The 57,671-nt window shown below is 42.7% G+C and carries 49 protein-coding genes and 2 tRNA genes (1 of these 51 running past the window's edge); 21 read left to right on the top strand and 30 right to left on the bottom strand.

Features of this window, described 5'->3' with window-relative positions:
- Nucleotides 1–126: 126 nt before the first annotated feature.
- The gene (locus tag ACFSTG_RS00525; protein WP_380747404.1) at nucleotides 127–303 is read right to left on the bottom strand and encodes a DUF5522 domain-containing protein; all 177 of its coding nucleotides are present in this window, start codon (nucleotides 301–303) and stop codon (nucleotides 127–129) included.
- A 33-nt stretch (nucleotides 304–336) separates the two neighbouring features.
- Between ACFSTG_RS00525 and ACFSTG_RS00530 the strand changes: the two genes are divergently transcribed.
- From ACFSTG_RS00530 to hemL, 4 genes are read left to right on the top strand one after another with little or no spacing between them, the layout of a single operon-like run.
- Nucleotides 337–663 carry a hypothetical protein gene (locus ACFSTG_RS00530; protein WP_380747406.1) on the top strand — a complete coding sequence of 109 codons (327 nt, stop codon included), beginning with the start codon at nucleotides 337–339 and terminating at the stop codon, nucleotides 661–663.
- Nucleotides 664–692: 29 nt separating this feature from the next.
- Nucleotides 693–1,640 (top strand): 1-aminocyclopropane-1-carboxylate deaminase/D-cysteine desulfhydrase, encoded by a 948-nt coding sequence (locus tag ACFSTG_RS00535; RefSeq protein ID WP_380747408.1) that lies wholly within the window; start codon nucleotides 693–695, stop codon nucleotides 1,638–1,640.
- Between the two features lies 1 nt (nucleotide 1,641).
- Nucleotides 1,642–2,442 carry a glucosaminidase domain-containing protein gene (locus ACFSTG_RS00540; protein ID WP_380747410.1) on the top strand — a complete coding sequence of 267 codons (801 nt, stop codon included), beginning with the start codon at nucleotides 1,642–1,644 and terminating at the stop codon, nucleotides 2,440–2,442.
- Nucleotides 2,443–2,454: 12 nt separating this feature from the next.
- Entirely contained in the window at nucleotides 2,455–3,741 is a 1,287-nt protein-coding gene (gene hemL, locus ACFSTG_RS00545; RefSeq protein WP_380747412.1) for a glutamate-1-semialdehyde 2,1-aminomutase, read from the top strand.
- Between the two features lie 241 nt (nucleotides 3,742–3,982).
- On the opposite strand, the gene ACFSTG_RS00550 is transcribed toward hemL, so the two are convergent.
- A complete protein-coding gene (locus tag ACFSTG_RS00550; RefSeq protein ID WP_380747414.1) occupies nucleotides 3,983–5,497 on the bottom strand; it encodes a GH3 auxin-responsive promoter family protein in 1,515 nt (504 codons plus the stop codon).
- 117 nt (nucleotides 5,498–5,614) lie between these two features.
- Here ACFSTG_RS00550 and ACFSTG_RS00555 point away from each other — a divergent pair, with 117 nt between their 5' ends.
- A complete protein-coding gene (locus ACFSTG_RS00555) occupies nucleotides 5,615–6,409 on the top strand; it encodes a DUF2797 domain-containing protein (protein WP_380747416.1) in 795 nt (264 codons plus the stop codon).
- Here ACFSTG_RS00555 and ACFSTG_RS00560 read toward each other — a convergent pair whose 3' ends face one another.
- Nucleotides 6,410–9,040, bottom strand: a complete 2,631-nt coding sequence (locus ACFSTG_RS00560) for an AsmA family protein (RefSeq protein ID WP_380747418.1) — start codon at nucleotides 9,038–9,040, stop codon at nucleotides 6,410–6,412. It lies immediately after the preceding gene.
- Nucleotides 9,041–9,220: 180 nt separating this feature from the next.
- Here ACFSTG_RS00560 and folK point away from each other — a divergent pair, with 180 nt between their 5' ends.
- Complete coding sequence (gene folK, locus ACFSTG_RS00565) at nucleotides 9,221–10,342, top strand: 2-amino-4-hydroxy-6-hydroxymethyldihydropteridine diphosphokinase (protein WP_380747420.1); 1,122 nt, start codon at nucleotides 9,221–9,223, stop codon at nucleotides 10,340–10,342.
- Between the two features lie 96 nt (nucleotides 10,343–10,438).
- On the opposite strand, the gene ACFSTG_RS00570 is transcribed toward folK, so the two are convergent.
- Nucleotides 10,439–10,981 (bottom strand): RNA methyltransferase, encoded by a 543-nt coding sequence (locus tag ACFSTG_RS00570; protein WP_380747422.1) that lies wholly within the window; start codon nucleotides 10,979–10,981, stop codon nucleotides 10,439–10,441.
- Between the two features lie 196 nt (nucleotides 10,982–11,177).
- On the opposite strand from ACFSTG_RS00570, the gene ACFSTG_RS00575 reads away from it, so the two are divergent.
- The 4 genes from ACFSTG_RS00575 (at nucleotide 11,178) to ACFSTG_RS00590 (ending at nucleotide 15,121) form a co-directional block, all read left to right on the top strand.
- Nucleotides 11,178–11,906, top strand: a complete 729-nt coding sequence (locus ACFSTG_RS00575) for a DUF6090 family protein (protein ID WP_380747424.1) — start codon at nucleotides 11,178–11,180, stop codon at nucleotides 11,904–11,906.
- A 173-nt stretch (nucleotides 11,907–12,079) separates the two neighbouring features.
- On the top strand, nucleotides 12,080–14,665 hold the full coding sequence (gene mutS, locus ACFSTG_RS00580) for a DNA mismatch repair protein MutS (RefSeq protein WP_380748412.1): 2,586 nt from the start codon (nucleotides 12,080–12,082) through the stop codon (nucleotides 14,663–14,665).
- 215 nt (nucleotides 14,666–14,880) lie between these two features.
- Nucleotides 14,881–14,953, top strand: a tRNA-Gly gene (locus tag ACFSTG_RS00585).
- Between the two features lie 82 nt (nucleotides 14,954–15,035).
- Nucleotides 15,036–15,121 (top strand) — tRNA-Leu (locus ACFSTG_RS00590).
- A 274-nt stretch (nucleotides 15,122–15,395) separates the two neighbouring features.
- Here the strand turns inward: ACFSTG_RS00590 and ACFSTG_RS00595 are convergent.
- The 3 genes from ACFSTG_RS00595 to ACFSTG_RS00605 are packed head-to-tail and all read right to left on the bottom strand — an operon-like array spanning nucleotide 15,396 to nucleotide 16,766.
- Nucleotides 15,396–16,211, bottom strand: a complete 816-nt coding sequence (locus ACFSTG_RS00595; protein ID WP_380747425.1) for a reverse transcriptase family protein — start codon at nucleotides 16,209–16,211, stop codon at nucleotides 15,396–15,398.
- 3 nt (nucleotides 16,212–16,214) lie between these two features.
- Nucleotides 16,215–16,502: a helix-turn-helix domain-containing protein gene (locus ACFSTG_RS00600; protein ID WP_380747427.1), complete on the bottom strand. Its 288-nt coding sequence runs from the start codon at nucleotides 16,500–16,502 to the stop codon at nucleotides 16,215–16,217.
- 36 nt (nucleotides 16,503–16,538) lie between these two features.
- Complete coding sequence (locus tag ACFSTG_RS00605; protein ID WP_380747429.1) at nucleotides 16,539–16,766, bottom strand: hypothetical protein; 228 nt, start codon at nucleotides 16,764–16,766, stop codon at nucleotides 16,539–16,541.
- A gap of 616 nt (nucleotides 16,767–17,382) precedes the next feature.
- Here ACFSTG_RS00605 and ACFSTG_RS00610 point away from each other — a divergent pair.
- Nucleotides 17,383–19,227: a hypothetical protein gene (locus tag ACFSTG_RS00610; protein WP_380747431.1), complete on the top strand. Its 1,845-nt coding sequence runs from the start codon at nucleotides 17,383–17,385 to the stop codon at nucleotides 19,225–19,227.
- A gap of 275 nt (nucleotides 19,228–19,502) precedes the next feature.
- Here ACFSTG_RS00610 and ACFSTG_RS00615 read toward each other — a convergent pair whose 3' ends face one another.
- Nucleotides 19,503–23,333 (bottom strand): MopE-related protein, encoded by a 3,831-nt coding sequence (locus ACFSTG_RS00615; RefSeq protein WP_380747433.1) that lies wholly within the window; start codon nucleotides 23,331–23,333, stop codon nucleotides 19,503–19,505.
- A gap of 456 nt (nucleotides 23,334–23,789) precedes the next feature.
- Between ACFSTG_RS00615 and ACFSTG_RS00620 the strand changes: the two genes are divergently transcribed.
- The gene (locus ACFSTG_RS00620; protein ID WP_380747435.1) at nucleotides 23,790–24,293 is read left to right on the top strand and encodes a hypothetical protein; all 504 of its coding nucleotides are present in this window, start codon (nucleotides 23,790–23,792) and stop codon (nucleotides 24,291–24,293) included.
- 171 nt (nucleotides 24,294–24,464) lie between these two features.
- Here ACFSTG_RS00620 and ACFSTG_RS00625 read toward each other — a convergent pair whose 3' ends face one another.
- Nucleotides 24,465–25,544: an endonuclease/exonuclease/phosphatase family protein gene (locus ACFSTG_RS00625; RefSeq protein WP_380747437.1), complete on the bottom strand. Its 1,080-nt coding sequence runs from the start codon at nucleotides 25,542–25,544 to the stop codon at nucleotides 24,465–24,467.
- A 173-nt stretch (nucleotides 25,545–25,717) separates the two neighbouring features.
- Between ACFSTG_RS00625 and ACFSTG_RS00630 the strand changes: the two genes are divergently transcribed.
- Both ACFSTG_RS00630 and ACFSTG_RS00635 read left to right on the top strand, forming a co-directional pair.
- The gene (locus ACFSTG_RS00630; protein ID WP_380747439.1) at nucleotides 25,718–28,390 is read left to right on the top strand and encodes a PAS domain S-box protein; all 2,673 of its coding nucleotides are present in this window, start codon (nucleotides 25,718–25,720) and stop codon (nucleotides 28,388–28,390) included.
- Nucleotides 28,387–28,755, top strand: a complete 369-nt coding sequence (locus tag ACFSTG_RS00635) for a response regulator (RefSeq protein WP_380747441.1) — start codon at nucleotides 28,387–28,389, stop codon at nucleotides 28,753–28,755. The genes ACFSTG_RS00630 and ACFSTG_RS00635 overlap by 4 nt, the downstream gene beginning before the upstream one ends.
- Nucleotides 28,756–28,764: 9 nt before the next feature.
- On the opposite strand, the gene ACFSTG_RS00640 is transcribed toward ACFSTG_RS00635, so the two are convergent.
- The 4 genes from ACFSTG_RS00640 to ACFSTG_RS00655 form a co-directional block, all read right to left on the bottom strand.
- Nucleotides 28,765–29,670, bottom strand: coding sequence for a glycerophosphodiester phosphodiesterase family protein (locus ACFSTG_RS00640; RefSeq protein WP_380747443.1), 906 nt, complete (start codon nucleotides 29,668–29,670; stop codon nucleotides 28,765–28,767).
- Nucleotides 29,671–29,908: 238 nt separating this feature from the next.
- Nucleotides 29,909–30,145, bottom strand: a complete 237-nt coding sequence (locus tag ACFSTG_RS00645) for a hypothetical protein (protein WP_380747445.1) — start codon at nucleotides 30,143–30,145, stop codon at nucleotides 29,909–29,911.
- A gap of 70 nt (nucleotides 30,146–30,215) precedes the next feature.
- Nucleotides 30,216–30,455, bottom strand: coding sequence for a hypothetical protein (locus ACFSTG_RS00650; protein ID WP_380747447.1), 240 nt, complete (start codon nucleotides 30,453–30,455; stop codon nucleotides 30,216–30,218).
- Between the two features lie 81 nt (nucleotides 30,456–30,536).
- Nucleotides 30,537–31,787 (bottom strand): 3-deoxy-D-manno-octulosonic acid transferase, encoded by a 1,251-nt coding sequence (locus ACFSTG_RS00655; RefSeq protein ID WP_380747449.1) that lies wholly within the window; start codon nucleotides 31,785–31,787, stop codon nucleotides 30,537–30,539.
- A gap of 86 nt (nucleotides 31,788–31,873) precedes the next feature.
- On the opposite strand from ACFSTG_RS00655, the gene ACFSTG_RS00660 reads away from it, so the two are divergent.
- Entirely contained in the window at nucleotides 31,874–33,007 is a 1,134-nt protein-coding gene (locus tag ACFSTG_RS00660; protein ID WP_380747451.1) for a DegT/DnrJ/EryC1/StrS family aminotransferase, read from the top strand.
- A gap of 7 nt (nucleotides 33,008–33,014) precedes the next feature.
- Nucleotides 33,015–34,298, top strand: coding sequence for a metal-dependent hydrolase family protein (locus ACFSTG_RS00665; RefSeq protein WP_380747453.1), 1,284 nt, complete (start codon nucleotides 33,015–33,017; stop codon nucleotides 34,296–34,298).
- A 91-nt stretch (nucleotides 34,299–34,389) separates the two neighbouring features.
- Here the strand turns inward: ACFSTG_RS00665 and fabD are convergent, their stop codons facing one another.
- From fabD to ACFSTG_RS00690, 5 genes are all read right to left on the bottom strand, one after another.
- Nucleotides 34,390–35,271, bottom strand: a complete 882-nt coding sequence (gene fabD / locus ACFSTG_RS00670) for an ACP S-malonyltransferase (protein WP_380747455.1) — start codon at nucleotides 35,269–35,271, stop codon at nucleotides 34,390–34,392.
- 73 nt (nucleotides 35,272–35,344) lie between these two features.
- Nucleotides 35,345–35,848, bottom strand: a complete 504-nt coding sequence (locus tag ACFSTG_RS00675) for a pyridoxamine 5'-phosphate oxidase family protein (protein WP_380747457.1) — start codon at nucleotides 35,846–35,848, stop codon at nucleotides 35,345–35,347.
- A gap of 92 nt (nucleotides 35,849–35,940) precedes the next feature.
- Nucleotides 35,941–36,837, bottom strand: coding sequence for a fructosamine kinase family protein (locus ACFSTG_RS00680; protein WP_380747459.1), 897 nt, complete (start codon nucleotides 36,835–36,837; stop codon nucleotides 35,941–35,943).
- Entirely contained in the window at nucleotides 36,785–37,276 is a 492-nt protein-coding gene (locus ACFSTG_RS00685; RefSeq protein ID WP_380747461.1) for a dihydrofolate reductase, read from the bottom strand. Before ACFSTG_RS00685 ends, ACFSTG_RS00680 begins: the two co-directional genes overlap by 53 nt.
- 3 nt (nucleotides 37,277–37,279) lie before the next feature.
- The gene (locus tag ACFSTG_RS00690) at nucleotides 37,280–37,729 is read right to left on the bottom strand and encodes a 2TM domain-containing protein (RefSeq protein WP_380747463.1); all 450 of its coding nucleotides are present in this window, start codon (nucleotides 37,727–37,729) and stop codon (nucleotides 37,280–37,282) included.
- A gap of 64 nt (nucleotides 37,730–37,793) precedes the next feature.
- Between ACFSTG_RS00690 and ACFSTG_RS00695 the strand changes: the two genes are divergently transcribed.
- A complete protein-coding gene (locus ACFSTG_RS00695) occupies nucleotides 37,794–38,876 on the top strand; it encodes an aminotransferase class V-fold PLP-dependent enzyme (protein WP_380747465.1) in 1,083 nt (360 codons plus the stop codon).
- Nucleotides 38,877–38,915: 39 nt separating this feature from the next.
- On the opposite strand, the gene asnA is transcribed toward ACFSTG_RS00695, so the two are convergent.
- The 10 genes from asnA to ACFSTG_RS00745 all read right to left on the bottom strand — a co-directional run bounded on the left by asnA (nucleotide 38,916) and on the right by ACFSTG_RS00745 (nucleotide 48,517).
- Entirely contained in the window at nucleotides 38,916–39,947 is a 1,032-nt protein-coding gene (gene asnA, locus ACFSTG_RS00700) for an aspartate--ammonia ligase (protein WP_380747467.1), read from the bottom strand.
- Nucleotides 39,948–40,271: 324 nt separating this feature from the next.
- Nucleotides 40,272–40,550, bottom strand: coding sequence for a DUF427 domain-containing protein (locus ACFSTG_RS00705; protein WP_380747469.1), 279 nt, complete (start codon nucleotides 40,548–40,550; stop codon nucleotides 40,272–40,274).
- Nucleotides 40,551–40,553: 3 nt separating this feature from the next.
- Nucleotides 40,554–41,525 carry an L-histidine N(alpha)-methyltransferase gene (gene egtD / locus ACFSTG_RS00710; RefSeq protein WP_380747471.1) on the bottom strand — a complete coding sequence of 324 codons (972 nt, stop codon included), beginning with the start codon at nucleotides 41,523–41,525 and terminating at the stop codon, nucleotides 40,554–40,556.
- Nucleotides 41,526–41,532: 7 nt separating this feature from the next.
- The gene (gene egtB, locus ACFSTG_RS00715) at nucleotides 41,533–42,699 is read right to left on the bottom strand and encodes an ergothioneine biosynthesis protein EgtB (RefSeq protein WP_380748414.1); all 1,167 of its coding nucleotides are present in this window, start codon (nucleotides 42,697–42,699) and stop codon (nucleotides 41,533–41,535) included.
- Nucleotides 42,700–42,813: 114 nt separating this feature from the next.
- Nucleotides 42,814–43,227, bottom strand: a complete 414-nt coding sequence (locus ACFSTG_RS00720) for an energy transducer TonB (protein ID WP_380747473.1) — start codon at nucleotides 43,225–43,227, stop codon at nucleotides 42,814–42,816.
- A gap of 11 nt (nucleotides 43,228–43,238) precedes the next feature.
- Nucleotides 43,239–44,063, bottom strand: a complete 825-nt coding sequence (locus ACFSTG_RS00725) for a thymidylate synthase (protein ID WP_380747475.1) — start codon at nucleotides 44,061–44,063, stop codon at nucleotides 43,239–43,241.
- 221 nt (nucleotides 44,064–44,284) lie between these two features.
- Nucleotides 44,285–45,997, bottom strand: a complete 1,713-nt coding sequence (locus tag ACFSTG_RS00730; protein WP_380747477.1) for a nucleoside transporter C-terminal domain-containing protein — start codon at nucleotides 45,995–45,997, stop codon at nucleotides 44,285–44,287.
- A gap of 12 nt (nucleotides 45,998–46,009) precedes the next feature.
- Nucleotides 46,010–46,636, bottom strand: coding sequence for a bifunctional nuclease family protein (locus tag ACFSTG_RS00735; protein ID WP_380747479.1), 627 nt, complete (start codon nucleotides 46,634–46,636; stop codon nucleotides 46,010–46,012).
- An 86-nt stretch (nucleotides 46,637–46,722) separates the two neighbouring features.
- Nucleotides 46,723–47,691, bottom strand: a complete 969-nt coding sequence (locus ACFSTG_RS00740) for an electron transfer flavoprotein subunit alpha/FixB family protein (RefSeq protein ID WP_380747481.1) — start codon at nucleotides 47,689–47,691, stop codon at nucleotides 46,723–46,725.
- A gap of 79 nt (nucleotides 47,692–47,770) precedes the next feature.
- Entirely contained in the window at nucleotides 47,771–48,517 is a 747-nt protein-coding gene (locus tag ACFSTG_RS00745) for an electron transfer flavoprotein subunit beta/FixA family protein (RefSeq protein WP_380747483.1), read from the bottom strand.
- Nucleotides 48,518–48,684: 167 nt separating this feature from the next.
- On the opposite strand from ACFSTG_RS00745, the gene ACFSTG_RS00750 reads away from it, so the two are divergent.
- The 4 genes from ACFSTG_RS00750 to ACFSTG_RS00765 all read left to right on the top strand — a co-directional run bounded on the left by ACFSTG_RS00750 (nucleotide 48,685) and on the right by ACFSTG_RS00765 (nucleotide 54,074).
- Nucleotides 48,685–49,665, top strand: a complete 981-nt coding sequence (locus tag ACFSTG_RS00750; RefSeq protein ID WP_380747485.1) for a pyruvate dehydrogenase complex E1 component subunit beta — start codon at nucleotides 48,685–48,687, stop codon at nucleotides 49,663–49,665.
- Between the two features lie 271 nt (nucleotides 49,666–49,936).
- Nucleotides 49,937–50,452 (top strand): inorganic diphosphatase, encoded by a 516-nt coding sequence (locus ACFSTG_RS00755; protein WP_380747487.1) that lies wholly within the window; start codon nucleotides 49,937–49,939, stop codon nucleotides 50,450–50,452.
- A gap of 105 nt (nucleotides 50,453–50,557) precedes the next feature.
- Nucleotides 50,558–52,921, top strand: a complete 2,364-nt coding sequence (locus ACFSTG_RS00760; RefSeq protein WP_380747489.1) for a sodium-translocating pyrophosphatase — start codon at nucleotides 50,558–50,560, stop codon at nucleotides 52,919–52,921.
- 115 nt (nucleotides 52,922–53,036) lie between these two features.
- On the top strand, nucleotides 53,037–54,074 hold the full coding sequence (locus tag ACFSTG_RS00765; RefSeq protein ID WP_380747491.1) for an App1 family protein: 1,038 nt from the start codon (nucleotides 53,037–53,039) through the stop codon (nucleotides 54,072–54,074).
- Nucleotides 54,075–54,716: 642 nt separating this feature from the next.
- Here ACFSTG_RS00765 and ACFSTG_RS00770 read toward each other — a convergent pair.
- Complete coding sequence (locus ACFSTG_RS00770) at nucleotides 54,717–56,882, bottom strand: prolyl oligopeptidase family serine peptidase (protein ID WP_380747492.1); 2,166 nt, start codon at nucleotides 56,880–56,882, stop codon at nucleotides 54,717–54,719.
- 378 nt (nucleotides 56,883–57,260) lie between these two features.
- Nucleotides 57,261–57,671, bottom strand: the 3' portion of a protein-coding gene (locus tag ACFSTG_RS00775) for a sterol desaturase family protein (RefSeq protein WP_380747494.1). The gene runs 243 nt beyond the window's last position; the window shows 411 of its 654 coding nt (coding positions 244–654); its start codon lies off the right edge, out of view; it ends in the stop codon at nucleotides 57,261–57,263.

Raw genomic sequence — 57,671 nt, forward strand, 5'->3', positions numbered from 1 at the left:
TTTTTTTTCTTCAGGATTTAAGATCTCCTTGCGTTTTGGAGCATGATTAGCATTAGGATCATAATTCTTTGCTGCAGGCAGCGTATCGGGGATTCCTTCTAAAATCGCCTTTTTGAAGTCCATAGGTCAGTCTTTATTCTGTTGGTTGGTCTTTTTGTTGTAGCCGTAAGGGCAGTGGCGGCAGCCGCTTTCGCAGCAATAGCCGCGTTTGAGGTGATACTGTTCGGTAAAACAACGGTAGCCTTCAGGAGTGAGATAAAAATCACCTTCTTCTAAAGGAATTTTTTTCTTGAAAAAACTCATATCACAAAAATAGCATTTTCTTATCTTGCCCTAATGTTCGTGGTAGTAAATAAATTTTTTCTCGCAAAGCACTTTGATGGTGTTGTGCTGTGGCCATTTGTGGTCGTGAGAAGAAAAGAGCTTAAAAATGACCCCGTGTTCATGAACCACGAACGAATTCACCTCAGGCAGCAAATGGAGCTGCTTGTTATCTTTTTCTTCCTCTGGTATTTTTTTGAATATTTCATAAAGCTCATAAAATATCGTGATTCATATAAGGCCTACAGCAGGATTTGTTTTGAACGGGAAGCTTACGCCAATGAAAAACAACTGGCTTACCTTTCCAGAAGGAAGATGTGGAGCTTTTTTAAGTATATGTAGCTACTTTTTGAAATAAGTGGCTCGTTTTTATGACCTTTGTGGCCATTATGGCTGTAGTCTTTAAAGAGGAACCGGGAATTCCCAACCAGTTTATTACCAGTATCAACGAAGTTCACCTGTACCTGAAACGGGAAGACCTCCTGCATGCCGAGATCTCGGGCAACAAATTCCGGAAACTAAAATACAATGTTCAAAGAGCAATTTCTGAAAACCGGGACAGGCTCCTGACCTTTGGAGGGGCTTTTTCCAACCATATTTCGGCCACCGCTGCAGCCGGAAAGAATTTTAACCTTAAAACCGTTGGGGTGATACGGGGAGAGGAGTTGGGGGAGGACCTTAAGAAAACGCTTCGGGAGAACCCCACTTTAGCGTATGCCGCTGCCTGCGGAATGGAGTTTAATTTTGTACCCCGAAGTGATTACCGGGAAAAGACTTCAGAAGATTTCATCAGGGAACTCCGGAAGAAATACGGGGATTTTTACCTGGTCCCGGAAGGAGGCACAAATTCAGAAGCTATTCGCGGTTGTGAGGAGATCCTTTCCGAAGAAGATAAGGAATTTGAGGTGGTTTGTTGTGCCGTGGGTACGGGAGGAACAATATCCGGGATCATTAATTCTTCCGCAGACAAACAGAAAATATTGGGTTTTCCAGCTCTGAAAGGAGATTTTTTATTAGCCGATATCGATAAGTTCAGCAGAAAAAACAACCGGGAACTTATAACAAAATATCATTTTGGAGGTTATGCTAAAATAGATAAGGCATTGGTTGATTTTATCAATGAATTTAAAACTGCCTATGGCGTGGCTCTTGATCCTGTTTATACCGGCAAGATGTTATATGGCATCTTTGAACTCATGAGGAGCGGATATTTTTCCCAAAATACTCGTATTTTAGCCATTCATACCGGAGGCCTTCAGGGCATTGCAGGTATGAATATGAAGTTGAAGAAGAAAGGTTTACCCCAAATAGATGTTTGAAATGAGATTAAGCTACAAGTTTTTCACCCTTTTACTGGTGTTGTTCGCTTTTTCCTGCGGAAGCAAAAAAAAGGTCGCAGAACGTAAAAAAGCAGGGGGAAACACTGAAGTTGTTCAGAAAAAAGAAACGATTTCAACCCGCGATAAAACACCAAATTCGGCACCCGTAACCTATGTTGACAAGGTTGCCGCCTATATCGCAGAATTTGCACCAATTGCACAGGAGGAGATGGCTCTTTATAAGATCCCGGCCAGCATCACGCTTGCACAGGGGATCCTGGAATCGGGGGCGGGAGAAGGGGAATTGACCAGGAGGGCCAACAACCACTTCGGGATCAAATGCCACGGTTGGAAAGGCGGTACTGTCTATCACGATGATGACCGGTCACAGGAGTGTTTCAGAAAATACAATGACCCAAAATATTCCTACCGCGACCACTCCCTGTTCCTTACAGAACGTAAGAGGTATGCCGCTCTTTTTGAGCTCGATATCAATGACTACAAGGGTTGGGCCAGGGGTCTCAGGGCTGCTGGATACGCCACAGATAGAAAATACCCAGATAAGCTCATCAGCCTGATAGAGCGATACCATTTATACCGGTATGATGGTGAAGTGACGGGAACAGAACCGGTGGCCTATAATGAAAACAGAACTACTACCAGGCAACATGTGGTACAGCAAGGGGATACCCTGTACTCTATCGCAAAAAGGTACAAGCTAACGGTAGAGCAGTTAAAAGAATTCAATAATCTAAGCGGGAACAATATAGGTATAGGGCAAACCCTGTACATAACCCCCTAAAGAAATAAAATTATGATCTATAAAAGAAGCAGTGAATTGTTCGCTGCCGCTAAGAAAGTTATTCCGGGAGGAGTGAATTCACCCGTTCGTGCGTTCAATGCAGTGGGAGGTGAACCTGTATTCATTAAAGAAGCAAAAGGAGCCTATTTATACGATGAAGACGGGAACAAATATATTGACTACATCAATTCCTGGGGGCCGTTGATCCTTGGCCATGCCTTTGAACCGGTGGTGAATGCGGTGGTGGAAAAGGCAAAAAAAGGAACCTCTTTCGGTACCCCTACAGAGATCGAAACTGCCATTGCAGAACTGGCTGTTTCCATGGTACCGAATATTGACAAGATTCGTTTTGTAAACTCGGGTACAGAAGCCTGTATGAGTGCGGTACGGCTGGCCCGCGGCTTTAAAAACAGGGAAAAGATCATCAAATTTGCAGGTTGTTACCACGGTCACAGCGATTCCTTTCTTATCCAGGCAGGCAGCGGGGCGGTTACCTTTGGAACCCCAAACAGCCCTGGAGTGACAGAAGGAACTGCAAAAGATACCCTGTTGGCCGATTATAATAACCTTAAAAGTGTTGAAAATCTTCTGAAAGCCAATCAGGGAGAGATTGCCTGCATCATCCTGGAACCTATTGCAGGGAATATGGGATGTATCCCCCCGAAAAATGGATTTTTGGAAGGCCTTCGAAAGCTGTGCGATGAATATGATGTGCTGCTCATTTTTGATGAGGTGATGACCGGATTCCGACTTGCAAAGGGAGGAGCCCAGGAATTGACAGGTGTGAATGCAGATATCGTTTGTTTTGGTAAGGTGATAGGTGGGGGACTGCCCGTTGGCGCTTTTGCCGCCCGGCATGAGATCATGGATCATCTTGCACCCACGGGACCGGTATATCAGGCTGGAACCCTAAGCGGGAATCCACTGGCGATGGCTGCAGGACTGGCCATGCTTACCGAGTTGGACAACCGTCCCGGGATCTTTAAAAGTCTTAAAGAGAAAACTGAATACCTGCACAAAGGTATTGCCGGCGTTCTTGAAAAGAACGGGGTTACCCACACCATTAACCGAATAGGCTCCATGATCTCTGTGCATTTTTCTGAAGAACCGGTGGTTGATTTTTCAACGGCTGCGAATGCAAATAATGAAACCTTTAAAAAGTTCTTCCACGGCTTATTGGAAAACGGAATATATATCGCCCCCAGCGCATTTGAGACCTGGTTCCTTACCGATGCTTTGACCTACAAGGATCTTGATGCTACCATTGCTGCGGTAGATAAGGTGACGAAGGAGTTTTAAGAAATTTCCAACCCTTTCAGGGTTTGAAACCCTGAAAGGGTTAAATTTTATCTTTTCTAAAAACCTCACAGGTTTTCAAAACCTGTGAGGTTTTTTATATATGATGCCGCACCTCCAGCGCCTGGGTTGAGGTTATAATTTCAGGTTTTTTTGTGGAAATTTTTGAATCTGCGCTTAAAAATTGGATTGTACCTCGAATTGGAACGTCTATTTCTCAATTCTCAATACTGAATACTCAAATCTAAACATTCATTTCCAGCAACTCTTCCACATATTGACGTTGATTGGAGAGTCTCGGTATTTTGTGTTGCCCCCCCAGTTTATTTTTTTTCTTAAGCCAGTCATAAAACAGTCTTTCCCTGGCCTGGTGGACTTTTGGAAGATTGAGCGTCATATTATTGAAGCGCTTGGCTTCATAGTCGCTGTTCACACATTGCAGGTGTTGATCAAAACAATAAACAAAGTGGTCCATGTTGCGGGGCGGGGTCTTAAATTCTATGATCCACTCATGAGCACCTTTTTCCCTGTCATACATAAATATTGGGGCTGCTGTGTAATCTACGATCGCACAGCCTGTTTCCTGAGAAGCTTTTTTAAGGGCTTCCTCTGCATTCTCAATAATGAGTTCTTCCCCAAATACGTTGATGTGGTGTTTGGTGCGCCCGGTGATCTTGATCCGGTAAGGATGAAGACAGGTAAACCTCACGGTGTCACCTATTTTATACCGCCATAGCCCGGCATTCGTAGTGATCAAAACCGCATAATTTATGTCTTTTTCTACCTCCGCAAGAGGGATCACCTTCTCTTCCTTGGTTCCGTAGGAATTCATAGGGATGAACTCATAGAACACCCCGTAATCCAACATTAGCAGTAATTCCTTTGAATGATTGCTGTCTTGTATGGCGAAGAAACCTTCGGAAGCATTATAGATCTCAAAATACCTGAAGTCGTTGCAAGGAAGGATTTTTTCGTACTGCTCTGCATATGGCATAAAGTTCACCCCGCCGTGAAAATACGCTTCCAGGTTGGGCCAGATCTCGAAGAGATTCTCCTTCCCCGAAGCTTCCAGCGCATTGTTAAGGAGAACAAGCATCCACGAAGGTACTCCCGCAAGACTGGTCACATTCTCCCGAATGGTCTCGTTGACTATGGCCGGCATTTTCTCTTCCCAGTTACTCATAAGAGAGACCTCGTTGCTGGGGGTGCTGCTGTATTCTGCCCAAAAAGGCATATTATCAATAAGTATCGCAGAAAGATCACCAAACTGGGTGCCATTGCGCTTATATAATTCTTTGCTTCCGCCAAGCCTCAGGCTCTTACCGTTAAAAAGCTGAGACCCCGGATTGTTGTTGAGATACATACACAACATATCCTTGCCGGCGGCATAATGGCATTTTTCGAGGGACTCTTCACTTACCGGAATAAATTTGCTCTTCGCATTGGTGGTGCCGCTGGACTTGGCAAACCACTTGATAGGGGTGGGCCAGAAGATGTTGTTTTCACCCCTGCGACTTCGTTCAATATCAGGTTCAAAATCTTCGTACTGTTGCAGCGGAACTCTGGAAGCAAAGGTGTCGTAACTATCTATTCCGGCAAAATCATACTTCCTGCCTACTTCAGTGTTTTTGGCCTTTTGAAGCAGTTTTTTAAGGAGTTCAAACTGAACTTCATGGGGGTATTTGATGAACAATTCCATCTGGTGGATACGCTTCTTGAGAAACCAGGAAGCAACGGAATGGACTAATGGAATTGGCATTTTTTCTTTATATCTTTGACCTCTCTTTTTAGCAGGCTCCCTGCCGGTTGAAGGCAGGTTAAAATTAAAACTATTCTGATAGCTTACAAATACTACCGATAAAATTCCTATTTTTTTATGACTTACGAAGGTGTTCTTACCAAGATGCAGACAGAGTTGAACGATGTTGTTCAATATTATCTGGTCTTTGAGCAGGATTTTCTCAATTTGAATCAGGTTCTGGATAAGAAGCTTTCGATCAATTTTTTGAAGTACCGCTGTCTTAAGTGTGAAAAGGAGAAAAAGGTTTTTGCCAACGGCGTGTGTTACCAGTGTTTTAGTACCTCGCCAGATATGGGGCAGTGGGTAATACGGCCTGAGTTAAGCACGGCCCATCTGGGACAGGAAGACCGGGATCTTGATTATGAGCAGCAGGCACAGTTGCAACCGCATATTGTCTATCTCGCAAATTCCAGCAACGTAAAGATCGGGGTGACCAGAAAAAGCCAGATCCCAACCCGTTGGATAGACCAGGGCGCCCATGAGGCAATTGAGGTAGTAGAGGTGCCAAACCGCTATCTGGCGGGAATAACCGAAGTTGCTTTAAAAGAACATGTTTCAGACAAGACCAACTGGAGACAAATGCTCACCAATAATCTGAAAGATCTTGATCTGGTCGCGATTAAAGAGGAGTTAAGGCCCTATCTGCCGGAGGAGGTTAAGGAGTATTACCTCCCGAATGCACAGGAACTTGAGATCAAATTCCCGGTGCTTACCTACCCTTCGGCGATCAAAACCTTAAACCTCGGGAAAACACCTTTTTACGAAGGTATTCTGAAAGGTATAAAAGGACAATACCTTATTTTCCACGATGGTATGGTCTTCAACGTTAGAAAACACGAAGGCTTCGGGGTATCCCTTGATATTTCCTGATCACTGATTTGTAGTATCTTTTGCTTTCTTTTTACCACCCAATATTCCGCCTAAAATATCCCGGGCCGCATCTTTCACCACATCCTCCTGGGTCTTGACCGAATCCTTTTTTGTTGTTTGTCCGGCCGCACTAGTGTCTTTCTTTGTTTTTCCGGTTAGAATATCGGTTAAAATACCTTTTCCTTTTTCCTGAAGTTTTTCTGTTTGACTGGCAATGATCTTTTGGGTAAGGTTGTTCACGGCCTGTTCCATATTTAGGTTAATCCTGGGATTATTGAATGACCCCGTGATATCTACAGGTAAAGCTACGGTCATGGAATCCTGTTCCGTAGCACTGAGTTTAGAAAGGGTAGCCCCCAATTCATTTCCAAGGAATTTCGCAGGGATCTGCATGGCGAGATTGTAATGCATATTCATATCAAAACCATGGCTTCCCGACGCGGTGGCCTTGATCCCTTTGATATTAAAATCGAACGGTTGCACCTCTACCTGCCCGTTATTGAACGTCAATTTGGTCTTAAGGTCCTTTAGGTTGAGGTTGTTGAGGTCGATAAAATTAAGGTTTTGATCCAGCTGTGCCAATAAAGGGGTCTGGGCCGGATTGACTTTGGCCCCCAGGATCTCTGCAAGAGCATTACCCGCCAGCGTCTGGAGTTTTGGTGTAAGGTCATCGTTAAGGTTTCCACGAAGGTCTATGTTGGTAGTGAGGCTCCCCTGCAATGCCTGTGCGATGGGTGCAAGGTTGCGGAGCAGTTCCATGTCCCTGAAAGCCTGTGCGATGTCAATGGAATTAAGATCGAGCTTCATCCCGAAGTTAGGAACGGCCTGGCCTGTGGAAACATTTCCGTTTAGATTTATGTTTCCGTTGAAGATATTGGCCGTAACATTCTGGAGGCTGGCGGTTTCATTATTGATGGCCAACTTTCCTTTAGTATTCTTCAATACGAGATTGTCATACAACACCTGCTCTGCCACAAAATCTAACTCCACATCTAGAAAAGAAGGGATCTTGATGGCCTCTTTGGCTGTCGAGGCAGTCTCTGTACGGGTACCTTCTTTTGCTTCGGAAGGTATTTCCTTCACCATGAAATCATTTACCGAAAATGATTTGGAGCGTGCTGTAAAATTGCCCTTTAATTTTTGGTCGGTAAACAGGTAGCCCATAAAATTCCGGATGGTTCCGTTGATCGCCAGATCGGTGTTTCCGGTGGTGGCGAGAAAATTCTCCAGGGCAGCATTACCCGAATTGAATTTCATGGTGGCGGTGGCCAGTTTTATCTCATTGGGGATCTCGGGAGAGGTATAGCTGAAATCCCTGATAGTGGCAATCCCGTTACTCTTTACGTTCTGGTACTGCTCCTTTTCAATAGATTCCATATCGAAACTGGTGGTCATATCAGCAGTCACCATTCCGTTAAGATCCTGCTCCAATTCCAGCGGATAGGCTTTTTCCAGGTTTGCCAGGTTGATAGTACCTTTTACAGCCATGTCCACCAGCATATTCCCCGTAAGGTTCCTCAGTTTTCCTTTTGCCCTGAAAGCATCCTGGTCTATTCTGAAGTTGAGGGTGTCAATGTTAACATAGGTTTCATCGGCTAACCCTGATTCATTCATGACTTTGGCTGAAATGTTAATATCTTCTACTTTCTTCGGAAGGTCGGGGTACTGGAAAGAGGCATTATTGGAATTAATATTAATTTCCATTTTTGGAATGTAAGTCTCATCTACAATTCCCCGAATGAAGCCGTTGACCACAAAGTCACCGTTGGTTTGTACTTCTTCAATGTTCTTCGAATATTCTTCGGGAATGACGGCCAGAAAATTCTTAAAGGAAGAAGAAGGGGTTTTGAAGCTGATGTCCACCTCGTTGTTGTCCTCATTCACCTGCACATAACCGTCAAAAGTGAGTGGCAGTTGATTGATAAGGGCTTCATTTTCGAGGAAAGAATACTTTTGATTTTCCAGGTCCATCATGAAATCGGCTTCCAACTGCACTTTATTGCGATTAAGATAGTTTGTCTCATCTACCACCAGGCTCACCAATGCAGAAGAAAAAGTGCTAAGGGTGGAGGTTTTGGCAGATAGGTCACCGTTTCCTTCGTGGTTAAGATCTTCCACCAGAATTTTGATGTTCGCACCCTCATCCAGGTAGTTTACGCGGGAATCGTTTATTTCGTAATGCTTCATATCAAATCTGAAGCCCCCGGTGGTGTCGGCAGGAGTGGTGTCTTTAAGGGCAATATCATAGTTATTATTTCCCAGGGAATCCACATGAATATTGAGCAGGGTACGGTTCAGTTTTAGGGCATCTATTTTTAAAGGTTCTTCGCTGCCTTTAAAAAGTTCCATGACCGACATTTGCAGGATGACTTCTTCACTAAAAGCGAGGGTGTCCCCTTCAAAAGGTGCATTATTCACTACACTCAGGTCTTCGATAGCTAGGGTGGCATTCGGGAAATTCCTGAAAAGGCTGAGATCGATATCTGCAAAAGCAACCTGTGCGTCGAGGTTGTCATTGACAGTCTTTTGCACGAGGTCCTTCAGTTGTTTTTCAAAAATGAACGGAGCCAGGAACAGGAGCAGCAGTATCACTCCTACTACAATTGCGGTAATCTTTACAAATTTTTTCATGGAAGAACATTTAAAGATTTCGGGGCAGGAAAAATAACTTTCTAAATCAAAGTTCAGAAAGTTGTTAAACCTGAAAAAACCCGAAAGTCTTTCCTACAAAGTTAAGAGTATGTTATTTTGTTTTATTTAATTTGCTGTGAAATTACGTCTTTGGTCTTACTAAACTTTTCTTAAAATCCTTTGAATCCCCCTAAATCCGTCTATATCGCCCTTGGAAGTAATGAGGGGAACCGGCTTTTGAACCTTCAAAAGGCAATTGAGGAGATACATCGCAGGGTGGGGGAAGTAAGGCAGATCTCCTCGGTTTACGAAACCCCTGCCTGGGGCTTTGAAGGAAATTCTTTCCTGAATGCTTGTGTGGCGGTGAGCAGCAGGCTTGTACCCGAAGAAATTCTCGATCATTTATTGAAGATCGAAACATCTCTGGGGCGGGAGAGAACAGAAGGCAGCGGCTATCAAAACAGGACCCTTGACCTGGATATCATTCTTTTTGAAGAGGAAACGCATGATTCAGAAAGTCTGCAGATCCCACATCCCGGCCTTCCAGACCGTAAATTTGTACTGATCCCTCTTGTTGAGATCGCTGCAGATGTGAAACATCCGGTGAGGAAGGTGAAGATACGGGAACTGCTTCAAACCACCAGTGATACTTCCGAGATACGTCCAATTCCGGAAAAACTTGAGAAGCCGGAAGGCTTTCAGTTTTCACGATATAATTACATCGCCGTGGAGGGAAATATTGGTGCCGGAAAAACCAGTTTTTCAACCATGGTTTCCCAGGATTTCAATGCCAAGCTTATCCTGGAAAGATTCAAGGACAACCCATTTCTTCCGAAGTTCTATGAAGACCAGCCGCGTTATGCTTTTCCCCTGGAAATGTCTTTTTTGGCTGACCGTTACCAGCAACTTTCAGACGACCTGGCTCAATATGACCTGTTCAAGGATTTCGTGATCTCAGATTACGATGTTTTCAAATCCCTCATCTTTGCTAAGATCACCCTGCATGAAGATGAATATATGCTGTACCAGAAGCTTTTTCATTTAATGTACAAAGAGCTGGTGAAACCCGATCTTTATGTTTACCTGTACCAGAACACAGAAAGGCTGCTCGAAAATATTAAAAAGAGAGGCCGCGATTATGAGCAGAACATCCAGCATGATTACCTGGCCAATATCAACAAAAGCTATCTTTCTTTTATTAAATCACAGCCGGGGCTGAATGTGAAGATCATTGATATCTCAGAACTGGATTTTGTGAACAATCGCCAGGATTACCTGCAATTGCTCCATGAGATCATTTGAAGGTCAAAGGTTAAGGTTCCACCTGCTAATGGCATGGAAAAAGGGCTAATGGTCAAAAGCAAAATTTTACGCGTGTTCAAGAGTTACGGGATTATTTTAAAGTGCTTTTTGCATTTTAGAAAACACGTCCCATAAAACCACCCCCGCACTTACAGAAATATTAAGGGAATGCTTGCTGCCCAGCTGCGGGATCTCCAATACCCCGTCACTCACCGAGACCACTTTTTGCTGCACGCCTTTTACCTCATTCCCAAAAACAAAGGCGTATTTCTGGCCTTTTTGAGAGGAGAAATCATTCAGCATGATAGCATTTTCGGCTTGTTCAACTGCATAAACCTTAACCTGGGTTTTTTGAAGCTTTTCCACCACTTCCAGAACATTCTCCCTATACTCCCAGTCCACTGTTTCTGTAGCACCCAATGCAGTTTTTTGGATGTCTTTATGTGGGGGAGTGGCGGTAATTCCGCAGAGGTATATTTTCTCGATAAGGAAAGCATCAGCAGTACGAAATACAGAACCAATATTGTTGAGACTCCTCACATTGTCTAAAATGACAATGATCGGGGTCTTTTTCGCAGCCTTGAATTCCTCCTGACTTTTGCGGTCCAGTTCACTGTTCTTAAGCTTTCTGTTTTCCATGGTCGCAAAAATAGAAATTAAAAAGAAGATTTCCGGTCTGTTCTGATCTGTCCTACCGAAGGAGAAAATTTCAGAAAATATATTATTTTTTTTGGTAAATTGTTGGTTGTGAGCAGGTCAGGTGGCCTTGCAGGATCTTTACGGTTATAAGTAATAACCTGTTTCCCCCGATGCGTTATAATTTTACGGGTAGTATATGTACAGATTTTTCCGAAAGATCAGGCAGCGGCTTCTTTCCCGGAACCGCCTGGGCAATTATCTCTTATATGCCATAGGGGAGATATTTCTTGTGGTCATAGGGATCCTTATTGCGATCCAGATCAATAATTGGAATGAGGGCAGGAAGGCAGTAGCAAAAGAGAGAATATATCTCGAAGGTTTATCTAAAGACCTTTCCCGTTCAAAAAAGGACCTGGAACGTGTGATCGAAAAAACCGACCGGGTTTTTAAGAATAGTGATACCTTGATTGACCTGTTGAGAAGATCGGATGAAAATTTTCCTGTTGCCGCCATCGATTCCATTCTTATGATTTCCACCGGTTACACCGTTTTTATGCCCAGTGAAGGGGTAGTACAGGATATTTTGAGTTCAGGCCAGCTTTCACTCCTCACGAACAGAACCCTTAGGGAACAGGTTGCGGCCTGGGAGGCCAATCACAGTATGATAAGGGAATGGGAAAGCCTGTCAAAAAGGTATTCAACAGAATATTTTGAAGACTGTGAGGCGTATATTGATCTCTCTAACTCACGGTCTCAACAAAATATCTTTCTTTCTGAACGACAGGAGGAACTTAGAAAGGATATCAACATCAGGAACAAACTGGAACGAACCATGCAAGCCTCATTCATTCTTAATGCCCTGTACAGGGATCAACAGGCATTTTATGATACACTACTCGTAGTCATAGAGGAGGAACTGGAGTGAAAGAGATAAAGGGAATTTGTTGTTTTCCCCCGGCTCCCGGATTCTCGATTGTGAAGAAAAAATGATAAATCAGGAAGGGTAGATTTACATTAAATCAATAGATTATTTACTTTAGCAAACAGCAAAATCCGGGAAAAGTGTCAGCAAGTTCAGATAAGAAAATTACGCCTTTAATGCAGCAATACAACAGCATCAAGAAGAAATATCCTGATGCCTTACTGCTTTTCAGGGTGGGGGATTTTTATGAGACCTTTGGGGAAGATGCCGTTAAGGCCGCCCGTATTCTCAATATTGTCCTTACCAACCGCAACAACGGCGGGGAACGTACAGAACTGGCGGGTTTTCCGCACCATTCCCTCAATACTTACCTGCCCAAACTGGTGAAAGCCGGGGAAAGGGTGGCCATTTGTGACCAACTGGAGGATCCCAAATTGACCAAGAAGATCGTCAAACGTGGGGTGACCGAGTTGGTTACCCCAGGAGTTTCCATGAATGATGAGGTGCTGCAAAGCAAGTCAAATAATTTCCTCTGTGCTGTTCACTTCGGAAAAAGGGATCTGGGAGTGTCATTTCTCGATGTCTCCACGGGGGAATTTTTGACCGCCCAGGGTTCTTCGGAATATATAGATAAGTTACTTCAGAATTTCAGCCCAAGTGAGGTGCTGGTCCCTAAGAATAAAAAGAAGGAATTCCTGAAGGCTTTTGGGGATAATCACCATACTTTCTATCTTGAAGATTGGGTCTTTAAACAGGATTATGCCTACGAAACCCTAAATTCCCATTTCAACACCAAGTCCCTTAAAGGGTTTGGGATCGAACATCTTGAGGAAGGCATTGTTGCCGGGGGTGCTGTACTGTACTACCTTGGGGAAACCCGGCATCACCGGTTACAGCATATTTCAGGAATTACCAGAATTGCTGAAGAGGAATATGTATGGATGGACCGTTTCACCATCCGCAATCTTGAGTTGTACAACTCCCAGGCCCAGAACGCTGTTACACTTCTTGACGTGATAGACAAGACCATATCCCCCATGGGGGGCAGGATGCTGAAGCGCTGGTTGGCACTGCCGTTAAAGAATGCGGTTAAGATCAGGAAGCGGCATGAGATCGTTCAGTATTTAATATCCCATCCTGTGATCCTGCAGAAGGTGCAGCATCATATCAAGCAGATAAGCGATCTTGAAAGGCTCATTTCAAAAGTGGCTGCCGGTAAGGTGAATCCGCGGGAGATCATTCAGCTGAAGAATTCCCTTGAGGCGGTGGTGCCGGTAAAATCTATTGCCGCTAATTCTGAAGATGAAGCTTTAAAAGTGATGGGCGAGAACCTGCAGAGCTGTGATCTCCTCAGGGAAAAAATAAAAGAAACTTTGTTTGAAGATGCTCCGGTCAACATCCTGAAGGGGAGTAGTATTGCCGAGGGTTTTTCCGAAGATCTGGACGAGCTGCGAAAAATAGCATTTTCGGGCAAAGATTACCTCGATAATATGCTGGAGCGGGAGGTAAGGGCCACCGGAATAACCTCCCTGAAGATCGCCAGTAACAATGTATTTGGTTATTATATTGAAGTAAGGAATTCTCATAAAGATAAAGTCCCTGAAAACTGGATAAGGAAGCAGACCCTTGTGAACGCTGAGCGTTATATTACCCAGGAACTAAAGGAATATGAAGCAAAGATCCTTGGAGCCGAAGAGAAGATCCTGCAACTGGAACAGGAGATCTTTCAAAAATTAATTATCTGGATTGCTGACTACATACAGCCGGTACAGCAAAATGCCCACCTTATTGGGCAGCTGGATTGTCTTTGTTCATTTGCTCAACAGGCAATTGCTGAGAATTACTGCAAACCGGAAATTGACGATACCCATGAACTGGAGATCACCAATGGGCGCCACCCGGTGATCGAGAAGCAGCTGCCGCTTTCAGAAACCTATGTTGCAAATGATGTGTACCTCGACAGGGAGGAACAGCAAATCATCATGATCACCGGGCCTAACATGAGTGGTAAGTCGGCCATCCTGCGCCAAACCGCCTTGATCGTGCTCATGGCTCAAATGGGCAGTTTTGTGCCGGCAGAACAGGTGAGGGTGGGACTGGTAGATAAGATCTTTACAAGGGTTGGGGCCAGCGACAACATTTCCATGGGTGAATCTACTTTCATGGTAGAAATGAACGAGACCGCCAGCATATTAAACAACCTCTCAGACCGCAGCCTGGTGCTGCTGGATGAGATTGGCCGTGGGACCAGCACTTATGACGGGATCTCCATTGCCTGGGCCATTACCGAATACCTTCATGAACACCCGGCAAAGGTGAAGACTTTGTTCGCTACCCATTATCACGAACTGAATGATATGGGGGAGACCTTTGGGCGCATCAAGAATTACAATGTTTCAGTTAAGGAATTAAAGGATAATGTGCTGTTCCTTCGAAAGCTGGTTCCTGGTGGCAGTGAACACAGTTTCGGGATACACGTGGCCAGGATGGCCGGGATGCCTCAACAAGTGTTGCACAGGGCCAACAAGATCCTGAAGAAACTGGAGAAGTCCCATGGCATGCAGGAGAATGGCAACATCCTTAAAAAATCGGCTGAGGAGGAAATGCAGCTGAGTTTCTTCAATCTTGACGATCCCATCCTGGAGGAGCTAAAGGAGGAGATCCTTCATATTGATATTGACACGCTTACCCCGGTGGAAGCCTTGATGAAACTGAATGAAATAAAACGAATGCTGGGAGTCAAAAATCAGGCGAAGGTTTGAAAATGAATAATGTGACTAAATAATGTATACTGTAATTGAAGCTTGAATCGTGTAAATCGTTGAAAACTTCACACTTGAATATAGCAGATTTATAAGAGAGATGGTATGGATTATTGAGGGTCTTATTTCTTTAAAAAAATCTTTGCTATTATTAGAATTGTATTAAATTTGCATCCGCTACAAGCCCTGCAGGCTGTGGCAAAGTTCTTTAAAATGCGAAAATAGCTCAGTTGGTAGAGCGCCACCTTGCCAAGGTGGAGGTCGCGGGTTCGAATCCCGTTTTTCGCTCAAAAGGAGGGAAAAACTTTTCTCTGAGGTCGCGGGTTCCCCCGACGCTTCGGGGTCGTTTTTCGCTCAAACTTCAATCCACGCTCGGATGGTGGAATTGGTAGACACGTTGGACTTAAAATCCAATGATCAGCAACGGTCGTGCGGGTTCAAGTCCCGCTCCGAGTACTTAAAGCCTTGTTAATCGACTGATTTTCAAGGCTTTTTGATTTTACACCTCTTTTTTGTACGCTCTTCTGTACGCAATTCCAATTATAGCAGTTTATTATACCACAACTCGAATAAAATGAGTTCAAATCTTTTTTATGAAAAGATTTCTTTTTTCAACCCCTCCCCTTAAATTAGAATCGTTTTCCTTTTGAGGTGTTGGGGGTAACATGGTAGTAGGAAACCTAATGAGAGGAAGAGAGTGAAGTTTTATATTTGATGAAGAAAAGAGAAACTATTTTAGGCCTTTATTTAAATCTTCAACTCTTTTGCGGTACAAGTTTAAACCTTGTTGTTCTAATGGCGATCGTTCCTCTATAGTTTTTAATTTTAAAATAAACTTTTCAGGAAGTTTCAAATGGTTATTCATTGGATGTAATCCAGTGATATTTGGATTTCTGGAGTAGGTTGTTTTCCTATGATTGATCCTATGCCTCATTCTAACCTTTTCAAGAATAAGTGGGACCTTATCCTTAAAATCATTTGGCGAGGAGAATGTAATATCATCTACAAACGTAGTGAAGGTAAGACCATTTTCATCAGCAAAAATATCCAGGACTTCACCTGTTGATTGGAATACAAGATTAGCAATTGAAGATGAAGTAGGAGCGCCCTGGGGAACATTCCCTTTAAATGTAGTTAAGCGAGTTAATATCCTAGATACAGTTGGGGAAAAGTTATGTCGACGAAACATCTCGAAGACATCTTTATTTGTTATAAAGGGAAAGAAATCCTTTAAATCAGTGCTTAATTTGTATTTTTTACCTTGATGTTTTTTGGCATTAAGAATATTATCTTTTCCTTTTACTGCACCATAAGCGTAATCGGGTAATCTTAAATTAAATAAAATGTTCTTGTTAATTCTTTTCTGAAGAACCTTTAAACGCTTTTGACTCGGTCTGATAGTTCGATAAATTATCGTGCCGTCTGAAGTCCGCTTTTTTTCAATCTTTTTTTCTTTGTAAAACTTTTCAATGTTTCTACAAATGAAATTTATTTCCTTTTTATTAAATTTTACTGTATATGCTAAATGGCTTACAGTATTTATCATTTTCTATAAAGAAAATTGAGTGACTAACCCTTTAAGAGAGGGTTCAATCTGCTTAAACATTTCAACTTTTTCATCTTGTACATCAGAAATATCCATTGATAAGAAGACTAAAAAAGGTAATGGAATGCCAAGGTGGGTAGCAATAGTCTTTAAAACAGACAAGTTTGGTTCTCGCTGATTATTTTCAATCTGAGATAAATAAGCTTGCGCAATTCCACACTCAGAAGCAAATTCTTTTTGTTTGAGGTTTTTCTTAACTCTCAAACTTTTGATTGTATTACCTAAATTCATATTAACTGTTTTTAAAAGAAAGTTTTAAGGTGTCAGTTAGAAAAAGTTATCTGAGTTGTCCAAAAAGAATCTTAATAAAAGTTCAAAAACTTTAGCCGTTGTGGCTAGATCCAGACTTTTTTCAGGATCTTTAGATTTCTCAAGATAACTGATCGTTTGAGATAATAATTTCTCATCTTCAACCGATAACGAACAACGGTTCTTCGAAAGGATTTCTTTAATACCACGTATTAATTCATCCCGGTTAGGTTCAATGTTTTCCATTGGATTAGAATTTAAATTAAGGAATTATTTCCTGCCAATTTTAATTCCTACAATTCAATCCGTATGCGTTGTTCGTTTTTGCACCTTAAAACCATTCTGCCATTATAAAAAGCTATTAATAGCTTATAGCATTATTGACATTTGCTAAAAACATATCGCTTTCAACATATCCTATTCTAGCAAAGCTTGATTGAGCCCGTTTTAAGCTTCAACCGATCGCCATTTCCAGGAGTCGCCAATAGAACCAAAACTGGTTATGTAACTAAATACATTTTAAAAAACTAAACTGAATTGCAGTTTATCCAAACCTTTTCAAAGAACTATGGTACAAATATATAAAAATAATATAGCTGACAGCTATATTTTGAATTTTATTTTATGATTTATTTACAACGGTATAGTTATCAGTATTTTACTCTTATTTATCTACTGGTTATCACAATAGCTTTAGGTAGTTCATCGGCTTTTAAGAGTCTTATCTTTATTATTTTTTTCAGCAGAAGAATCCCCGATCTAATTTTATTTTGATATATTTAACACCTTCCTGTTAAGTAAAAGCAAAAGATTCCCTACCTCTCATTGCACAAACTTGATTAACTCTTTATACAAGAAAACAATGAAGTTAGAGAAAATCTTGGATCGCCTAGGTTCAATAGAAAAAAACTCGTTTATAAAAGTTATAGATAATATTATCTCCAGTAATCCTGAAAATTCCAAGGAAATTGAAAAAATCTTAAGTTCTGCAGATAAAGGCTTAAAATCCGCTGACAGCCGAAATATCTCCCGAGTCTTTTCATTAATTAAAGATGAGTTTTATGATTATTTGTGGTGTGAATTTCAGGACACCGCTTCTCAGCTTGATATTTTGACAGACATTATTGTTCAGGACGGAAATTGTATCATGAAGCAGGACTGGTTTTCAAGATTATATGAGGCCGAGATTAGAAACTTGAAATCAAAAACCAAGAAACTTGAGTCAGAACTCAAAAATGATAAATCGGAAATTTCCGAGGAGCGCAAAAGAGATTACAAAATATATTCAGCCTGTTTAAGAACGGCCTATCAAAACGATATAAGCAATAATAGAGATGCTAAAATAACTTCTGACGAGCTATCTATCATTCTTACGTTATCTCAAGAATTAGAGCTATCTCAAGAAGAAATAAAGCTTATTAATTATTCCATTCTTCCCATTAGAAAGATGGAAGTGCTAGATGTCATTAATAACCTAAAGAACATTGGGGTCATATTTTTTTCCAAAAAAGAAAATACTATTTATGTTGCAGACGAAATGGTGCGAGTACTAAGAAGAGTCAGGGAAAAAGAAGTAGCCGATAAATTTCTCCGTAGAACCTTGAGAATACTTAGAGAGCCTATAGTTAACCAGATTGCCAGAAAACATAATATTAATAAGGACATCAGTTTTTCTGCAAAAATTGAAGAGATAATTAAGGAAGGAATTTCTTTTACAGGATTGTTGAAAAATGACATTCATAAAAAAGGCGCGACTTTAACCGAAAAAAAGAATGAACTGAACAAACTATGTGAGAAAAGCCTAGGAATAGATAATCTCCGAGGAAGTACAATTGAAGACAAAATTCAAAGTTTGGTTGAATATTTTGAAAATGTAGAGAACGATGAAAGAATAAATATTGCTCTTGACGGTTATGAAAAAATGTTAGCTGACCTTAATATTTCTTTGCCGAAGCTAAACAAACAAATTCAGAATCAATTTATTTTACAGGAGGAATTCGTGTTACGTGCTGAGTTTCTTCTTGATTATAACATAAAGCCGCGGGATATTCTTGATCTAATAGCAAAGGATGATCTGAAGCTATTCATCTCCGAGAATGGAATTAAGCAGCGTGGTGATGATATTCTCAACATCCTGGAGCACTATAAAGATGCAGAAAATCTATTCCTAGAGAATTATGAGAAGGTTGCTTATAGAGATCTTAATGCTCTAAAGAGCAATGGAATTTCTACAAAAGAAAGTGAACTAGGTTTGAAGTTTGAAGAGCTAACTAGAAAAATCTTTACAGAGCTAGGATTTAACGTGGATGAGGACTTGAAAAAGCGCTTAAATACCAATAAAGATATGGTCGATATTCTATTGCACATAGAAAATGGAGATGTGATTATCGTAGAATGCAAGACAAGTAAGGAAAAAGGCTATAACAAATTTAGTACTGTCTCGAGACAACTGAAGGCCTATAAGAGATTAGTAGAAAAAAATGATAGGCGCGTGGTCAAAATTCTACTTCTTGCTCCTGAATTTAGTGATGATTTCATAACGGACTGTGAGATGAATACTGAATTAAATCTTTCATTAATTACAGCTTCCTCCTTGTTGCAAATTCATGATTCCTTCAAATCCTCTAGTTATAAACAGTTTCCCCACGTGCTCTTCAGAGATGTATTAATAAATGAAGATAGGATAGTAAAGGCGCTGAGTAAATAGCTTTATATGGAAGAATATCTCAAATAAACCATGCTTAACCAGTCTCAAATTGATGCTCCAATGTTTGCTTGGAACGCGCAGTTGGGCACGGTTACTTCCATCATTAGTGACCCTGAGATTTGCCTGCCGTTATCCGCCAATAGATTTACCGTATGTTCGTTACTTTCACTGTACCGTTACATACACCTGTTACCAGTTGATACAATATTAAACCAATCTAAACATCAGTATAAAAATAAGGGCAAGTTTTCTAAACGTGCCCCTTTTAAATTTGGTTATTTGATTAGAGTTGTCTTGAGTTGCTGTGAACTTCCAGTCAATACGAGAGGATATAGCCCTTGTTCCCAGGAATCATGATTAAAGCTCCAGAACAAATCTCCACCTCCACTTGGCACCTGAAAATACTTCTCGATAAGTTTCTGTCCATTTAAAGTGTATATTGCTGCGTGAATGGTCTGATCTCCAACCTCAGGAGGGAAGCTAATCCAAAATCCATTATCTGCAATGGGATTAGGATAAACCATCCCTTCTATTTCACCTGATAAGGATTGAGACTCTATAAAAGCACCTGTAGACGTACAGTCGGTTCCCCTGGAAACAAGATTACTTTTTTTCTCTCTACCATTTTTATCATTCCAGTAGATGATCAACATGGTTCTGTTATTGTCAGTCAGCGGTGTGTTGAACTGAGTATCTCCCGGGTTTGCCACTAAGGAGCCGGATAAGGTTGTATTTTTAATTTCCCACCTTACTTGTACAGTACAAGTACTTGGATTGCTGATTACCCAGGTTTCGACAGTGGAATTTTCAGGACATACCTGTGTAACATCCAATCTGTCTGTTCCTATGCAGTCCAAGGGTTCATCTATACCATCGCAGTCCTGATCAATACCATCTCCGCGAATATCAAAAGCACCAGGATAGATCGTCAAGTCATTGTCATTACAATCTCCAGCTACAGTGGCATATCCGGATTCTGGTTCTATGCAAGACTCAATATTTGTTTGAGGATCATCAACACCATAACCGTCACCATCACCATCTACATAATAGGTGGTGGTGGTTCCTCCTTCAAGTGAAGCAGTAAAAGTAGTAAAGGAGAAATTCTGAGCATCGTCTGTTACTGTCAACGTCACAATTGTTTCAGTGCTGATGACTGTTCCGGAAACGGGATCCTGGATTATCGTTAGGTCTGCATCGCAGTTATCTGAAACTGTAACCAAAGAAGAATAATCACCTAAAGTTGCCTCACAATTGTCATCTGCAATTAAAGTTTGATCTTGAACAGAAGTAATTGTAGGATCTGTATCATCCCTCAGAGTAAGATTAAAGGATATACTGCTGCTGTTCCCATTTCCGTCATTTGCTGTAATCAGGATCTCCTGAATGGTTCCGTGCCCTGAGAGTTCAGTGCCTGCCTCTGGTGACTGAACCACAGAGGGAGTGGAACAATTATCTGTAGCCGATGCTTCGGAACGATAATCCGGAACTACAAACTTACAATTTGCATCCAGGATACCTTCTTTGGTGGCAACGGGAGAAACCACCGGTTTTGTATTATCCTTAAGAGTAATCAAAAAGCTTGTGGAATTGCTGTTTCCATTGCCATCATCAGCTGTCAAGGTTATTAATTGAGTAGTATTATGGCCTGTCAACAGTGTTCCAATAGCAGGTGATTGAGTAACAACAGGATCGCTACAATTGTCTGTTGCTGTTGTTTCACCAGTATAATCTGGAACTGCGAATTGGCAATTTTCATCTACACTAACTTCCTTGTCTAACACTGCAGTTAGTTCAGGAAGAATTTTATCCTGGACGGTTACTGTCGTAGTACAGGTGACAGTGACATTATTAATGTCTGTTACAGATAACGTCACAACCTGATCTCCTATGTCTTCACAGGTAAATTCGGTTTTGTCTATAGTCATTGATTGGAACCCACAGCTTGTAGTGCTTCCGTTATCCACCGCTTCAACTGTTAGACTTGCTGTTCCATCAGGACCCAGTTCTAGAGTAAAAGGATCTTTGCAAACCGCAACCGGCCCAGAACAGGTGCCTGTAACTTCTACAGAAGCACTGAATTCAGAAGTGTTTCCCCCTGCATCTGTGGCAGTGGATAAGATAAAGTCTCCTACAACAAAGCCACTTCCCGTAGGTAAAGGGACAGATATTTCTTTTGGAATTCCTGCATTATAGTCAGCTTCTGTAAATGTATCATAGAAGAGATATTCTTTAGCCTGCCTGTTTCCTGCGTCGATGAAAAACTCTACTTGAATAGGATAGGTGGAATTACCAGGAGCAGAATCAACAAAATAACTCAACTTAATATTTCCGCTTTCCAGGGCTGCATTGTTTTCCAGAACAGGGAAATTTTGCAGGCGGTTGTGGCCGGCATCAGCATCACCTGGATCATTAGAATTGAGTCCGAAAGGTAAAATATCGATACCCATCAAGCTATTACCATATATGCTATTTCCTGATACTTTAGCCTGCATGGCATATCCGCCAAAGTCCCAGGTGTTCTCGATAATCACTCCATAATTTCCTCCTCGAATGATATTTGACATTCCAGCTTCAATACCGCCTAAAACAATATCTGTACCCGAATCTAGCTTTATTACTCCTCCTCTATTAATAGAGTTCTCAAACCCAATAATATTATTAAATATTCGCCAATTATTGGTGAACTCTAGATCCAGAACTGCATAATCATCTCCAGCAATAATGTTTCCTTCTCCCTCATTTACACCTCCGATTAGAATCGATTCACCACCAAAGCTAAATATTCCTGGAGCATTCGGTGCCAAGGGAGCCTCACCGGACGCATCAGTACCAATTAAATTTCCTTGAATTTTTCCGTATTTACCAACGGCCTCGACTTGTCCAAGCCCACCATTGCTAGATATAATATTACCCTCTCCAGGATTAGGGCCTCCCAAAATATAATATTCTCCTCCCATTTCTATTCCACCTGAAACATTTGGGATAGGAATGTTTCCTGTAATATCTGTACCAATCCGATTGCCAAAGACTATCGTTCCACTTCCATATTCATAAGCACCTTGTTCATTACCTGAAATTATGTTTCCCTCTCCTGGATTGGCACCTCCTATAAGGTTGCCAGTGGGAAGAGGATCTTCATAAAATTCACGACCGCGAATGTTAATGCCCACTCCTGAGACTACGTTGTCATTTAAGTTACCATTGGGAACTGGAGAACCATCTGTTCCAATACCTATGTGATTTCCAAATATTTTATTCTGATGACCAGCTATTGATATCCCTTGATCGAGATTTCCAGATATAATATTTATTTCAAATTCACTAGCTCCTCCTATTATGTTATTGTTTGCATTTCTAAAGTAAATTCCAATATTGTTGCTTACGCTAGCCAAACCCAAAGAATTGGTGCCTATAAAATTTCCTGTTATTTTGTTCCGTTCAGAGATGAGGCTGTAGTTTGCTCCTCCGTCTATCACAATTCCTCTAAAATTTCCAGATATTATATTACGGTCTATTGCTTGGATTCCCCCTATTGTATTATCTGAACTGTTGACCAATAGAATGCCATTTCGATTATACAGTTTGGTACTTCCGTCAGCTTCAATTCCAATAAAATTTCCTGCGATTGTATGGGATCCAGTATTATTAGCAATTACCCCTGCTGGAGTACTATTTGAAGGGTTAACCGAATCGAAAAATCCCCCAATCACAAATCCTTTTATAGTACTTCCTGAAGAATTTCCTATAAGGTTGAAGCCGCTAAATACGACTCCATTGCCATCCACTATGATTTGGGGACTTTCCCAGGAGTATCCCGGCTGAGAAGTCCCATCAAGTTGAATCGGTTCAATTATATCCGGCAGGACCGAAAGAAGAGTGATTCTGTGCGGACCCTCCCCTGGAATATCAAAGAGGATATTGTCTTTAGCAGGATCAGAGTTTGCTAAAGTAATTGCTTCTCGTAAACTTCCTGAGCCTGAATCGGAGTTATTTGTTACTATATAATCAGTTTGCGCTTGGATCTGCAATCCTAAGAAAATTATAATTGTTCGAATTACGAATTGGCATACCGATCCCTGGAAAAAACAGTAGTTGTTTTTCATTATTTATAGTTTTTAGGTTACTACTTTATAAAAATGAAGGGGGGTATGTAGGGAATTACATTACTTAATCCGATGTAGGGAAATAAGATCAGAAAGATATATTCTTAAAAATATATAAAATATTGAAAAGCAATAAGTTGGGAGTTCATAAATTTATGTTAAACTCAATAATTCAGTTTTCCTTACTTCAGAAAATGAGGCTTGGAAGGATTAATTTTTGCAACTGCATTATGATCATAACTGAAAGCTCTTTTCCGTATAAACAGTGCTTAATGGAATGGTCTGGCAAGACTATAAAAAAGAGAGCCGCGGCATCTTGTGACGATATTCCTGGATTAAGGTCAAGATGATACTTTTATTTAAGGAAATCCCTTCTCCGTATTTTTACCGGAAAGACCCTGTAAAGAGAGATAAGAATACCGGAATTTGCGTAATTTTGAGGTTCAGATAAAGCGTATGGAGAGGAAGAAAAAATGGAAACGGCATCCCGTTTTCAGGGAGCTGTGGATCAGTAATGATGGGAAAGGTTTCAGGCTTAATGAAAAACCTTTAAAAATTAAAGATCACCGGCTAAAACCGGGAAAGATCCTTAAGGTGGTGAGTGTTAATCGTGCCTATTATTCTGCTCCCAAACTTATCCTGGAAACCTGGGGTGCGGCTAAACCTGAAGACGGTCGTCGCTATTATGCCCTGTACCGGGATGGCAACAAAGAAAATCTGCATCCCGAAAATCTCTACTGGGGCAATAATTTAATGAGTCGCAATGAACTCTTCGAAAAGAACCTTAGGCAAAGTAAACTTTCCAAAGATCAGACCTACGAGGCTTATCACCGTAATAAATTCAAAGGGGAATCTATTGCTTCTATTGCAAAGGATATGAAGGTATCTGACATGAGTATTCACAGAGCCATAAAAAGGCTGAGCAGAAAAATTGAAGAGACGCGTAAGAATAACAGTTAAAAAAAACCGCCGGAACGGATCCGGCGGTAGCCATCTCGAAGGCCTGTCGTTTCAATTATGAAAGGCCAAATGTATGAACCCAAGAATTTTCTTACGGTTAAAAAGCTCACAAAATCTGCCGGTATTTTCTTAAAATGTCAGTCAGACAGCGGCTTCGCAAGCTAACTATCTCTATACCAGTCGGTCTATGGGATGACCTTTCTCAATCTTTTCATCGGTCCATTGCTGTTCTTCCTCGTTCGGAGCTTCCGGTTTCTCCTGTGCCGGCTCGGCACGCGGTTCATAATTGAGCTTTACGAAAATTGGAAAATGGTCTGAGCCTATGTTACGAAGGCGTTTAAGTTCCACAAGGGTGAAATCCCCGGAATGAAAAATATGGTCCAGCGGCCACCTTAAGATGAATATCTTGGTATGGAAAGTGTTGAAAAAACCCCTTCCTATCCTTGGGTCGAGCAATCCGCTGATTTGCTGGAAAAGCCGGGTAGTCCTGGACCAGGCTACATCATTGAGATCACCAAATACCAGGATAGGTTCTTTTTTGGGATCTAGACTTTTACCTACCATCAGCAGTTCGGCGTCCCTATTGGTAGAAGTGCTGTCTTCGGTAGGGCTGGGGGGTTTGGGGTGCAGGCAATGTATCTTTACCCGTTTCCCGTTTCGTAGTCTCACATATCCATGAATAGAGGGTATTTCTTCAGAAATAAGGTACTTTATCTCTACTCCCTCCAGTTTTAACCTTGAATAGAGGTGCATTCCGTAGAGATTGTCCTGAGGGATCTTTACGGTATAAGGGTATTCACTTTCCAGTACAGCCAACTCCTTTTCCCATTTCAAATCGGTTTCAAGGGTTAGAATTATATCTGGATCTTTATCTTCAATTCTTTTAAGCAGCCTGTGATATTTGGTGTTGGTGGTAAGTACGTTACTTACCAGTACAGAGATACAGTTTTCCCTATTGTTCTCCACAAATTTGAAAACCTGCTTTTTGGCAAGAATGGTATAGGGGTAGATTTTTAATCCCTGATAAATAAAGCTGCCCGCCAGGAGAAAGATCACTAAAAAGTGCCACGTGGACGAGAAGTCGTAGATAAAAAAGCAGGCTATTAATGCCAGGAGGACAAGAAAACTTATCTGTAGTCTTGGAAAATCGAAACCGCGAACCCACCATTGGTCAAATTTGGTTAGGGAGGCCAGGGTTGGAATGAGGGTAATTGCACTGAAAATTGTGGCAATCAATTCGGGGCTGTTCATGTTCTTACTATCGAAATTTCTCCCCGAATTTACATATTATTAAAAAAATCACCTAAACACCTTTGATGATTATTTTAAAAAAGGAGATTATGTAGTGGGGGGAATTTCGGATTATAACTTTAAATTGTATTTTAGAGATTTTATCCCGGGATTTCCGAAATAGTAAAAATCATATGGTAAAAACCTCAGGTGAACATACCGCATTTGGCGGGGCATCAATTGATCTGGATAATTTTGCGCACGCTGTGGTGAGAACTGTGTGGGAGCCCGTTTTGGTGGTGACTGCAGGGTTAAAAATCGTAGCGGCAAGTGAAGAGTTCTACTCCACCTTTGGGCTTCATTCAAAAGAGATCAAAGGCCTTCTTCTGCAGGATCTTGATGAAAAGTATTGGGATCTTAAGGGATTACATAATCTACTTACTACGGTAAAAAAAGGAAATAGTCTCAGGGATCATGAGTTCTTGATAGATCTTAAAAACTTTGGGGAAAAAGCATTTTTGATCAATGCTGAAAGTGTAGATTACCTTTCGAATCAAGGGTTGATATTAATATCTTTTAAGCCGAAAGCAGACACCAGGCACCAAAGGAGCAAGGATATTTATTATCTCAAGACCGTACGCGATATTCTTAGTAATGCCCCGGCTATGATATGCAGATTAAAAGGTCCGGAGCATATTTTTGAATTGGCCAATGAGCAGTATTTTGATCTTATTGGAAAAAGAGATATCCTGGGAAAAACAGTTAGAGAAGCCTTACCCGAAGTTGAGAATCAAGGGTTCATTGAGTTGCTCGATATTGTATATAAAAGTGGAAAACCTTTCATTGGAAACGAGATATCCATTAAACTGAAACAACCCGGAAAACCAGATAAAAATGCTTTTCTGGATTTCGTCTATCAGCCTATTTTTGAACCCAATGGGGAGGTGAGCGGCATATTTGTTCATGCTGTTGACGTCACCGAGAAGGTGAGTGTACGTAAAAAGGTAGAGCAAAGTGAGCAGGAATTAAGAAATATGCTGGAAACCCTACCGGCGATAATTTGGCTCACAGATTCAGAAGGGACCACCAAATATATGAACAAGAACTGGTATGAATATACCGGGCAAACATCAGGGGAAGCAGAAGAATCTAATTGGGTGGACGCTGTGCACCCTGAGGAGCGGGAAAAGACGAATAGACAGTTCGGGAAAGCCTTCAGGGAGAGAAAACCCTATCACGCTATTTTCCGCCTTCGGTCCCGAAAAGGGGATTATCGCTGGGTCATAGGAAGAGGAAGCCCCAAATTCACCATTGAAGGGGAGTTTCAGGGCATGATTGGAACAGTGGTCGATATTCACGAAGAAAAATTGAAAGAACAGCTTATAAGGGACAAGGAAAACCGAATCAGAGCTATTGTACAGGAAGCCACTGTGGCTACTGCCGTTTATACAGGTGAAGAAATGAAGATTGAAATGGCCAATGATGCTATGGTCAACCTATGGGGTAAAGACCGGTCAGTGATTGGAAAGTCATTGCGGGAAGCCCTACCCGAACTGGAAGGTCAGCCATTTTTCGATCTGCTTCAAAAAGTGTATAATACTGGGGAAACCTATTGGGGGAAAGAAGATAAAGTTGACCTGTTGATCAACGGCCGTATGCAGACAGGTTATTTTAATTTCACTTATAAACCCTTAAGGAACGAAAAAAATGAAATTTACGGGATCCTGAACATGGCTCAGGATATTTCAGAAATGGTCAATTCCAGGGAACTTCTAAAGCAAAGTGAATCCCATTTCAGGCAAATGGCTAACCTTATGCCCGAAAAAGTCACCAATACAGATGCTGAGGGTAATTTGATCTACTTTAATCAAAATTGGCTTGATTATACGGGTATTGAAAGAGAGGAACTGGTCTTGAGAGGGTGGAGCCACTTGATACACGAGGATGATTTCCGGAAATTTGAGAAGAAATGGCGAAAATCCTTAAAGACGGGTAAAAATTTTGAAATGGAGATCAGGATCCTCGGCAGGGAAGGAAAATATAAATGGCATCTTAGTCGTGCAGAAGCAGTGAAGGACGATGACGGCAGGATTAAGATGTGGATAAGTACCAATACAGAGATACACAGGTTAAAAGAAGAGGAAAAAAGAAAAGAGGATTTCCTGAAGATGGTAAGTCACGAATTAAAAACCCCGGTTACATCTATTAAAGGTTATGTGCAGTTACTCCTAACCCTTTTACGGCGTTCAAATGGCGCAGATCACTCTAAATTGCCCCTGCAACCTTCCCTGGAACGTATAGACCACCAGATCGTGAGGTTGACCAGGTTGATCTCTGAAATGCTCGATCTTTCCAGGCTGGAAGAAAATAAAATGGTGTTGCAAAAGGAAGTTTTCAATATAAATGACCTGGTGACTCAAACCGTCCAGGACATCTCCTATACAAATACCCAGCATAGGATCGATATAAATCATGAATACCGATGTTCTGTATTTGGAGATAAGGACAGGCTGGGGCAGGTGCTTATAAACTTCATTACCAATGCCATTAAATATTCACCAGAAAGTCAAAACATAAAGATCCAGGTAAAGAAATTGAAAGAGGATAAGGTAGCGGTATGTGTGATCGATGAAGGAATAGGTATTGACAAGGAAGATCAAAAGAAAATCTTTAAAAGGTTTTACAGAATTGGGGGCGAGAGCGAAGAAACATATGCCGGTTTTGGAATAGGTTTGTATCTTGCTAACGAAATTATTCAAAGACATAACGGAGTCATCGAGGTGGACAGCCAGAAAGGGAAAGGATCAGAATTCAGGTTCATTCTCTCAGTTGCTTCCGAAGATGAGATGATAACAAAAGAATTATGAGTCAAAATATTCGAATTTTAGTAGTAGACGATGATTCCGGAATAGGTGAAATGCTGAAGACCTTGCTGGAATTTTATGATTTTAAGGTCGTGGTAACTGAAAAACCTGAAGAAACCGAGGAGTTGGTCGTTAAACAGAATATTGATCTGGTAATGCTCGATATGCTAATTTCAGGTGTTAATGGCACCGATGTTTGTGCTCGGTTGCGAAAGAACGAGGAAACGGCTGAGGTGCCGGTTTTAATGATGTCTGCCCTGCATGATGCCGGAAAAAAATGTCGTGAGGCCGGTGCAAACGATTTTATTGCAAAACCTTTCGAAATGGAGGAATTGATAAAGAAGATCCATGGAATGCTGCAGCAATAAAGAATGTGATCACCTGTTGAGCTCCTGCAGCACTTTTTCAGGATAATCTGTGATAATCCCGTCTACCCCCAGTTTTATCATCCTTTTTATATGTTTCCTCTTGTTCACCGTCCAGGGAATGATCTTCATATTTTTTGCCTTAATCTCGTCTACCTGTTCCTTTAAGAGCACAATCTTATACCGGGGACTGTAAATATCAGGGAGAAAATCCAGCCGTGACAGGTTCTTCTCAATATCCCTGCTCGTAACCAGGAAAGAAAGTTTCACCCGGGGGCGATCCTTGTTCAGAACGTTTAGAAGAATGGGGTCGAAGGATTGAAGGATAACCCGGTCTTCAATTCCCTTTTCCCTGATCACTTTCAAAACGAGTTCGCTAAATTCTTCAGGGTACGGTTGAAAATCTCCATACCTGCCCGGATCAGATTTTAATTCAATATTGTATACCACTGCACGAAGATTATTTTGAGAAGTGGAGTTTTCAATGCTGTCAATGACCTCTTCAAGAAGGGGTTTGTAGGTCTTCATCTTTTTCTGCTTCGGAAAAAGCCGGTTGAATTTAGAACCTCCGTCAAATTCTTTTATGCTGGCATAAGACATCTGGTACAAATTATAGGATTCCTCATCTCGTTTGGAAATCTTTTTGCCATGCGGGGTCATCATATAGCCTGCCGCCATATAAGGATCATGGGAGACCACAACTTTTTTATCGCCCGAGATGACCACGTCCATTTCAATGGCATCAACTCCTTTCTCAACCGCACTTAAAAAAGCCGGGAGGCTGTTCTCGGGATAGTTACCCGCTTCCCCACGGTGTCCATGTACCTGGATAGTAGAAATTTCACCGGTGGTAGATCTGCTGCAGGAAAGATTTATCGCCATAACGAGGAGTATTCCAAATGTCCTGAAAAAACCCATGGGTGTAGTTTTGCCACACAATAAGTTAAGAAAAACTGAGGTGTAAAAAAAGCCATTCGCGAGGAATGGCTTTAAATTTATTTTATTGCTGATCTTTTTTCAATAGCAGGATCTGCCGCGTCGTCTGCCCTTTAAACAGGTCCGGTTCACCCCCCGTTTCCCCTGTTGATTTCAAGGTTTTGGGTTTTAACAGAAAAAGCTGCTTCATCAGCAGCTTTTTCTTTCGGAAAATCATTTCCTATAGGTCATTCTCCTGGTGCATATTATCATCGGTCTCGTGGATCTCCTCATCGATTTCTCTTTCAATTTCCTCAGCGCCTTCCTCAATTTCTTCGGCAGCGCGGCGGGTATTGTCTTCAATGTCCTCTCCAATTGATTCAATGGCTTCCTCTGTTTTCTCTTCGGTGGTTTCGCGACAGGAATAGGTGGAGACCATGATTCCTGTTAAAAACAGACTTAAAAATAGTTTCTTCATAATATAAGGGTTTAAGATGAAAAAAGCCATAAGAAGACTTATGGCTTAAAAAATTTAATGAAGGATGTGATTATTGGATATCATCAGTTTCATTAACTTCTTCTTCAATTTCCTGCTCAGTTTCTTCAGCAGCTTGTTCTATGTCATCACCTGCTTCTTCAAGACCGTCTTCCAGGTCGTCTCCTGCCTCTTCGAGATCAGTTTCTACTTCTTCAATGTTTGTTTCAACATTTTCTTCAGTAGTTTCTCTACAAGAGTAGATGGATAAAGTGAATGCAGCTACAAGTAAACCTAAAAATAATTTTTTCATGTTAGTATGTTTAATTAGTTAAGACAAATTTAAACTAATTTTTAAATATCCAAAGAAGACGGTGCAGAAACTGCAGCAGCTCTAAGTGACTTTAGAATAATGAGTTAACAAATAATCGATTATTTTATTGGTGGCACCGGTATTACTGTTTATGTAATGTTCTGCGATCATACCCGTTTGCCTGCGGAAGTTTTCGTTACTGAGCAGCCGGTTAAAGACTTCTTCCAGTTCCTTTTCATCTCTTACAGAGAACAGACCTGCCAGTTGCTGCAAACGGATAGCTTCAGGAAAACGGCTGAAATTCTTTCCTATCACCACCGGTGCTCCAAAAGTTGCCGGTTCAAGAATATTGTGAAGCCCCGTGTTACCGGCAGCACCGCCCACATAAGCAATGTCTGCGTAACTGTAAATTTTCGTAAGTAATCCTACGGTGTCAATTATGAGCACCTGGAATTTTCCAAGATCTTCACCTTCCATTTCAGTATAGAGCACGGAGGCCTTTTCCAACTGCTGCTGCATCCTGTCAATTCTTGCCGGCCTAATGGCGTGAGGGGCAATAATGAATTTTACATTTTGAGGAGCCTTGTTGATAAATGGAATCAGGAGATCTTCATCTTCCGGCCAGGTACTTCCGGCCACTACACAAAGATGATCTTTACTGAACCGGTCAACGAAATCAAGGTGGTTGTCCCGCTGTAATTGCAGGGAAACCCTGTCAAACCTGGTGTCTCCACTAATAGTTACATTAACGAAGCCTATCGAATTCAGCAGTTGTTCAGAAGGTTCATTCTGCACGAAAAAATGGTCGAAAGTTTTCAGGTAAGCTCTCATAAAACCGCCGTAAGATCTGAAGAAAAGCTGTTCTTTTCTGAATGCTCCTGAAATAAGTAAGGTGGGTATGTTTTGGTCATTCAGCTGCTTCAGAAAATTGGGCCAGAACTCATATTTTATAAACAGAGCCAGGTCAGGGTGCACTTTTTGAAGGAATTTTTTTGCATTTTTAGAAGTGTCCAGCGGGAGGTAGGTCACGACATCGGCAAGAGCGGAATTCTTCTTCACTTCATAACCTGAAGGGGAGAAAAAAGTAATGACGATCTTATGCTTCGGCATCACCTTCCTGATCGCCTCTATCACCGGAACCGCCTGCTCATATTCCCCCAACGAAGCGGCGTGAATCCATACGGTTCTGTCTTTCGAGCCAATTTTCTCCTCCAGTTGGGTGAAAACCTGTTTTCTGCCTTCAGTAAAAAGTTTCATCTTCTCACTAAAAAGTCCGCTTACGGGCAGAACTTTTTCCGCAGTATTGACCACTAAATTGTAAAGAATTCTCAAGCTCCCTGGTTTGGGTGCTAAATTAAGAAATTAGCATTGGGGAAAGAGGCATTCTTTGTATTTTCGTTACTCTTCAAATTTAAGTTATGAGAAAAATCCAAATGGTTGATCTTAAGGGTCAATACGATAAAATCAAAGATCAGGTAAACTCCTCAATCCTGGAAGTGTTAGATACCACCGCATTTATTAATGGTCCTGAAGTTCATGCGTTCCAGAAGGAACTGGAGGAATATCTGGAGGTTAAACATGTCATCCCATGTGCGAACGGGACTGATGCTCTCCAAATCGCAATGATGGGACTGGGATTGAAACCGGGTGACGAAGTCATCACTGCCGATTTTACCTTCGCTGCTACCGTCGAGGTGATTGCCCTGCTGCAGCTTACGCCGGTTTTGGTAGATGTAGAACCCGATACTTTCAATATAGACCCTGAAGCCATAAAAAAAGCCATTACTCCAAAAACAAAAGCCATTGTTCCGGTGCACCTTTTCGGGCAAACCGCGAATATGGATGCCATTATGGAAATTGCTGAAGAACACGATCTTTTTGTTATCGAGGACAATGCCCAGGCTATAGGCGCGAATTATAATTTTAAGAATGGCAGTACGAAAAAAGCCGGAGCAATAGGCCATGCGGCTTCCACATCGTTCTTTCCTTCAAAAAACCTCGGATGTTATGGGGATGGGGGAGCCATCTTCACCAATGATGATGATCTGGCCCACACCATTCGTGGAGTTGTGAACCACGGAATGTATGAACGCTACCACCACGATGTCGTGGGTGTGAATTCACGACTGGACAGTGTGCAGGCGGCAGTTTTGCGTACCAAACTTCCTAAACTAGATGATTATAACAAGGCACGACAGGAGGCTGCAAAAAAATATTCCGAAGCTTTTAAAGACCAGGAAAATATTGTGGTGCCCTATACCCACGGATCAAAAGATACCCATGTCTACCACCAGTACACTCTTAAGATACTTAACGGCAAAAGGGATGGTCTTGTGAAGCACCTGAATGAAAAAGGAATTCCCTGCGGAATCTATTACCCTATCCCGTTACACAGCCAGAAGGCTTATAAAGATAGCCGGTACAGGGAAGAAGATTTTCCTGTGACCAATCAACTGGTGAAGGAAGTCATCTCCCTTCCCATGCACACAGAGCTGGATGACGAACAGATAGCATTTATAACAGACACTGTACTTAACTTTGTTAACCAATAAAAACAGAATGAAAAAATTACTGCTTCTCCTGCTGGGGATCCTGTTTACGGGCTCCCTTTCCGCCCAAACAACCTATCTGCATGCCGGAAATATCCTGGACGTAAGATCGGGGAAAATGTTAAAGCAAAAAACCATCATCATCAATGGGAAAACGATCGAAAAGATCTCAGACGGATTTATCACCCCTCCGGATTCTGTTGAAGTGGTTGATCTTAGGAACCTTACCCTGCTGCCGGGGCTGACCGATATGCATGTACACCTGGAAAATGAATCAAATCCCCAGGCTTACCTTCATGCCTTCACCTTTAATGATGCAGACAACGCTTTTAATTCAGTCGGTTTCGCGAAAAAAACCCTGTTGGCAGGCTTCACCTCGGTAAGGGATCTTGGAGGAACGGGGGTGAATATCTCCCTTCGGGATGCCATTAACCAGGGGAAAATTGACGGACCGCGAATTTTTACTTCCGGAAAATCCCTTGCTACAACAGGAGGCCATGCAGATCCTACAAACGGCAGAAGTAAGGCTCTTATGGGAGATCCCGGGCCTAAAGAAGGAGTGGTGAACAATGAAGATGATGCGGCAAAGGCAGTGCGCCAACGGTACAAGAATGGAGCCGATCTTATAAAGATCACCGCTACCGGCGGAGTTCTGAGTGTGGCAAAAAGCAGTTCCAACCCTCAGTTCACCCTGGAGGAAATCAGGGCGATCACTAAAACCGCCGCAGATTATGGGTTCCATGTTGCCGCCCATGCACATGGGGATGAAGGGATGCAACGGGCTATAAAAGGGGGTGTAAAGACCATCGAGCATGGAACGCTAATGAGCGATGAGACCATGGAACTCATGAAAGAATATGATACCTATCTGGTCCCTACCATAACAGCCGGTAAAGAAGTGAGCCTTAATGCCGAGATAGAGGACTATTATCCTGCCATGGTTGTTTCAAAAGCCATTGAAATTGGCCCTAAGATCCAGGGCACCTTCGGGAAAGCATACAAAAAAGGAGTAGGGATCGCATTTGGAACAGATGCAGGGGTTTTTAAACATGGGGAGAATGCGAGGGAGTTCGGATATATGGTTGAAGCCGGAATGCCTCCCTTAGAGGCCATTCAAAGTGCAACCCTTACACCCGCTAAGATCCTTCATCTGGAAGACCAGATGGGACAGGTGGCCACCGGTTTTGATGCAAACATTATTGCTGTGGCCGGAGATCCGCTTCAAAACATTAAAACGCTTGAAGAGGTGAAATTCGTTATGAAAGAAGGAAAGATTTACAAGAACGAAAAATAAAAAATCCGGAGGGTTTTTAAATAACCTTCCGGATTCTCAATTTTTTTAGTCGGAAATCTAAATAATGGAGAACCCGGTTCTCCATTTTCTTTTACAATTGGGCAGAATGGGCTTCCATGTTTCGGTCTATCTTTTTGACCAGCCCCTGTAACACTTTTCCCGGACCGACTTCTATAAATTCAGTAGCCCCGTCCTTGATCATATTCTGTACGCTCTGCGTCCATTTAACCGGAGCGGTAAGTTGGAAGATCAGGTTCTTTTTGATCTCAGCCGGATCTGTCACAGCGAAAGTGGTAACGTTTTGATAGATGGGACAAACCGGATTGCTGAATTTTGTTTCTTCAATGGCAGCAGCAAGTTCTTCTCTTGCAGGTTCCATTAATGGGGAGTGAAAAGCACCTCCCACAGGAAGGATCATAGCCCTGCGGGCACCTCTTTCCTTAAGTTCTTCACAGGCCTTCTCAACAGCCAGCTGTTCTCCGGAGATCACTAGTTGCCCCGGGCAGTTGTAATTGGCAGCTACCACGATACCTTTAGTGTCGGCACATATCGCTTCTACCATTTCATCTTCCAGTCCCAAAACTGCTGCCATGGTTGATTCTTCAAGTTCACAGGCATGCTGCATGGCAAGAGCCCTTTTGGATACCAGTCTTAAGGCATCCTCAAAGTTGAGGGTTTTATTTGCGACCAATGCAGAAAATTCTCCGAGGGAGTGCCCGGCCACCATATCAGGTTGAAAGGAGTTACCCATCACCTTGCTCATGATCACCGAGTGTAGGAAAATTGCCGGTTGGGTGACCTTGGTCTTCTTCAGGTCATCTGCTGTCCCTTCGAACATGATCCGGGTAATTTCAAACCCCAGGATCTCATTGGCTTTTTCAAAAAGTTCTTTTGCAAGGGGAGAACTGTCGTAAAGGTCCTGTCCCATTCCTGTAAATTGTGCGCCCTGACCGGGGAAAATATATGCCTTCATGTTTTTAAATTTTGGATCGCTAAATTACGAAAATAAAAAAACCCTGATGCCGCCGCCTCAAAGGCCGGGTCTATCATATATTAAGTCTTCCTTTTTCCCCTATATCCTGTTTGTTTCCTGAAATGGCTCCTACCCCCAGTTTAAGTAATGTGATGTATTTATTTGATTTTGTGTCCCAGTAATAAGCCTCTTCAGGACGAACTTTGATGGCAGTAATATTTGGATCTGTTTTGCCTCCTTCAAACCAGTTGTCATCAATACTTGAATATAGATCCTCAATCGTTACCCTGTCTGTGGTGATCTCAGCTTCTCCAAACACGCTGAGATATTCCATTCCTTTAGGGTCGCTGTACAGTAATTGTACATCCTTGTTCTTAAGGAGCTCCTGGTTGTGTTCGCTGGTACGGAGGCTTAAGAACCAGATGTTACCATCCTTGTCCACCTGCTTGGTGGTCATGGGAATAGCGTTTATGGGCTTTTTATTAAAACCTGTAACCATCATGGCAACTTTGATATCGTCTACCAGGTCTTTCAATTTTTCTCTTGACTCTTCTTTATTCATTTTTTCTGTGCTCATAACTTTTATCTTTTTTAACTATTTAAATATAAGATAATTGAGCTGCCAAATGCTGTAAAGAACTGCTAAAAGAGGAGGCTGGCTTGTTAAGGTTATGAAAAGCGGGTAAGGATCTTCTTAACAGATGGCAGGTAACTGCTCCCAAAAATATTTAGGTGCACCAAAAGGTAATACAATTGCCAAATGGGTACCCTGTCTTCAAATCCCGGTTCCAGTGGAAAGAAAGACTGGTATTCGGAAAACACCCTTTCCGGGAAACCTCCAAAAAGTTTCATCATGGCCAGATCCATTTCACGAGGTCCATAACTCACTGCGGGATCAATAAGACAAGGTAGCCCCTGCTCATTGACCAGATAGTTGCCGCTCCACAGATCGCCATGTATGAGGGACGCCGGTTCTTGTGGTATGACGCGGGAAATATTAGTAAAAAAAACCTCAGGGTTATCAAATGAAAAACCCTTTTCCCGGGCCATTTTTAATTGAGGTTCCAGTCGCTGTTCTATATAAAATTCGGCAGCAGACAGTCTTTCCTCATTGTATTGCGGAAGGCTCCCAATGTAATTTTGAGAGGGGAATCCGAAAGCAGGGGAGGTGGTTTTATGCAGGGCGGCAAGATCTTCGGCAAAACGGTTCCAGAAATGAGGTTTTTGAGGGCCTTCTTTTATATATTCCATCAGGAGGTAGGCGGTTCCCAATGTTTCCCCTACTGAAAATGCCTCGGGAACATTGACGGTCCCGCTTGTTCTCAGTTCATCAAGGCCTTCCTTTTCGGCTTCAAACAATCCCGGAAAGGAAGAGGCGCTATTCAGCTTAAGTACCCGTTTTCCTTCCGAAGTATCCACCAGCAGCACCCGGTTAATGCTGCCTCCTGAAAGGGCAGATGCAGCGTTTATCTTAAAACCCTCCAGCTCTGCAATCCGGGTAATTATCTTATCCTCATTGTGCACGCGTGTAGGTAAGGTATGTGAAAGAGTAATTATGGGATTCATCTTTGGGATGGAACTCTGAAGCGGTGAGTTCCCAGTTGTCCTCATCGATTTCGGGAAAAAATGCGTCAGCCTCAAAACTTCCATGTACCCTCGTTAGTTCTATTTTATCGGCCATTGATAAAGCCTGGTGATAGATCTCACCCCCTCCAATAATAAAAGGTTGGGAGTCTTCTTTTGCCCTGTCAAGGGCCTCCTTTAGGGAGTGTACTACCACTGCCCCCTCTTTTTTGTAATCCTTTTTGCGGGTGATCACAATGTGGGTACGGTTGGGCAAAGGTTTAGGGAAGCTTTCAAAGGTCTTTCTTCCCATAATTATATGGTGCCCGCTGGTTAGCTTTTTGAACCTTTTAAAATCATCGGGCAGATGCCAAACCAGGTCATTGTCTTTACCCAGGGCATTATTCTCTGCGGCTGCAGCGATCATAGTAACTACACCCATACTTTAAGAATTTATGGTAGAATCGGGATCAATAGGTCTTTCTGTGGTTGGAGGAATGAAAGGCTCATGTTTTCGTGGCAGAGGATGATCGCGCTCTACCTTGCCTCTTAGTTCTTCAATGCGGCGCTGTTGTTTGGTGACCAGCCTTTCCACCTGTTCATTTTCCCACTCCTTTCCCAGGAATTTGTTGGTGACAAAGACATTGAAAATATGCGCTATGAAAAGGAGCGCCCAGAAGAGGATTGCCCATACAAACCAGTCCAGGCCGAAAGGCTGTATATCCCGACCTATCTCAAAAATAACATTCAACAGGATCAGGACCACAGATCCTATGAGGAATACGATAAAATGTTGATATAATCTCCTTTTCTGGCGTGCCCGTTCCTGGGCCCGTTCAATAAGCTCCCGTTGTTCGGGATCTATTTTTGAAGAAGTTTTCTTTTCTGTTGACATATTATTGAAGTATTTTAGAGATATACTCAAATTTATTGATTTTACTTCGGAAAACTCATTCCCTATGAAGAATTTTAAAAAACAGTTTCCCATTCTTGGTCAGTATACTTATTTAAATACGGCTGCTTCCGGATTATTGCCGGAAGCCGTGCTGGAATTCAGACAGGATCATGACCTTGATTTTCTCATCTCCGGAAGCATTCTGAAAGAAAAGCAGGGAGAGGTGCTTACAGGAGTGCGGGAAGCTGTAGGACGGTTCTTTCACTGCGCTCCCAATCGCGTTGCCCTTACTCCAAATTTCTCCTATGGCTTCAATGTCCTTATGGAAGGGGTGGAAAAGGGAAAAAAGGTACTGTTATTAAAGAACGATTATCCATCGGTGAACTGGGCGGTGGAATCAAGAGATTTCGAAACCTGTTATGCTGCGATAGATGAAAATCTGGAACAGAATATTTCCGAAGTCATTGAGAAGGAACGCCCCGATATATTTGCGTTCAGCCTGGTGCAGTGGATCAATGGGATCAGGATCGACCTTAATTTTCTAAAGGAGCTCAAGCAAAAAAATCCCGACCTCTTACTTTTTGGAGACGGCACCCAGTTTTGCGGCACCGAAGATTTTGATTTTGAAGACTCTGCCCTTGACGTACTTGGTGCCAGCACTTATAAATGGATGAATGCGGGGTACGGGAATGCTTTTTTCCTGTTCAAGGAGCATATGGAAGAAAAGATCTTTCCAAAATCGCTTGGATTCAATTCCCTGCAGGGGAAATACAAAGCGCAGGAGGGAAGTCTGATAGGTAAATTCGAACCCGGGCATCTGGATACCCTTAACTTCGGAAGTCTTCAGGCAGCCTTAGAACTTATTGAAAAAACAGGAATGGCCGAAATAGAACAGCGGGTGAAGGAGCTAACCTCCGAAGCAAAAGATGCCTTTAAAAAGGAAGGTCTCCTGGAAGAAGCTATCGTTAAAAGGGAATTCCACTCCCCGATATTTAACATCAGGGGAGATGAAAAGTTGTTTCAAAAACTGCGAAGCAATAATATCATTTGCTCCCAAAGAGGGGAAGGGATAAGGGTTAGTTTTCATTATTTCAATACCACTGAAGACCTTGAAAAGCTAATGAAAACCATCAGGGCTAAAAAGTAAGGCTGCTCCAAAATCATGTTTTAAACAGCAGCCTTTAGTTTACAAAAGAAATATTCCGTTCTCTTCACATTCTTTTCTCATTTGTTCCGGCCATATTCCGGCCTGGACTTCCCCGATATGTTGCTTTTTCAAAAGGAACATGCACAATCTGGACTGGCCAATACCTCCGCCAATGGTTTGAGGTAATTCTCCCTTCAATAATTGTTGGTGATAGAAGAGTGGAGCCCGTGCTTCAGCTTTACACATCTTAAGCTGGCTCTTCAGGGTCGCGGGATCTACACGAATTCCCATGGAAGAGATCTCAAATGCCTGCTCAAGTACCGGGTTCCAGAATAGGATATCTCCGTTGAGACCTTTGGTTTGGGATGAGGTGGGAGTTGACCAGTCGTCATAGTCAGGAGCTCTGCCGTCATGAGCTTCCCCGTGGGAGAGTTTCCCGCCGATCCCTATCAGGAAAACAGCACCAAATTCTTTGGTTGCCCTGTTCTCCCTTTCTTTTGCAGGAAGGTGAGGATATCTTTCCAGAAGTTCCTCAGCATGGAGAAAGGTGAGCGCTGCCGGGAGGTACGGTTTTAAACCCTTATACTTTTTGGAAAGCAGAATCTCAGTTTCCTTGATGGCCTTATAGATCTTTTCCACCTGGAGTTTCAGAAAAGCCAGGTGACGATCCTCCGCCTGCAAGACCATTTCCCAGTCCCATTGATCCACAAAAATGGAATGAAGTTTACCCAGGTCCTCATCGGGCCGCAGGGCCTTCATATCTGTATAGATACCGGTGCCGGGGGAAAGACCGTATTCCCTGAGGCGCAATCTTTTCCATTTGGCGAGGGACTGAACCACTTCGGCGGGTTGATCCTGCATTGATTTTATGGGAAAGGCTACGGGTCTTTCAACTCCGTTGAGGTCATCGTTGATACCGGTTCCCTGCAGCACAACGGCCGGTGCCGAAACTTTGGTGAGCGGCAGGTGTGTTTTAAGCTGTTGTTCAAAGCACATTTTTGTGAAGTGAACGGCTTCTTCTGTCTGTAATCTTTTTGACAGGGTGGCGGAAATTGTTTCTGTTACGATCATAATAGGAAGTTTAATGGATTAAAATTAAAAAGCCTGCCCTATGAAAAAGGCAGGCTTTACAGCACAGGAACCTTCTCCCTCGGGTGGCGGACGATTATTATTTATATTGGTAGTTGTTTTGTATTTCATTTTGTTCAAAAAAAAAGCCTTTCCGGGCTGGAAAGGCTATGAATTGTTCGATTTTTTTATCTGTTATTCCATAATAGCCTTCCGCAGCCTAAAATTATTCAGGTTGTTATTAGAGAAGTTATTATTGGTTGTAAAAGTCACGATGTCTTGTAATTATGTGGGGGTAAAACTAATTCTTTTATTTTTAAGGTGCAATTATTCTTTTATTTCGATCTCTTTTAGAAAGGTGACATGATTCTTAATTTCAGAAGAATTCGCGTCTGGATTAGGATAGAAAAGGGCAGCATCTGCCTTTCTGTGATCCCCAACCTGCACGTCGAAATAGGAGGCTTTTCCAAAAGGGGATTGGGAATGTGTGTCGCTCAATAAAAAATATTCAGAATTAATAGAATCGGGAGGGAAATAATGTTTGTCTTCCACAATTTTGGTCTTGTCGCTTTCAGCGAGAATCACATTATGCCATATAGCTTTCATGTATCAGGATCTTTTAAAGAGGTAGTTTTTAAAATAATTTTGTTCGTCACTAAAGCTTCCGCTAATTTCAAGTCCGGCTTCTTTTGCAAGCCAGGCCACTGAGGTGTCATCGTATTTCTGAGAGATCTCGGTATGTATGCTTTCCCACTCCCTGAAAGTCACTTCTAAATTTAATGAATTTATCTGGACCGTCTGTTCTTTTGTACTCACTAAAAAGCTCTTTGCAGTACCGGCTTCAGGATCATAGACCGGCCAGTGAAGGAAAGCGTCGGGATCAAAATTGGCCTGCAATTCCCGGTTGATCCTGGTTAACAAGTTCTTGTTGAAAGCAGCCGTCACTCCCCGGGAGTCATTGTATGCATCGAGGACCGTTTGCGGATCTTTTTTCTGATCTACCCCCATAAAGAACAGGTCTTCGGAAGACATTGAACTGCTTATTTTTTTAAGGAAATTCACCGCCTCTTCCTGAGAGAGGTTGCCAATATTGGATCCCAGGAACAAGATCACCTTTTTGCGGGTTTGATAACCAGCCAGGTCCTCAAGCACCTTTTTATACATGCCCTGCTTGGGTACTACCTCAATCCCGGGAATTTCCGTACGAAGACTTTTGGTTAATTGATCCAGCACATTTTTACTTATGTCTACCGGTAAATATTTGAAATTGAATTCATTTTCCACGAAATGCCTAAGCAGGATCTTGGTCTTCTTTCCATCACCAGCCCCAAGTTCTATGAGGTCAAAGCCTTCCGCAGAAGTAAAGGCAGCAGCTATCTCTTCCCTGTGCTTTTCGAGTATCCCATATTCCTTTCCGGTGAGATAATATTCGGGAAGATCCATGATCTGCTGGAACAACTCATCCCCCTTTTTATCATAAAAATATTTTGAACTTAAGGTTTTAGGATAGGTAGTAAGGCCATGAAATATATCGGCTGCAAATTGGGTCTCAAATTGAGGAGGTTTTGTGTCATTCATCATTTAGGTCTTATTTAGCCAGTCTCAGGCCGGTGAACTGCCAGCGAAGGTGCGGATGAAAAAAATTACGGTAGGTATATCTCGTATGGTTGCGGGCGGTGGCGACAGAACCTCCGCGCAGTACTTTCTGATTTACCATGAATTTACCGTTGTATTCCCCAAGAGCTCCGGGCTCCTTGGTGTAGAAGGGATAAGGAGAGTAAGCACTCTCTGTCCATTCCCAGCGGCTGCCCCATTCAAAATTCTTTTGGGCAACTTCCCATTCAAATTCTGTGGGTAACCTCATTCCCTTCCATTGAGCATAGGCGAAAGCTTCATAATAGGAGAGGTGGGTTACCGGCGCGTCAGGATTTAAAGGTTTTAAGCCTTTTAAGGTATATTGTTGCCATTCCCCTTCTACCTTATGCCAATAGAACGGAGATCTTATTTCATGCAGGTTTATCCAGTCCCAGGCTTCTGCATGCCAAAGCAGTACCTGGAGGTACCCCCCGTCTGCCATGAACTCAAGATATTCCTTGTTAGTCACCAGTTTATTGGAAATCTGGTAGCTATGGAGGTAGATTTTATGAAATCCCAGTTCATTGTCGTAGCAAAAATCTTTGGATTTATTATGTCCAATTTCATATACTCCTTCTTTCACCTCAAGCCATTCCTGTGGAAAATCCTGGATGGGATTTTCCTCGAAATCTTCACTGTAAACCGGATGCAGCGGATTGTTACCGAAGATATATTTGATATCTGTAAGCAGCAGTTCCTGATGCTGTTTCTCATGATGGCAACCCAGTTCGATCACCTCCAGTATTTTTTCTGAAGGATTTTCTTTTTTAAGATACTTTAAAAGGGCATCGGTAACATGCTTTCTATAACTATAAACATCAGAAACAGTGGGCCGGGAAAGGTTTCCGCGGTCAGATCGTACTACCTTGTCTCCCGCGCTTTCATAATAGCTGTTGAAAACATAGGCATAACGCTCGTCATAGATCTGATAGTCGGGAGCATTGTTTTTTAAGACGAATTCCTCAAAGAACCAGGTTGTGTGTCCAAGGTGCCATTTTGGGGGTGAGACATCTACCACCGGTTGTACCACATAATCTTCTGTTTCAAGAAAGGAACAGATATGTTCTGTATGGGTTCGGGTGTCGTTAAACAGCTGTATAAGTTCTCGGGAGGTCATCATAAAAAAAGGAAACCTTAGGGTTTCCTTCAAATTTATAATTTTATCACTCTCTTTTAGTTAAAGGAATACTAACTCTACTCCATGAAAACTAAAAATGAAAAGGCGTTAACTTCCTTAAAAAGTAAACGGCACCTTGTATTTTATGGCTGTAGGTTTTCCTGCCAATTCACCCGGGGTCATCCTGGGAATGGCAAGGATGATCCTTTTGGCTTCCTCATTAAGTTCCTTTTTAGGACCCTCCACTTTGGTAATCACCGGGTTTCCTTCTTCGTTAATGATAAAAGATACTACAGATCTCCCTCTAATGATATTTCCATCAGCATCTTTTGGGAAACGGTAATGCTCTTTTAAATGTTCGGTAAGTTTTTCGTGGAAACAGGCTTTCGAAGTTTTTGTGGTCTCTTCACAACCAGGCCATACCGGCGGCAGCTCCTTTGTGGTTACGGTGTTCTTAGAGAAATTTACACCCTCCTGGGAATAACCTGCTGCGGCCAATAATAAGAAAGCAAAAATCAGTACATTTTTCATGATCATAGTTTTTATACCGCAACAGCTCCCTTAATGTGAGGATGCGGATCATAGTTCTCCAGCGAGAAGTCTTCAAATTTGAAGCCAAAAATATCTTTGACCTCAGGATTGATATTCATAACAGGCAATTCTCTCAGGTCTCTTGATAATTGCAGGTTCACCTGCTCCAGGTGGTTGTTGTATATATGGGCATCACCGAAGGTATGGATGAAATCCCCGGGTTTATAACCACATACCTGCGCGATCATCATGGTAAGCAAGGCATAGGATGCGATATTAAAAGGTACTCCCAAAAAGATATCTGCACTGCGCTGATAAAGCTGGCAGGAAAGTTTACCGTCTGCTACATAGAACTGGAAAAAAGCATGGCAGGGAGGCAATGCTGCTTTCCCGTTGGCCACATTCTCAGCAAATGACTTAGAGGTGTCCGGTAGCACAGAAGGGTTCCAGGCCGTTACCAGCATCCTGCGGCTGTTTGGATTCTTTTTGAGGGTTTCCACCACCTCCTTTATCTGGTCGATGTCTTCGCTGTTCCAGTTACGCCACTGGTGCCCGTAAACGGGACCAAGGTCGCCATTTTCATCTGCCCATTCGTTCCAGATGCGCACCCCGTTATCCTGCAGATATTTTATGTTTGTGTCACCGTTAAGGAACCAAAGCAATTCATAGACAATGGACTTAAGATGGAGTTTTTTGGTGGTAACCATGGGAAAGCCTTCGCTAAGGTCAAACCGCATCTGGTAACCAAAAACGCTTTTGGTGCCGGTGCCGGTGCGGTCTCCCTTCTCATTTCCGTTTTCAAGAACGTGTTTTACCAGGTCGTGATACTGCTTCATATTATATTTTTATTAGGTAGACCTGCGAGGTCTTTTTTAGACCTTACAGGTCTCGGAAACTTAGGGTTTGAATTCTATAACAAAATCCCGGTTCTGCTCTACAAGGTTCCAAAACCTTGTGGGTCAGAGTCAAAAATGACAAATCCCGGATGTTCTTCAGCTAAAATAGAAAACTACCCCGAATTAAAAAGTTAATTGAGAACAGGATTGTAAAGGACTTATTAACCAATGATCATCCCGGCGATGGTTGCCGAAAGTAAAGAGGCAATGGTACCGCCAATAAGAGCCTTCATCCCGAATTCAGACAAGGTTTTTCGTTGCCCCGGGGCCAGGGAGCCAATTCCACCTATCTGGATCCCGATGGAAGCGAAATTTGCAAAACCGCATAACATATAGGTGGCCATGATGATCGATTTCTCATAGGTAAGGCTCAGTGCGTTTACCGGATTCTTTAGGTCTGCCAGCTGGATGTAGCCCACAAATTCACTTGCCGCAAGTTTGATCCCCAGTAATTGCCCCATAAGCATCATATCTTCTGTAGCCACTCCAATCAACCACATCAAAGGCGCGAAGACCATTCCCAGCAAAGATTCCAGGGATAATCTCGCGTAAGGAGTGTTTGCAGCCATTATGCTGTTAAGGGTGGTCCAATCTCCAATTTTCCCTAATCCGTAATTGATCATGGCAATGAAGGCGATAAACACCAATAACATTGCAGCCACATTGGCTGCAAGTTTTAAACCTTCGGTTGTACCGTTGGCAATGGCGTCAAGTATATTTGATCCAATTTTTTCCGAAGATACCTCTACATCAGTATTTATTTTTTGCTGCTGCGGATACAGGATCTTAGAAACCACAATTGCTCCGGGAGCTGCCATTACAGAGGCGGCTAAAAGGTGCTTGGCGAATTCAAGCCGTAGTACGGGGTCATCACCGCCCAGGAATCCTATGTATGCCGCTAGTACTCCACCGGCTACAGTCGCCATTCCTCCAATCATCACCAGCAGGATCTCAGAGCGGGTCATTCTTTCCAGGTAAGCTTTGATCATTAACGGTGCTTCGGTTTGTCCAAGGAAAATATTCCCTGCCACACTAAGACTTTCAGGACCTGAAATGCCCATTAATTTGGTCAATACCCAGGCCATTCCTTTTACCACTATCTGTATCACTCCCAGGTAGAAAAGTACCGAGGTGAGTGCAGAAAAGAAAATAATAGTGGGTAATACCTGGAAAAGGAAGATAAAGCCAAAGCTCTCCACATCCATCATGCCGCCCAGCAGAAATTCACTTCCTGCCGCCGTAAAGTCCAGAATGAGAACGAAAATCTTGCCCACCATTTCAAAAAGGCTCTGAACGAAGCCTATTTTTAATACCCCAATGGCCAGAAGTAATTGTGCACTTAACCCGGCTCCAATGGTTTTCCAGTTAATGGCCCTACGGTTGGAGCTAAAAAGGAAAGCAATAATCAAAAGCGAGATCATTCCCACCACCCCGCGCCAGAAGCTCGTAAAGGTGAAGCCCTGATTGGGGATTATTGTTTTTGCTGTTTTAACCGGCAGTACATCCTGCACCTCCAACGGCTTTTCTTTCAGGGAATAATGCACATTTCTGCCAGAAAGGATAAGGGTGGAGTCTGTGAGGCTGTTGACCCGCAGGTTCTGGATGCTGTCTGCCGGGGAGTCGTAAAAGAGAATGAGCACGTCATTCTGGTAGACATAACTCCCTGAGGCTTTGCGTATTTTCTCTCCGGAAAGGGAGAATTCAAAACTTCCGTTATCAAACTTAAGGTAATCTGTGCCGGGATCAACTTCAAAAAGAGCATTTTCGGTGCTGTCTTCTACAGCTTCAAAATTCCAGGTTTTAGATAGGTTTTGGGCAAAAGAGGAGGATATTCCGAAGAAAATCAGGAACAGACAACACCAGAATTTATTCATAAAATGGGGGGGTTATTTTCGTTTGGAGATCTCATCTCTAATACGGGCCGCCTTTTCATAGTCTTCATTCTTTACGGCCTGATCCAGCAGGTTATTAAGTTCGTTAAGGGATAGTTTTTTATAATCGGGGTCGTTGGATTTTATCTCCACCTCGTTCGAGAAAAGCTCGTCTACAATGATATCTTCCTTTTCCCGTTCTTCTTCCTCTTCTGCCTTCTGGCTGTCGCCCTTCAGGTAGATCCCAGCTTTATCGAGAATATTCTTATAAGTGAAAATAGGAGCCTGGAAGCGCAATGCCAAAGCAATGGCATCACTGGTACGGGCATCAATGATCTCTTCGATCTTGTCCCTTTCACAAATAAGGCTTGAATAGAAGACCCCGTCCACCAGTTTATGTATGATCACCTGTTTGACCACGATCTCAAAGCGATCTGCAAAATTCTTAAAAAGGTCGTGGGTAAGAGGGCGGGGAGGCTTGATCTCCTTTTCCAGGGCTATAGCAATAGATTGTGCTTCAAAAGCCCCAATTACAATAGGAAGTTTGCGCTCTCCTTCTACCTCACTCAGGATCAGGGCGTAGGCCCCGTTCTGTGTTTGGCTGTAAGATATTCCTTTAATGTTAAGGCGCACTAAACTCATACTGTAAAAATACAAAAAAAGCTGTCTAAATAGGGCATTGAACCAGATTTAGACAGCCCTTTAAATCGGCACGCAATTTATAAAAATTATGCGTTACTAGCCTTGAATTCTTTTAATTTTTCGGTAAGCTTCGGTACTATTTCGAAGGCATCTCCTACAACTCCGTAGTCTGCCGCCTTAAAGAATGGTGCCTCGGGATCATTGTTGATCACCACTTTTGTCTTCGAAGCACTTACTCCCGCAAGGTGTTGAATGGCCCCAGAAATACCTACTGCGATGTACAGATTGGCGGCAACGGGTTTCCCGGTTTGGCCCACGTGCTCACTGTGTGGTCTCCAGCCCATATCACTCACGGGTTTGGAACAGGCGGTTGCTGCACCAAGAGTATCGGCAAGCTCTTCAAGCATTCCCCAGTTCTCAGGTCCTTTCATTCCACGTCCTCCGGAAACTACGATTTCTGCATCTGCGATGGTAACCTTATTTGCTGCCTTGTCAACAGAAACCACATTTACAGAGAAATCTTCATCACTTAAAGAAGGGGAAAAGTCCTCTTCTGAAACTTCGGTGTTGCTCTCCTTTAATCCGAGAGCATTTTTCGAAAGTCCAATGATCTTCACGTCTGTAGCGATCTTTGTAAAATTGAAGGCTTTGTTGGTGAATGCGGTTCTTTTAACCTGAAGTGGATCTGTTCCCTCGGGAAGAGCAACCACGTTGGAGGCATATCCGGCATTAAGGTGTACAGCCAATAGAGGAGCCAAATATTTCGCATTGGCACTTTGGCTAACAACGATCACCCTGGAACCTTCTTTCTCAGCTGCTTGTTTGAGGGCATCGGCATATGCTTCGGCATTGAACTTTTCAAGTTTGTCACTGGTGATCTTTAACACCTTACTTACCCCGTATTTTCCTAATTCCGAAGTGTCGCCGGCGTTGAAGGTAACGGCGGTAACCTCTGTATTCATCATATCGGCAACCCCTTTTGCGTAGGAAGCTACCTCTAATGCTGTTTTCTTAAATTTTCCTTCTTCTGATTCTGTATATACTAAAACTGACATATCTGTTTTAATTGAATATTTTATATTGATTATTTTATTTTGATCTCAAATTCCAAATTCCAATTTTGAGTTTTAAATCCTAGATCACTTTCGCTTCGTTGTGAAGCAGTTGGATCAATTCATCCAGGTTATCAGGGTCTATCAACTTGATATCACCTTTAGGTTCCGGTTTCTCGAATTTTACAGCTTCAGTATCAGCATCGGTTTCCACCGGTTCAACCACGTTAAGAGGTTTTTTACGGGCTTGCATGATCCCTCTCATATTTGGAATACGAAGGTCGCTTTCTTCCACGATCCCTTTTTGACCGCCAATCACTAAAGGAAGACTGGCCTTAAGGGTTTCTTTTCCTCCGTCGATCTCCCGAATGGCTGTAGCCTCATTTCCTTCAACCTCCAGGCTAATACAGGTGTTGACGAAATTGGAATCGGTAAGGGCTGCAAGCATCCCGGGTACCATTCCTCCGTTATAATCAATAGATTCCCGGCCTGCGATTACAAGATCATAGCCCCCGTCTTTTACGACTTTGGCAAGTTGTTTTGCAACATAGATCCCGTCTTTAGCAGGAGTGTTTACCCTAATGGCGCTGTCAGCTCCAATGGCAAGGGCCTTTCGCAGGGTAGGTTCAGTCTCGGGACCTCCAACGTTCACAACGTCTACGGTAGCTCCCTGCTTTTCCTTGAACCACATGGCACGGGTGAGCCCAAATTCATCGTTTGGATTGATCACGAACTGGACTCCGTTCGTATCAAATTTTGTATCCCCTTCAGTAAAATTAATTTTTGAAGTAGTGTCTGGTACGTGACTAATGCACACTAATATTTTCATATATCTCAATAATTTTGATAAAACATAAATAATGGGTTACGAAGATACATAATTTACAAGGAAATTTCCTATGCATGCATAGGAAATTTTTTGTCCTTCAGAAGTCGTTTATCGTTTTTTGAATTACTATTTTTGTGGCTCGAAAATTTTTAAAATATCAACTCATAATGAAGACTATCCAATTCAGGGAAGCAATTGCAGAGGCCATGAGCGAGGAAATGCGTCGTGATGACACCATTTACCTAATGGGAGAAGAGGTTGCTGAATATAACGGAGCTTATAAGGCGTCAAAAGGAATGTTGGATGAATTTGGCCCTGACAGGGTAATCGATACACCAATTTCCGAATTAGGTTTTTCAGGGATTGGCGTTGGAAGTGCCATGAACGGGAACCGTCCCATTATTGAATTCATGACTTTCAACTTTTCCCTGGTGGGAATTGATCAGATCATAAATAATGCAGCCAAAATGCGTCAAATGAGCGGGGGGCAGTTCAATATCCCTATTGTTTTTCGTGGACCTACAGCTTCCGCTGGCCAATTAGGGGCAACCCACTCGCAGGCATTTGAAAGCTGGTATGCAAATACTCCGGGTTTAAAGGTGATCGTGCCTTCAAATCCTTATGATGCAAAAGGACTTCTTAAAGCGGCAATTCGCGACGACGATCCGGTTATCTTCATGGAAAGTGAGCAAATGTACGGGGATAAAGGCGAGGTGCCTGAAGAAGAGTACGTACTTCCAATTGGTGTTGCCGATATTAAGCGTGAAGGAAAAGATGTTACTATTGTTTCCTTCGGAAAGATCATCAAGTTGGCGTACAAAGCTGCTGAAGAACTTGAAAAAGAAGATATCTCCTGTGAGATCATCGACCTGCGTACCATTCGCCCGATGGATCACGAAACCATTCTGAAATCGGTCAAAAAGACCAACAGGCTTGTGATCCTTGAGGAAGCATGGCCATTTGGCAACGTTGCTACAGAGATCACTTACCAGGTACAATCACAGGCTTTTGATTACCTTGACGCTCCTATTGTTAAGATCAACACTGCCGATACTCCTGCGCCATATTCTCCTGTACTCCTTGAAGAGTGGTTGCCAAATCACAATGATGTGATCAAAGCGGTGAAGAAAGTAATGTATAAGGACTAATGCTTTTTGAAAATAGCATTTTGAAGCCTCCTTTTAAGGAGGTTTTTTTTATGCTTCGGATTTAAAATTCCAGGCACCCGGCAGGAAATTCCAAGATTGTGTCTCTGCGGATACTTAAAAATTTTGTTGCTAAGGGAATTTGCTCTCTTTTGTGAAGAAAACCTTAAACTTTTTATCAGGAACCATTTCTCAAGATACTAAGACTGTTTAAAACCGAATGAAGTAGTATATTTGCCGCCCCTAAAAGAAAAAAAGAATTAAACATATTATAATGAGTAAAACATTTGACGTTCTTATCGAGATCCCCAAAGGAAGCAGAAACAAGTATGAATACGATTTTAAACTAAAAAAGGTGAGGTATGACAGGATGATCTTTTCATCTATGATGTACCCGGCAGATTATGGGTTCATTCCCGAGACACTTGCTCTTGACGGTGATCCGCTTGATGTGCTGGTACTGGTGACAGAACCTACTTTCCCTGGGTGTGTTATGGAGGTTAAGCCTATTGGCGTTTTCCACATGGCCGATGAAAAAGGACCTGATGAAAAAGTGATCTGTGTTCCAATGTCAGACCCCATTTGGAACAAGCATAATGACCTGAGCGATGTGAATGCCCATCTTATTAAAGAGATTGAGCATTTCTTCCAGGTTTATAAGGATCTTGAACAAAAGAAAGTAGATGTTGAAGGTTGGGGTGATGTGAATGTAGCAAAGCAGATCATTGAAGATTGTATTAAAAGATACAAAGACAGTAACGGCGAAAAGGGAAATTTCGGGATCGAATAACATCCTCCTGTTCCTTACTAAATAAAAGCAATAACCTTACAGTTATTGCTTTTTTCTTTTATAACGTTTCGTTAACTTTAGCCCGCTAATAATTAACAAAAAATTATGGAATCATTGATGATTTGGTTGCCGGCCATTCTGGCAATCATAGGGCTCATTTTTATGTGGGCGAAACGCGCCTGGGTTTTGAAGCAAGACGCGGGAGATGGAAAAATGAAAGATATTTCCTCTCATATTTACGAAGGAGCTCTGGCCTTCCTTAACGCCGAGTATAAGATCCTTACCATTTTCGTTATCGTGGCCAGTATTCTGCTGGCAGGAATTTCCTTTATAGTTCCTACCACACATATTCTAATTGTTGTAGCCTTTATATTCGGGGCTATTTTTTCGGCTTTCGCCGGAAATATCGGGATGCGTATCGCAACCCAGACTAATGTTCGTACCACTCAGGCCGCAAGGACCAGCCTGCCTCAGGCGCTAAAAGTATCTTTTGGTGGTGGTACTGTGATGGGTCTTGGTGTTGCCGGACTTGCCGTACTAGGTTTGACCACCTTCTTTATCATCTTTTTCCATTATTTCATGGGCGGGGAGTGGACAGATGTTCACCAGATGACCATCGTTCTCGAAACCCTTGCCGGATTCTCCCTTGGGGCTGAATCTATTGCTTTGTTCGCCCGTGTGGGTGGTGGTATTTACACCAAAGCTGCCGATGTTGGTGCTGATCTTGTGGGTAAGGTGGAAGCCGGAATTCCTGAGGATGATCCGCGTAACCCTGCTACCATTGCAGATAACGTAGGTGACAACGTGGGTGATGTTGCCGGGATGGGAGCTGACCTCTTCGGAAGTTATGTGGCTACCGTTCTTGCCGCAATGGTACTCGGTAACTATGTGATCAAAGACATGGGCGGGGATATTATTTCTGAAGGTTTCGGCGGAATAGGGCCAATCCTGCTGCCAATGGCTATCGCCGGTTTCGGAATCATCTTCTCTATCCTGGGAACTATGCTGGTAAAGATCAGCAGCAATTCAGCTAAGGAGGCTCAGGTACAATCGGCGCTTAACCGTGGAAACTGGGTATCCATCGTACTTGTGGCTATTTCCTCTTTCTTCCTGGTGACCTGGATGCTGCCGGAAACCATGCAAATGGAATTCTTCGGGGAAGGTCCACAACAGATCTCTTCCATGAGAGTATTCTATGCCACTTTAGTAGGACTTGTGGTAGGAGGAGTGATCTCTGCTGTTACCGAATATTATACCGGACTTGGTAAAAAGCCGGTACTTTCTATCGTACAAAATTCCAGCACCGGTGCCGGAACCAACGTTATTGCCGGTCTTGCTACCGGAATGATGTCCACTTTCTATTCTGTACTTCTTTTCGCCATCGCGATCTGGGCTTCTTATGCTTTTGCCGGATTCTACGGGGTAGCACTTGCAGCTTCAGCCATGATGGCAACCACTGCCATGCAGCTGGCTATTGATGCTTTTGGACCTATCGCCGATAACGCGGGAGGGATTGCTGAAATGAGCGAACTTCCTTCAGAAGTAAGGGAAAGAACAGATATTCTTGATTCCGTAGGAAACACAACTGCCGCGACCGGAAAAGGATTTGCGATCGCTTCGGCAGCGCTAACCTCTCTTGCCCTGTTTGCTGCCTATGTAACTTTTACAGGAATTGACGGGATCAATATTTTCAAAGCACCCGTTCTGGCCATGCTATTCGTGGGAGGAATGATCCCTGTTGTTTTCTCTGCCCTTGCAATACAGTCGGTAGGAAAAGCAGCTATGGAAATGGTGAATGAAGTAAGACGCCAGTTCCGCGAAATTCCCGGAATCATGGAAGGAACAGGAAAACCACAATACGACAAATGTGTCGAGATCTCTACCAAAGCGGCGCTTCGCGAAATGCTTTTACCGGGATTACTAACCATTGGTTTCCCTATCCTTATTGTACTAATCCCAATGGGTCTTGGATATGAAAATCGTCTTATCGCCGAAATGCTTGGTGGATATATGGCCGGGGTGACCGTAAGTGGTGTGCTTTGGGCTATTTTCCAGAACAATGCCGGTGGAGCCTGGGATAACGCCAAGAAATCTTTTGAAGCCGGGGTAATGATCAATGGTGAAATGACCTATAAGGGATCTGAAGCTCATAAAGCTGCCGTAACCGGTGATACCGTGGGGGATCCTTTTAAAGATACTTCAGGACCGTCAATGAACATCCTTATCAAGCTTACCTGTTTGATCGGACTTGTGATCGCACCAATTTTGGGAGAGGATATGGCAGTAGCCATTACACCGGAAATTGATGAGGTAACTCATACTATAAACATAGAAGAGCCTGCAGAGGTTTCTGAAACTGTAGATGATGCCCTTATTACTGCGGAAAAGATAGCAGAAGCGGCAGCAGCATCCGGAATGACAACAGAAACAACGCCGGAAGCAGGAACAGCTCCTGAAAGCGAACAATAACAGGTATTTTACTAAAATATATTTAAATCCCCTGCAAGTGCAGGGGATTTTTCATTTTATAATGTAACTTCATGCAATGTGAGATGCTTATAAATAGCATGTTAACCAACTGTTCATGAAGAGAATTTTAGGCAAACTCAAGAACCATTTAACAGCAAAACCCGAAGTCAAGCTTGCCGCCTACCGCAGTTATGGAACCCATACCCACCTCTATTTGTTGGGAAGGGCTCTTGATGATGATAAGCTCAAGATGTACGAAGACCAGTCGGTCTTCAGGACCCTACTCAATACCTATAAACAGTTTGACAGTCACAAGATAAAAGGAGCCGGGGTAGCTCTGCAACTCCCTAACGGTACCGTGCTCACCACAAAGACCAATAATCAGGGTTATTACCTGTTTGATAAGACCATTTCCCTTAACCTTAAGGAATTTGCAGATGAAGAAGGCTGGGTACCGTTGAAAGTCGCGTTTGTAAATCAGGTTGGTGACAGTATCATTTCCCACAATAATGAGTTTGACACCGAACTTCTTATACTGCCGGTTAAAGCCAGCTTTGGGGTCATAAGTGATATTGACGATACCATTTTAAGGACCGGGGTGACCTCTTTTCTGAAGTGGAGGGTGCTCAAAAATTCCCTTTTTAAACATGCTCACAGCAGGATCTCGTTTGAAGGTTCCCCCAAATTCTACCGGGGCCTTCATGAAGGAAAGAAAGGGAATGAACAGAATCCTGTATTCTATCTTAGTAACAGCCCCTGGAATCTGTATGAATACCTCAAACTTTTCCTGGAGATCAATGATTTTCCAAAGGGTCCTATTTTATTGCGGGATTTCCGGACTCCTTTTGACCGGTCCCTAAAGCCTGAAAAACCTCATAAACAAAAGGAGATCATCAACATTCTGAAGACCTATCCACACCTTAAATTCATCTTGATAGGAGACAGCGGGGAGCACGATCCCGCTATTTATACAGATATGGCTGCTCAGTACCCTGACCGTATCCTGGCCATCTACCTGCGCAGCGTCAAACACCGCAAAAGAATGGAGCGGGTGAAAAGTATTGTCGATAATTTTGAAACAGTACCGGTCCTCATGGTTAAAACCTCCAGAGAAGCAGAGGAGCACGCGAGGGAACAGGGGTTTATTCAATGAATAAGGATTAGGAAATAAGGTTTAATAGTTAAGAGTTATGGGTTCAGTTACCGGGGTATTCTTTGGAATTTAGTGCCTGGAATCTTTTTAAGTTACGAGTAACGAGTTCGCGTATAGTGTCTAGAGTGGAAACTGTTGGGTAGGGGGCAGAAAGGCGACTACAGCCTGCCATCAGACAAGCTCCCCTGGATATTTACCCTTTTTTCCCGTTGATCCTACGGCTTTCCTCAGATCTCTTTGTGTCTTCATTTTCCTCCGTGTGGTATGTGGAAAATATTTTATTCCTATCTCCTTCTAAGTTTACCACGGCCTATTAGTCACGTCTTTGCGAGGGAGCCAGGAGCGACCGCGGCAATCTCCCTGTCTGAAGGGTAAATTTTCTTATTTATCTTCTCCCCAACTCTCTCCAAAGGAGATGGAGTTAAAAAAGATGATCTGCTCCAGCTCCTCTCCCTTGGGGAGAGGCGGGTGTCTGGGATGAAAACAAATGCCACTGTCAATTGAGAACTCAAACTGCGCACTGCCTACTAATCGGAATACTAATCAATACGTCATTGCAAGGGAGCCAACCGGCGACCACGGCAATCTACCTCTTATGAAAACAACTCTTTCTGTTAACCTAAACCCATCATCAATCACTCACTAATCCTTGATCGCTACTTCCGGTTGAAAATCGGGATGGCCTGATTGCCACAGGCTAAAGGAGAACATGTTGGCGAAATTCTCAAATGCTTTTGACTTTTGATCGCCAATGCCATGTCCCGTGCTAAAATCTGTATGCAACAGGATGGGGTTATCTGAGGCATTTGCTACCTGCATGCGGGCAGCAAATTTTGCAGGTTGCCAGGCGATGACCCGTGGATCGTTTATTCCGGCGGTAACGAGGGTAGCGGGATAATTTGTGCCATCTTCAAGCTGGTGATAGGAGTCCATCTCCAGTAGGCCTCTGAATTCATCAGGATCTTTGACGGTTCCAAATTCGGGAGCATTCACGGGACCGTTGGGAGTTTCCTCTGCTCTTACGGGATTCATTACTCCCACCTGAGGAATGGCGGCCGCGAAAAGATCAGGTCTTTCAGTGATAGCTCTTCCCACAAAAATACCTCCGGCACTTCCTCCTGCAATGCTAAGTTTATCGGGATTGGTATAGCCTTCTTTTATAAGATATTCCGCGGTGGCGATAGCATCTTTCCAGGTATTGGGTTTATTCAGTTTTTGACCTGCACGATGCCAGGCATCACCCAATTCACCCCCTCCTCTTACATGGGGAACAACGAATACACCGCCGTAAGTGGTATAAAGCATAAGGAGCGGACTGAAAAACGGCCCGGTGGACATTCCATAGGAACCATATCCATACATAAAAACGGGATTTTGACCATCCAGCTTAATATCCTTATGATGTATGAGGGACACCGGCACTTTTACGCCGTCGTGGGAAGTCACTGTAATTTCCTTAGCCACAAGGTTTTCAAGTTCAGGATATTCAGCAGGCGAAGATAACATTTCCAGTTCAAAAGTATCTGTGGCCAGATCATATTTGTAACGTTTGGGAGGAGAAGTCCAGCCGGAAATTCCCACCCAGATATCACTGAACTCCGGGCCTTTGGAATTCATTCCCAGATAACCTGCAGTGAAAGGAAGTTCAATTTCCCGGGATGAAGATTTCCCGTGAGGCAGGAAAAACAATTTTGACTGTACCCCATTGGATTTAATTGAATAGAATAATCCGTCTTTGGTGATCGCCATATTTTGAATAGGACCGGCTTCAGGTTCTTTTATAAGCACCTTTCCTTTTGAAAATTCCGGCTCCTCCAGGCTGCTTTTCACAATCTTAAAATTGGGAGCATCTTTAAAGCTTAAGTAATAAACGGCATCTTTTGAGGTTACAAAATCTGTAACCTTGTCCTCCTGTGTGCTTAGCTGCTTCCAGGAGTCTGGATTTGGAAGATCTCCTTCGGCCATGTAAGCTTTCCTTGCATTATCTACCGTAACAACGGCTCCAATAGCTTTATCTATGTGCCTGTCATATATTACAATAGGAATTTCGGCAGGCTCCATTGGTATCTCCGGATTATTTTCTGCGGAAAAGACCACTTTATCCTGAGAAACGGGTGTCCCCAATTCGTGCCAGTAAACCTTCAGGTTCAATTGCCTGTTTACATCTGCAATTTCTTCGGAATTCAATTTGGTATAGGTCAGATGCTCGTTGCTCACCCAATCAAAAACTTCTACCAGTTCCAGGGTTTCTCCCACCTGCTTTCCTGTTTGATCCAGGACGACCAGCTCCCCGTTTTCTGAACCATCTGCTGCCAGTCTCACCGCAACCAGATCACCTTTTTCGTTTGGTTTCAGGCTCAGGATAGAATACATTCTTTCAGGATCTTCCCCATACTTGCGGGGATCGAGAAGTAATTTTTCTTCACCCTTAAAACCTTTCCGGTAAAAAAGTTTCCCTGTCTCATCATCAGGAGTGGTTTTCAGGTAATAATAAACATCATCATCTGTGATGGAGACATTGGATATCCGGGATTCTCTACGACTGTCCAGCTCTCTGATCTTCTCCAGCATAGTCTCCCTCCCGGGAATGCTGTGCAGAATTGCTTCGGAATAAGCGGTATTGGTTTTTAACCAGTTCAATACTTCCGGATCTTCAAGGTTTTCCATGTATTGGTAAGGATCTTCCAGGGTAACCCCGTGATATTCATTGGTGACCACCTTTGGCGGGGCTTTTGGTGGTTCTACCGGGACCTGTGCCCACAGGAATGATCCAATAAGTAAAAAGCTGACGGTTATTGAACTTCTCATAATATATAGATATTGATTTATAACCAAAACAGAAGGAAAGTCAAAATTCGCGGAGTTGGAATGAGCACTTTCCCGGGGGGAGAGTCTGTAAGTTAATAATTATTTAAATACTGTGTATGAGGTATTTAAAAATTAAAAATTCATGAAAATTAATGAACTCCCCCAACCGCTGACAACCGAGGGCTCAAAATCGGCATATTCTAAACATCGCAACAGGAAACAGAATGATAAATAGGCCTGCAAAGAAACGACTTCGACCTGTCCTCCCTCCGCTCGGGCTCAGTCTGACAATCGGCTTCAAGTAATAATGACCATTAACGGTATCTAAAACCCTCTTTTGACAGAACAAGCAACCCACAGCAGAGAACTCGCAACCGTCTAATCAATATATCCTTTCTTTCGCTCTACCGGTGCCTTTCTTGGCATCGTCCCAAAAACATGATCCCACAGGGGAGAGGAGACCCCAAAAGCCCTGTCGGGTTCCCGGTAGTGATGAATGCTGTGATGATGCCACAAGATCTTCAGAAAGTTATTAGGCACTCTGAATGCATGTACCGAATAATGAATAGCGAGATAAGCGGAGTATCCCACTAAAAATCCAGCCAGGAATCCAAACACCAAATCTCCCAGTACCGCCCGGTAAATGATAAAGAGTACGGTAGCGATAAGGAGAGTGAGCACCGGTGGCATGGCCAGCCGGGATTTGTCCTTAGGAAAATCATGGTGCACCCCGTGCATGGTGTAGGCAAGATTTTTCTTTCTTTCAGAGGTTGCTGGAATATGGTACAG

It is taken from the genome of Salinimicrobium flavum, assembly GCF_042684505.1.
GTDB classification, from domain to species: Bacteria; Bacteroidota; Bacteroidia; order Flavobacteriales; family Flavobacteriaceae; genus Salinimicrobium; species Salinimicrobium flavum.

Bases quoted from the DNA above. Each gene is read 5' to 3' on its own strand.
- ACFSTG_RS00525 (WP_380747404.1), bottom strand. From the start codon at position 303: ATGAGTTTTTTCAAGAAAAAAATTCCTTTAGAAGAAGGTGATTTTTAT.
- ACFSTG_RS00530 (WP_380747406.1), top strand. From the start codon at position 337: ATGTTCGTGGTAGTAAATAAATTTTTTCTCGCAAAGCACTTTGATGGT.
- ACFSTG_RS00535 (WP_380747408.1), top strand. From the start codon at position 693: ATGACCTTTGTGGCCATTATGGCTGTAGTCTTTAAAGAGGAACCGGGA.
- ACFSTG_RS00540 (WP_380747410.1), top strand. From the start codon at position 1,642: ATGAGATTAAGCTACAAGTTTTTCACCCTTTTACTGGTGTTGTTCGCT.
- hemL (WP_380747412.1), top strand. From the start codon at position 2,455: ATGATCTATAAAAGAAGCAGTGAATTGTTCGCTGCCGCTAAGAAAGTT.
- ACFSTG_RS00550 (WP_380747414.1), bottom strand. From the start codon at position 5,497: ATGCCAATTCCATTAGTCCATTCCGTTGCTTCCTGGTTTCTCAAGAAG.
- ACFSTG_RS00555 (WP_380747416.1), top strand. From the start codon at position 5,615: ATGACTTACGAAGGTGTTCTTACCAAGATGCAGACAGAGTTGAACGAT.
- ACFSTG_RS00560 (WP_380747418.1), bottom strand. From the start codon at position 9,040: ATGAAAAAATTTGTAAAGATTACCGCAATTGTAGTAGGAGTGATACTG.
- ACFSTG_RS00570 (WP_380747422.1), bottom strand. From the start codon at position 10,981: ATGGAAAACAGAAAGCTTAAGAACAGTGAACTGGACCGCAAAAGTCAG.
- ACFSTG_RS00575 (WP_380747424.1), top strand. From the start codon at position 11,178: ATGTACAGATTTTTCCGAAAGATCAGGCAGCGGCTTCTTTCCCGGAAC.
- mutS (WP_380748412.1), top strand. From the start codon at position 12,080: ATGCAGCAATACAACAGCATCAAGAAGAAATATCCTGATGCCTTACTG.
- ACFSTG_RS00595 (WP_380747425.1), bottom strand. From the start codon at position 16,211: ATGATAAATACTGTAAGCCATTTAGCATATACAGTAAAATTTAATAAA.
- ACFSTG_RS00600 (WP_380747427.1), bottom strand. From the start codon at position 16,502: ATGAATTTAGGTAATACAATCAAAAGTTTGAGAGTTAAGAAAAACCTC.
- ACFSTG_RS00605 (WP_380747429.1), bottom strand. From the start codon at position 16,766: ATGGAAAACATTGAACCTAACCGGGATGAATTAATACGTGGTATTAAA.
- ACFSTG_RS00610 (WP_380747431.1), top strand. From the start codon at position 17,383: ATGAAGTTAGAGAAAATCTTGGATCGCCTAGGTTCAATAGAAAAAAAC.
- ACFSTG_RS00615 (WP_380747433.1), bottom strand. From the start codon at position 23,333: ATGAAAAACAACTACTGTTTTTTCCAGGGATCGGTATGCCAATTCGTA.
- ACFSTG_RS00620 (WP_380747435.1), top strand. From the start codon at position 23,790: ATGGAGAGGAAGAAAAAATGGAAACGGCATCCCGTTTTCAGGGAGCTG.
- ACFSTG_RS00625 (WP_380747437.1), bottom strand. From the start codon at position 25,544: ATGAACAGCCCCGAATTGATTGCCACAATTTTCAGTGCAATTACCCTC.
- ACFSTG_RS00630 (WP_380747439.1), top strand. From the start codon at position 25,718: ATGGTAAAAACCTCAGGTGAACATACCGCATTTGGCGGGGCATCAATT.
- ACFSTG_RS00635 (WP_380747441.1), top strand. From the start codon at position 28,387: ATGAGTCAAAATATTCGAATTTTAGTAGTAGACGATGATTCCGGAATA.
- ACFSTG_RS00640 (WP_380747443.1), bottom strand. From the start codon at position 29,670: ATGGGTTTTTTCAGGACATTTGGAATACTCCTCGTTATGGCGATAAAT.
- ACFSTG_RS00645 (WP_380747445.1), bottom strand. From the start codon at position 30,145: ATGAAGAAACTATTTTTAAGTCTGTTTTTAACAGGAATCATGGTCTCC.
- ACFSTG_RS00650 (WP_380747447.1), bottom strand. From the start codon at position 30,455: ATGAAAAAATTATTTTTAGGTTTACTTGTAGCTGCATTCACTTTATCC.
- ACFSTG_RS00660 (WP_380747451.1), top strand. From the start codon at position 31,874: ATGAGAAAAATCCAAATGGTTGATCTTAAGGGTCAATACGATAAAATC.
- ACFSTG_RS00665 (WP_380747453.1), top strand. From the start codon at position 33,015: ATGAAAAAATTACTGCTTCTCCTGCTGGGGATCCTGTTTACGGGCTCC.
- fabD (WP_380747455.1), bottom strand. From the start codon at position 35,271: ATGAAGGCATATATTTTCCCCGGTCAGGGCGCACAATTTACAGGAATG.
- ACFSTG_RS00675 (WP_380747457.1), bottom strand. From the start codon at position 35,848: ATGAGCACAGAAAAAATGAATAAAGAAGAGTCAAGAGAAAAATTGAAA.
- ACFSTG_RS00680 (WP_380747459.1), bottom strand. From the start codon at position 36,837: ATGAATCCCATAATTACTCTTTCACATACCTTACCTACACGCGTGCAC.
- ACFSTG_RS00685 (WP_380747461.1), bottom strand. From the start codon at position 37,276: ATGGGTGTAGTTACTATGATCGCTGCAGCCGCAGAGAATAATGCCCTG.
- ACFSTG_RS00690 (WP_380747463.1), bottom strand. From the start codon at position 37,729: ATGTCAACAGAAAAGAAAACTTCTTCAAAAATAGATCCCGAACAACGG.
- ACFSTG_RS00695 (WP_380747465.1), top strand. From the start codon at position 37,794: ATGAAGAATTTTAAAAAACAGTTTCCCATTCTTGGTCAGTATACTTAT.
- asnA (WP_380747467.1), bottom strand. From the start codon at position 39,947: ATGATCGTAACAGAAACAATTTCCGCCACCCTGTCAAAAAGATTACAG.
- ACFSTG_RS00705 (WP_380747469.1), bottom strand. From the start codon at position 40,550: ATGAAAGCTATATGGCATAATGTGATTCTCGCTGAAAGCGACAAGACC.
- egtD (WP_380747471.1), bottom strand. From the start codon at position 41,525: ATGATGAATGACACAAAACCTCCTCAATTTGAGACCCAATTTGCAGCC.
- egtB (WP_380748414.1), bottom strand. From the start codon at position 42,699: ATGATGACCTCCCGAGAACTTATACAGCTGTTTAACGACACCCGAACC.
- ACFSTG_RS00720 (WP_380747473.1), bottom strand. From the start codon at position 43,227: ATGAAAAATGTACTGATTTTTGCTTTCTTATTATTGGCCGCAGCAGGT.
- ACFSTG_RS00725 (WP_380747475.1), bottom strand. From the start codon at position 44,063: ATGAAGCAGTATCACGACCTGGTAAAACACGTTCTTGAAAACGGAAAT.
- ACFSTG_RS00730 (WP_380747477.1), bottom strand. From the start codon at position 45,997: ATGAATAAATTCTGGTGTTGTCTGTTCCTGATTTTCTTCGGAATATCC.
- ACFSTG_RS00735 (WP_380747479.1), bottom strand. From the start codon at position 46,636: ATGAGTTTAGTGCGCCTTAACATTAAAGGAATATCTTACAGCCAAACA.
- ACFSTG_RS00740 (WP_380747481.1), bottom strand. From the start codon at position 47,691: ATGTCAGTTTTAGTATATACAGAATCAGAAGAAGGAAAATTTAAGAAA.
- ACFSTG_RS00745 (WP_380747483.1), bottom strand. From the start codon at position 48,517: ATGAAAATATTAGTGTGCATTAGTCACGTACCAGACACTACTTCAAAA.
- ACFSTG_RS00750 (WP_380747485.1), top strand. From the start codon at position 48,685: ATGAAGACTATCCAATTCAGGGAAGCAATTGCAGAGGCCATGAGCGAG.
- ACFSTG_RS00755 (WP_380747487.1), top strand. From the start codon at position 49,937: ATGAGTAAAACATTTGACGTTCTTATCGAGATCCCCAAAGGAAGCAGA.
- ACFSTG_RS00760 (WP_380747489.1), top strand. From the start codon at position 50,558: ATGGAATCATTGATGATTTGGTTGCCGGCCATTCTGGCAATCATAGGG.
- ACFSTG_RS00765 (WP_380747491.1), top strand. From the start codon at position 53,037: ATGAAGAGAATTTTAGGCAAACTCAAGAACCATTTAACAGCAAAACCC.
- ACFSTG_RS00770 (WP_380747492.1), bottom strand. From the start codon at position 56,882: ATGAGAAGTTCAATAACCGTCAGCTTTTTACTTATTGGATCATTCCTG.